This window comes from Phocaeicola coprocola DSM 17136 (assembly GCF_000154845.1).
Lineage (GTDB): Bacteria > Bacteroidota > Bacteroidia > Bacteroidales > Bacteroidaceae > Phocaeicola > Phocaeicola coprocola.
Genome location: NZ_DS981507.1, coordinates 1 through 57,671 on the forward strand (window position 1 = coordinate 1; position 57,671 = coordinate 57,671).

A 57,671-nucleotide genomic window follows, 5' to 3' on the forward strand; every position below is an offset into this window, starting at 1 on the left:
AAATTTTTACCGAAAAATTAAAAGTTAAACAATAAAACCGGCAAAAGTCGGGTTCGGAAACACTAAAGAGGTCATTGAAATGTTGTCTAAAACGAATGGTTAAGCATGAAGAAATGTGCTGAAAAAAATGTGCTAACCTGCTGATAATAAAGGTGAAAAAGTATTGCATAATTCGCTGGTTTTTTAGTAAATTAGAAGTCTCTCAACTCTTCTGATTATGACTAAAGAAACACTCCTTATGCAATACCAATCCGAGTGCCTGTCGGCTCTCAAATCAGTAGCGAATATACAAAAACCTTTTGAAAAAACGTTCATGGACACCATGAAATTATTCATGGCCATCCCGGATCGTATAAACTTCCTCCAATTGGGCAGATATGGCTGTTTCTCAGAACAGACTTATCGTAACCTTTTTGAGCATGAAACTTTCGACTGGTTTGCGTTCAACGGCTCTATCATCAGCAAGCATCTCACAGGCAAAAGAAAAGCCATCGCCATCGATCCTTCCTATATTCCCAAATCAGGCAAGAAGACACCTTGGATAGGTTACTTCTGGTCCGGTTGTGCAGGAGAATACAAGCGTGGACTGGAAATCATGGGCATCGGTGTCATTGACATCGACAATCATGAATGCATGACTTTAGGTTCCATTCAGACGCCGGATTGTAAGACCTTGGATAATATGGACAAGAGCCTCGTTGACTGGTACAGCAGCTATCTTATCAGTAGAAAAGACAAGCTACAGAGCCTGTCCAGAACGGTGGTTGCAGACGCATTCTTTTCCAAGGAAACATTCATAACACCTATGTGTGAGAACGATTTCCATGTCATCAGCCGCTTTCGGAATGACGTAATCCTGTACTATCCGACATTGGAGCAGAAAACAGGAAAACGTGGTCATCCCAAGTGGTTTGACGGCAGGATTGACTTTGCCAATCTGGATTTGACCCGGTGCAAGGAATACGAGGTGAACAAAGGAAAGCTATACGGATTGAGGGTATATGCAAAAGCTCTCAAAAGGTATGTTTCCTTAGCCGTCTGGTATCCGATGGACGGGAGGACAGACAAGTGGCAGCTTTACTTCTCTACAGACGATTCCATGGATGGACGTGAGGTGCTGGATTATTACAGAACCAGGTTCCAACTGGAATTTTGCTTTAGAGATGGCAAGCAGCATGCAGGAATCACCAACTGCCAGTCAACCGACTTCAGGAAGTTGGATTTTCACTTCAATGCATCGCTCGCAGCTGTCAACTTGGCCAAAGCGGCATGTAAGAGGCTCGGAATAGCCTATTCCATATCCTCTTGCAAGTCATTCATACACAATGCTTATATGCTTGAACGATTTATTTGCGTGTTCGGGATTAACCCAGACATGCAAGTTATTGACAAACTTTTCAAAGAACTCATTTTATTTACTGCCAGAGCCGCTTAGGCTTGGCGAATTTTTAACGAACTATTACTTTCATATTTACAAATATAAATCTTATTTCTGAAATAAAGAAATCGAGAAGCAAATAAAAACATATCCGACAAGCATAATCGGGCAATTGATAACTCCTGATAGCAAAACGCCATATCCAGATTTAAAAATAGTGAAATTTTTCCGTAATTAATTCGAAAGCCCGCAGATTTGCCCACTTTTACGCCAAGAAAGACTCGTTTATACCAAAGAACTTTTTTATCTTTGTAGCGCAAGAAAGAAGAAATACACTTTTATAACATAACTTAAATAATAAGAATTATGGAATTTGTAACTAACGAAAAACTTACCATTGTTGGTGCTGCCGGTATGATCGGTTCTAACATGGCTCAGACTGCTATCATGATGGGTCTGACTCCGAACATCTGTTTGTATGACCCGTATGCTCCGGGATTGGAAGGCGTAGCTGAAGAATTGTACCACTGCGGTTTCGAAGGCGTAAACGTAACTTTCACTTCTGATATCAAAGAAGCGCTGACTGGTGCAAAATATATCGTAAACTCAGGTGGTGCTGCTCGTAAAGCAGGTATGACTCGTGAAGACCTGTTGAAAGGTAACGCTGCTATCGCAGAAGAATTCGGTAAGAACGTAAAACAGTACTGCCCGGATGTAAAACACATCGTTGTTATCTTCAACCCTGCTGATATCACAGGTTTGATTACATTGCTGTACTCTGGTTTGAAACCAAGTCAGGTTACTACTTTGGCAGCTCTTGACTCTACTCGTCTGCGCAGCGAATTGGCTAAACACTTCGGAGTAGCTATGGATGCTGTTGAAAACTGCCGTACTTATGGTGGTCACGGAGAACAGATGGCTGTATTTGCTTCTACAGCAAAAGTTAACGGCAAAGCTCTGACTGACATCATCGGTACAGACGCTCTGACTAAAGAACAATGGGCTGAAATCCAGCAGAAAGTTACTAAAGGTGGTGCAAACATCATCAACTTGCGTGGCCGTTCTTCATTCCAGAGCCCATCATACGTTTCTATCGAAATGATTGGTGCTGCTATGGGTGGTAAAGCATTCCGTTGGCCGGCTGGTACTTACGTATCAAACGATAAGTACGATCACATCATGATGGCATGGGAAACTTCTATCACTGCTGACGGTTGCCACTGCGCTGCTTTGAACGGTACTGCAGAAGAACAAGCTGCTTTGGATAAGAGCTACGAACACTTGTGCGCACTGCGTGACGAAGTAATCGCAATGGGCGTTCTTCCTCCTGTTTCTGAATGGAACAAACTGAACCCGAACATTAAATAATCAGATATATACCTGATTTAAGAAGAAGGAGACTGTATACCAGTCTCCTTCTTTGTTTTTTATAGTAACCAAACCCATGAAAACTTGTTTATTAAAAATCTTTTTTAACAAAATCCGATGAACCAGCCTTACAATCACTCCGTTATACAGTTTTTAACAGCTTATAACCGGAAACTAAACTATGAAATTCAAAAACGTCTTGATCTTTTTCAGTCTATCGTTCTGTTATATACCGTTGCATGCCCATAACTTCTGTGAAGAAGCTTTTTATAATTTCCCTGACTCTATTTCACAAATAACCGGTTCGCAAGAAACAAAGCCTCCGACCGCCAAGGAAAGTTTTAAAAGGAACTTTTCATATATGGGAATCCCCTTTATCACAGCCGGGCTGATCGTAAAAGAACGCAATACTGATTTCCGGACGCTCCGCAACCGGTTTAAGCCAGCTTTTCATCATCGATATGACGACTATACACAATATGTTCCTCTGACTGCTACTTGGGGAATGAAACTGGCTGGTGTTCAAAGTCGCAGTTCATGGAAAGAACTGGCAGTGAGCAATGTCTTTTCGGCTGCATTGATGGCAGGATTTGTCAACTCTTTAAAATACACCACCCGAGAAACCCGTCCGGACAATACATCCAACAACTCATTTTCTTCAGGACATACGGCCACTGCCTTCATGTGTGCCACCATTCTTCACAAGGAATATGGCATGAAAAGTCCCTGGTACAGCATCGGAGGATATACACTGGCCGGAATTACGGGAGTTACACGTCAGCTCAATAACCGGCACTGGATCGGCGATGTACTTGTAGGAGCCGGAATAGGCATGATTTCTACAGACTTGGGATATTTTTTCTCTGATCTGATTTTCAGACGCGATAATGCAGATACATGGAAAACAAATACTGCTTACGACCGGTATGACACGCCTTCGTTCTTAAGCTTTAACATGGGAATAGCATCCGGTCCTTCAGCTTTACGAACAGCAGAAATATATGATTCTGAAGGTGGCTCCCCGCTAGGTATGCGCTTAAAGGTTGGAACAGCAACAGTTGTCAGCGTAGAGGGAGCTTATTTTTTCAATGCTTTTATCGGAGCAGGAGGACGTTTGAAGGTGGCAACTCTACCTGTCATTGCTGATATCCCGGCAGAGAATATGAGAAACTTCGATATGGACAGCGATTTAAAAGAAGACGCTCCAGTCAATCTATTTCTGCTCGATGGTCTGGAATCGGATCATCTGGGTATGTTCGATGTCGACCTGGGACTTTATTTTTCATATCCTTTCAGCCGGCATTTTCAGATAGGAAGCAAGCTGCTGGTAGGACGCAGAATAAATGCTAATTTCAAGTTGAATTCAATCTGTCGCATCAATCCACAAATATTCGACCGTGGGATTGTTAGTGAAGAAGTTTACAACCAATTTTATAAAGAAGACATCGACTATTACATGAATCAAGATGGAATCAGCCGCGATGAATTGCTGAACAGTTCTTTTGTAGATGACGATTTTCTGAACATACGTAAAAGTGCTACATATAAAGTCGGTACGGGAGTTTCGTTTACCTACCGCTACAAGGAAGATGCAGCTCTCCGGCTATATTGTGACTACGACTTTGCCTCTCCCCGTCTGACATACGATTTAAAGAACTCCTGGACAGACGAAGAAGGCAATCGGAATGCCCATGCATAACCTGACATTCGGTGCTTCCATTGCATTTATGTTCTGATGTAACTTCCATCCTGAAAAGCAGCAGAAAGAAAGTCGTTGCACATTCTACTTATTTTTATTATTTTCGCCTCTCGAAATGATAGACCAAGCCACCATAGACCGTATCCTCGATGCTGCACAGATTGTAGACGTAGTATCCGAATTTGTTACTCTCCGACGCAGGGGGGTAAACTATATCGGACTGTGCCCTTTCCACAACGAAAAGACTCCATCTTTCAGTGTTTCTCCCAGTAAGGGACTCTGCAAATGCTTCAGCTGTGGGAAAGGAGGAAATGTTGTTCATTTCATTATGGAACACGAACAGCTTTCTTATTACGAAGCACTGAAGTGGCTTGCCCGAAAATACAACATCGAAGTCAAGGAACGCGAACTGACTAATGAAGAAAAGCAGGCACAAAGCTTGCGCGAAAGTCTGTTTGTTGTCAACCAGTTTGCTTCGGAATATTTCCAGGATGTTCTTTATAATCACATCGACGGACAGCGTATCGGTATGACCTATTTGCGCGGACGCGGATTCCGTGACGATATTATCAAGAAGTTTCAGTTAGGATATAGTACCGACAGCCCCGATGCACTGGCAAAGGCTGCCATCCAGAAAGGATATAAGGAAGAATTTCTGGTAAAAACGGGACTCTGTTACCGTAAAGATAACGGTTCTTTGCACGACCGGTTCTGGGGACGTGTCATTTTTCCTGTTCATACCTTGTCGGGAAAAATTGTAGCTTTCGGCGGACGTGTATTAAGCTCCGCCACCAAAAACGTACAGATGAAGTACGTCAATTCTCCCGAATCGGAAATCTATCACAAGAGCCGTGAGCTGTATGGTATTTACTTTGCCAAACAAGCTATTGTGCGGCAAGACCGCTGTTTTCTAGTAGAAGGATATACCGATGTGATTTCTATGCACCAAAGTGGTATAGAAAACGTAGTAGCGTCATCGGGAACAGCATTAACCTCCGAGCAAATCCGGCTTATTCATCGTTTTACAAATAACATCACCGTACTTTACGACGGTGACGGAGCGGGTATTAAGGCTAGTATCCGCGGTATCGACATGCTGTTGGAAGAAGGAATGAACATCAAGGTCTGCCTCCTGCCCGACGGTGATGATCCGGATAGTTTTGCCCGCAAGCATAATGCCACCGACTATCAGGCATATATCAATGACCATGAAGTTGATTTTATCCGCTTTAAGACCAACCTCCTTATGGAAGAAGCGGGTAAAGATCCCATCAAGCGTGCTTCACTGATTTCCAGTATCGTAAAAAGTATTTCGGTTATTCCCGACGCCATTGTACGATCGGTGTACATTCGTGAGTGCAGTCAGTTACTGCAAATGGAAGAAAAGATACTGGTAGAAGCTACTGCCAAACTGATAGAGCAGGCCAGAGAAAATAAATTTAAGGAAGAACAACGCAGACAATACCGGGAACGTCAGTTGGCTGCCACTACTCCGAATACTGGTACACCGGCTTCTTCCACTCCTGCTGTTTCTGAAGGCAATGCAACAGCTGGTAATGATATACCATTCACAGCATCGAATGATATTCCACTCCCCCCTCCTCCCGTCGAAGATTCCGGAAATAATGGAATCATCCCCGATTTTCCTCCTGTTGAAACAGGAGAAGGGGCTGTCGTACCTACATCGCTGGGGAATGAAATTCCAGTTGATACATATACGTCATACATTCCGACAGAAGGCAATGAGCAGAAGGTGTTCTATGCCAAGGAGGAAGACTTAATGCGTATGATTGTACGGTACGGAGAGAAAGTAATGTGTTACATGGAAAATGAAAATGGAGAACAACTGCCTCTCACCGTGACCGAATATATATCCGAAGGGCTGAAAGAAGATGAATTGCAATTTCATGTCGCACTTCACCGCCAAATGTTGAAAGAAGCGGAAATGCACATTCATGACGAGAACTTTACCGCAGAACGTTACTTTATCGCACATCCGGTTCCAGAAATAAGTAAAGTAGCTGTCGATCTTGCCAGCGACCGCTATCAACTGAGCAAGTATCACTCAAAAGGACAAAAAATCATCAGCGATGAAGAGCGCTTGCATGAGCTGGTTCCACGTTTGCTGCTCGATTTTAAGCTATCCATTGTAGACGAGGAAATGAAACATACGCTTCAAGCACTTGCCAATCCGGAAATAGCCAATGATCCGCAACGCTATATGGAAATCATGCAGCGTTATAAGGAGCTGCACGAAACACAAAGTATCATGGCTCAGCGTGCCGGCGACCGGGTGGTGCTGAAATTATAATCCTCTCTGCCGTCTGCCGGAATCACTTAAAAGAGTTGGTCGCATCAATTCCCAGTTGTCTCAATATAGAAACGATCTCATCGAACTTTTCCACTGGAACCCTTTCTATCGGATAGCAGTGATAAGCAAAATCGGTATCTAGAAACTCTATGAAGGAGATAAATTCATGACTCACAAAAGGTGCTGACGTGAAATTAACCTTCCGAAGGTCCGAATAAGCAAATTTTACAGTTTCATCTTCATCAGGCCGCTGCAAGACCATTTCTCGCGGTTCCAGCGTCAATGCATACTGACAAGAAATACCCTGATAAAGTGTAAATAATGAAAGTCCTACATGCCCTATTCCAATCAATAACACTAAAAGTCCCGCCAGCCACACATGAGGAGTTCCAAAAATCACCAAACATGACCAGAAGAAAACAAACGCCCCAAACAACAACTCAAAAATTCCCCACCTACGACGCGAACGCATACACTTCGGAAACTCATTATAAACATGAACTACGGCCAAGCTATCCACCTGCTTGAGGGAAGTTTCATAATTGGTAAAAGGAATTTGCCGTGCCAACAGATATTGCACAATCCAGGCCGGGTTCAGGCGAGATCCCCTATTCAACCACATACCTTGCAATTGTGCTCCACGTACAAAACCCGACTTCAAAGTAAAGATAAACACACCCAATCCATCCAGACAACGCCAATAAGGTTTGCACTTGCTGGGACGAGGCTTATAGTATTGCATAAACGTGAAACCTGCAATCTCTTCCACATTAACGTGCTTGCGTTTCAACCAGCACTCCACCTTGCGTTCTTTCTCTTCTTCCAGTACCATGATCTTAGATTTCTTTGAGTTATCCTAAATCTGATTATCAGACGATAACAAACTTACAAAAAATTAAAGGACCATGTACTTTACATTTTCCTTTTTTACAGGATTACGAAATAACCGACCAGTTCACATTCTTTTTCCGAAGCTCCTTCAACTGCTGCCATATAATCGCATTTTCCGGACGTTCTCCATTCGGATCGGCATCAAGCAGATGCTCGGCTATTTCACGTACAAACTGTAAGAGCTGTCCGTCGCGGGCAATATCGGCAATTTTCAAATCGAAGGCTACACCACTCTGTTGCGTTCCTTCCAAATCACCCGGACCGCGCAACTTCAAATCGGCCTCTGCAATCTCAAATCCATCATTCGTTTGCACCATGATTTCGATACGTTTACGCGTTTCTTCCGTCAGCTTATATCCGGTAACCAGAATACAATATGACTGGTCCGCTCCTCGTCCTACACGTCCGCGCAACTGATGCAACTGCGACAAGCCGAAACGCTCCGCATTCTCTATCACCATAACCGAGGCATTGGGCACGTTCACCCCCACCTCAATCACCGTAGTAGCTACCATTATCTGAGTTTCATTGGCCAAGAAACGCTGCATCTCCTCATCTTTCTCTGCAGGTTTCATTTTACCATGTACCTTGCTCACCTTATACTCCGGAAACTCTTCACAGATATGCATATACCCGTCTTCCAGGTTCTTGATATCCATCTTCTCGCTTTCCTGAATCAGCGGATAAACAATATATGCCTGCCGGCCTTCCTGTATCTGCTTCCGTATGAAAGCATACATCGAAGCACGACGATTGTCAAACTGATGAACAGTCTGAATGGGTTTTCGCCCCGGAGGAAGTTCGTCGATAACCGAAACATCAAGATCGCCATACAATGTCATGGCAAGTGTACGCGGGATAGGAGTTGCCGTCATAACCAAGACATGAGGCGGACAGGTATTTTTTGCCCACAGCTTGGCACGCTGGGCTACTCCGAAACGATGTTGTTCGTCTATCACCACCAATCCCAAAGACGAAAAGTTGACAGTATCTTCTATTACCGCATGAGTACCGATAAGGATATGTACATCTCCCGTCACCAGATCTTTCAGAATTGTTTCCCGGCGCTTTCCTTTTACTGTTCCGGTAAGCAGCTCCACCCGTACATTCATACCCGCCAGAAAACGACATATCGTTTCATAATGCTGAGTAGCCAAAATTTCTGTAGGAGCCATCATGCAAGCCTGATAGCCGTTGTCCAGCGCAATCAGCATAGTCATCAGGGCAACAAGTGTTTTTCCGCTGCCCACATCTCCTTGCAGCAAGCGGTTCATTTGTCTTCCACTTCCCATATCACGGCGCATCTCCTTTATCACCCGCTTCTGTGCTCCAGTAAGCTGGAAAGGAAGATTCTGCGAATAGAAAGTATTGAATATCTCTCCTACTTTGCCAAATACCAGTCCGCGGAACTTATTTCTCCGTTCTTTGGTATAACGAAGAATATTAAGCTGGACATAAAACAGTTCCTCGAACTTCAAACGGTATTGTGCTCTGCGGAGCAAATCAGGGTTCTGAGGGAAATGAATGTTATACAGCGCATCAGTAAGCGGCATCAGCCGATAATGATCCACTAGTTGCGGACTCAAGGTTTCTTCAATAATCTCCTTCTGAAGCGCCCCGAAAAGATTTTTCATCAGTTTTTCCAGCGCATGAGAATTGAGATTGCTGCGCTTCATCTTTTCGGTCGTATTATAATAAGGCTGAAGCCCCATTGTAGAAAGAGTAAGCTCCTGTGCCGGATCAATATCCGGATGAGCTATATTTATTCGTCCATTGAATATGGTCGGCTTGCCAAAGACAATATATTCTTCATTTGCCTTATATTTCCCCATGATGAATTTCAGTCCCTGAAACCATACCAGATCGACAATACCCGTTCCGTCGGAAAAATGTCCGACCAGACGCCGCTGGCGACCTTCACCCATTGTTTCAAAGCTGAGTACCTTACCTTTTAACTGTATGTAAGGCATATTTCCATCTATTTCATGGATATAATACAGACGACTACGGTCGACATACTTATAAGGGAAATAACACAACAAGTCCCGAAAGGAATAGATATTCAGTTCCTTGTTCAGTATGGCCGCACGCTGCGGGCCCACCCCTTGCAAATATTTTATGTCACGCGTAGATAAATCGAACATTTATTTAAACCAGAACTTCTGCAACTTTCAAGTCGAATGGAGTAGTAAGCTTTATATTTTCACGATTTCCCGGTATTAAGAAGACAGGATGCCCCAAAGCCTCCACTACCGAAGCATCATCTGTAAAAGCGGAAGTATATGTTTGTCCGTAAGCCTGTTTCAGTAACGATGCAGTAAAAACCTGAGGAGTCTGCACCAGTTTATAACAGTCGCGTGGTACAGTCACACTCTTTTCGTCTGCCTCTATCCGACGGACTGTTTCCACTACATCAATAACCGGAATTACAGCTTGCCTTTCTTCAGCAGCAGCATAACAGGCGGCTATCACTTCCTGAGAAACAAAAGGACGTACACCATCGTGCACTCCTACTACACTATTCCTATCATCCACCAAGGCCAGTCCGTTCTTTACAGAATGAAAACGAGTTTCTCCGCCGTTGGCGATACGATGGGGAAGCGTAAATCCATATTCCGCACAAAGGCGCTTCCAGTAGTCCTGCTGGTCTACCGGAAGTACCAATATGATATTTATACATTTATCGTAAGCATAAAAAGCCTCCAGCGTACGCATCAGTACAGGCTTTCCCTTTACCGGGATAAACTGCTTGGGTATATCTCCCCCCATGCGTAAACCTTTACCTCCTGCTACGACAATGATATATTTCTTCATCAGGCAAGCAACATTCCTTTTTTAACTTCCAAAGCTTTTTCTGCTCCTGCATATTTTTCCAGAATAGCAAAAGCAAAAGCCGGAGCAGCACCCGGACCTTTACCCAAGATAAAGTTATCGACAACTTCAACCATATTGCCTGTATATTCTGCACCTTCCAGATATTTGTCGAAGCCCGGATAGCAAGTAGCCTTCTTGCCTTTCAGCAAACCACGCTTGCCATATACCATAGGAGCTGCACAAATAGCAGCAAGAGGTTTACCTGCCGCAGCAAAACTCATAATCAGCTTGTCGAGTCCTGCATGAGCATCCAGATTTGTCGCTCCCGGAAGTCCACCCGGAAGAACAACCATTTCCACATCTTCTTCCTTCAAATCCTCGAACAGCATATCCGCAACGATAGGAACCTGATGTGAGCTGACAACGGTCTTTTCACCTGTTACCGACACAGTTTTTACATTCAGTCCCCCACGACGCATTACATCGAGTGGAAACATGGCTTCCATTTCTTCGAAACCTTCTGCCAAAAAGATACAAATAGTTTTCATAATATGATGAATTTAAATATGCTTATAGTCTTATTTCAACTTAAAGTAATAGGTTATCGTACCACTCTGATTGTTTACACCGTCTACCGAATTGAACCGAGCTCGACGAGCTGCCTCTTCTGCTGCACGACGCAAAGCAGGATTTACCGTATTGGTCCGTTTGTTTATACTCGTGCTGATAACTCTTCCGGCAGGATTTACAACGATAGTAACCACAACTCTTCCTTCATCCTGTACATTGTATACAGGAACAGGCAATCCTCCAGGTCCCAAAGAACGTCCGTTCAAGTCGAATGTTCCATATCCTCCTACTCCTGAGATTTTTCCTGTATTTCCATTTCCATCCGGACTACCTTCTATGCCTTGTCCGGAAGTAGCCGAACCTTTACTACCCATTTTAGATCCTTTACCAAATGCCCCGGCAATCTTGTTGGCAGCAGCCTGAGCAGCAGCACGTTCTTCTTCAGCACGCTTTTCGGCTTCAGTTTTTTCCTTGGGTTTGGTTACAACAGGTTTTGTTTCCTGCTTCTTTTTAGGAGTAACTTCTTTTTTAGGTTTTTCTTCTTTCGGCTTTTCCTTTTTTACCTGAATAGAAGGTTCATCATCCTGCGTAATCATAGGCTGTTTCACCTCCGGTTCCGGAGTTACTTCCGGTTCGGGTACAGAAGTTTCCGGCTGCGGCAATACATCAACCTCCGTCATTGTATACGGATCGGCATCTCCCTGAGCCATTTGTGTATTACCAAGCATAACCGGCACACCTCCTTCTTCTTGTATCTCAGGACGAGTAAGTGAGCAAAAGAGCAGCAATAGTACCACAAAGATATGCAGCACTACCGTTCCTATTATTCCGGTTACTTTACTTTTCTTCACTGTATTCTTTTTTAATTCTGTTTGTCAGGGCGGCGAGTAGCCAGAACCATTCTAAAATGATTTTCGTTGGCAATATTCAGGATACGGACAATTTCGCGATACGGAATCGACTCGTCAGCGTAAAGCGCCACATACATTTCCGGTTCCTTCGCAGCACACTCTTGCAAGAACGAAGGAACTTCGTCGAGTGCAAGCGGCATTTCATCCTCATTACCAAACGCCCCGTAATAATTCAAATCCTTATCGATAATTACCCGCGCCATAGGCTTAGCCGAAGTCTGCTCAGAACCCTGCGGAAGCAAGACCTTGATTGCATTCGGCGATACCATCGTAGAGGTAATCATAAAAAATATCAGCAGCAAAAAGATGAGGTCGGTCATCGACGACATACTGAAGGCCGGAGATATTTTCTGTCTTCTTTTCAGTGACATAGGCTTCTTATTTTTCGTTTGGTTCGTTCATCAAGTCCATGAAAGCAATGGTACGAGCTTCCATCTGACTTACAACCTTGTCTACGCGATATACCAGATGATTGTAAGCAAACATGGTAGCAATACCCACAACCAGACCGCCTACAGTGGTAATCATCGCTTCATAGATACCGCTCGAAAGCAGAGTAATATCAATATTGTTTCCGGCATTAGCCATATTCCAGAAAGCACGAACCATACCAGTTACCGTACCCAGGAAACCAAGCATCGGCGCACCGCTGGAAATAGTAGCCATAATAGAAAGTCCGTTTTCCAGTTTTGCAACTTCAATGTTTCCGGTATTCTCGATAGCAGCCTGTACATCGGCAACCGGACGTCCCATACGCATGATACCTTTTTCAATCATACGCGAAGAAGGAGTATTGGTTATACGGCAGTAATTGATTGCCGATTTGATTTCTCCAGTCTTGATATAGTCGCGGATACGATCCATAAACAACGGGTCTTCTTTACCCGCCTTGCGGATAGCTACCGCACGTTCAAAAAAGATATAAAAGGCTATGACAGACATCAGAGCCAGTACAATCATAATCCAACCACCTTTGCAAGCCATGTCCCAAAGGTTCATTTCCGATTCTCCCGATACAACAGGAGTCAATACGGGATTATTTCCCGTCATGGTGTCGGCAACGGTCTGTGCAGCTGCCAGCAGTGTCATTGTAATCATAATTTAACGAAGGCAATTTTTATATTCTTCAATAGTTTTCTTAAGTCCTAGATAGAGTGCGTCACAAATCAATGCGTGACCGATGGAAACTTCGTCCACCCATGGAATATTTTCATGAAAGTAAGCAAGATTCTCAAGGCTGAGATCATGACCGGCATTCAGTCCCATTCCCAACTTGCGGGTTACCTTTGCAGCCTCAACGAAAGGAGCAATGGCAGCTTCGCGATTCTTTCCATACTGTGATGCATAAGGCTCTGTATAAAGTTCCACACGGTCGGCTCCGGCTTTTGCCGCATACTCTATCATTTCCGTATCAGTTCCTACGAAAATAGAAGTACGTATACCTGCTTCTCCGAAAGTATCCATCAGCTCGGTCAGGAAGGAAAGATTATTTTTAGTATCCCATCCCGAATTAGAAGTAATCTGGTCGGGAGCGTCGGGAACAAGCGTTACCTGATGCGGTTTTACCTTCAATACCAGGTCAATAAATTCTTTCGAAGGATATCCTTCGATATTAAACTCCGTACGAAGTATGGGACGAAGAGCCAACACGTCCGCATAGCGGATATGCCGTTCATCGGGACGAGGATGAACCGTAATCCCTTCGGCCCCGAAAGCCTCGCAATCCAACGCCACTTTTTCTACATCCGGGTTATTTCCCCCGCGAGCATTACGCAAGGTTGCTACCTTGTTTATATTCACACTTAGCTTAGTCATATTGAATTTATTTTATATCTTTGCGTCTACAACCTGCAAAGTTAACAGGTTTTGCGAGAAACCTGTTAACTTTACGTGACAAAAGATTGATAAAAAAAGCTACAAGATATGCAACGCAACCTCAGATTCGCCCTTTTTGGAAACACTTATCAGGAACATAAGTCGGCACATGTCACCCATTTGCTGGAGATATTGCGTGACAAAGGAGCCGAAATCTGTATCAGCAACGAGTTTTACGACTTTTTAAAACAGCATACAAAAGCAAACCTCGACGGACTGGAGATATTCAAAGGTTACGACTTTAATGCAGACATGGCACTCAGTATCGGTGGCGACGGAACCTTTCTGCGTGCAGCAAGCCGTGTAGGAAAAAAAGAAATTCCTATCCTGGGCATCAATACCGGACGTCTGGGATTCCTTGCCGATATATCACCCGACCAGATGGAGGAGGCTTTCGATGAAATCTACGAAGGGAAATACCTTGCCGAACCTCGCAGGGTATTGCATCTGACATCCGAAGGATACGTGCTGAAAGGCTATCCCTACGGACTGAACGAAATAGCTATTCTGAAACGTGACAGCTCGTCGATGATTACCATACGGGCTTACATAAACAGTGAGCCACTCTGTTCGTATCAGGCAGACGGCCTGATTATCGCAACCCCCACCGGCTCGACAGGTTATTCACTCAGTGTAGGAGGTCCGATTCTTGTGCCGCAAAGCGGAACTATCAGTCTGACTCCCGTGGCTCCACACAGCCTGAACGTACGCCCGATTGTCATTCGCGACGACTGGGAAATCACACTCGACGTAGAAAGCCGAAGCCACAACTTTCTGGTAGCCGTAGACGGACGCAGTGAAACATGCCGCGAAGGAATCCGCCTGACGGTACGCCGTGCCGATTATTTCGTACGCATCGTAAAACGCTGTCATCACTCTTTCTTCAATACGCTTCGGGAAAAAATGATGTGGGGAGCAGACAGCCGTTTATAGTTCAGGAATACATACTGAAAGCTTCAGAAAAAGGCTTCACAAACTAGCGAAAATGCCCTATTTTTTCGTACAAAGATTGTCGAAGCTTGTACAGATTTTAAAAAAATATCCTGATGTTTTTCCGAAAACATCAGGATATTTTTTTAAAACGTCAGCAAGAATATAATACGTTTCTTACGAGAATATCATTCTTTTATCGGAAACAAGAATTTATCAATTGATTAACAGCGCATTACAAATACTCGAGCAGCAGACTTAACTTCATGCTGTTTGAACCTTTTATCAGGATATAATATCCCTGAGGCTTATGCATCCGGATATCAGCCAGCACTTCATCTACATGCTGAAAAGTCTGATAGGAATGAGTGGCTGCTGCAAATTCGGGACCAACCAGTACAACACGGTCAAAACCACATTCCTTCAGATAATCTACCACCTTCTGATGTTCTTCCCGACTTGCTTCACCCAATTCCTTCATATCGCCAAGAATCACCATCTTATGCGGAGCTTCTATCTGACGGAAATTCTTCAAGGCAGCCATCATACTGGTCGGGTTGGCATTATATGCATCCACAATCAGTTTATTATCGGCTGTTTCTTTCAGTTGCGACCGGTTATTGTGAGGCAGATACGACGCCAGCGCACTGCTGATATCATCATCAGACACTCCAAAGTAACGTCCGATAGCTGCTGCTGCCAGCATATTATCCAAATTATACGAGCCGATAAGATGTGTATTCACCTCGTGCGATACTCCTTCTGCTGTCCATCGGAAAGACAGGAAAGGTGAACAGCTTATCAGTTCTCCACTGACATACAAACCGGCAGTCTGCCCGTAACGCACACAAGTCAACCCTTCGGCAATGCCATTCAGGTAAGGATTTTCATTCTGGATAAAGATAGTAGCCCCACCTTTAGCCCGCAGAAAATCGTACAACTCTCCTTTCGTGCGGATAACTCCCTCGAAAGATCCGAAACCTTGCAGGTGAGCCTTGCCTACATTTGTTATAATTCCATAATCCGGTTCGGCAATATGTACCAGTGTCTTTATTTCTCCCGGATGGTTCGCACCCATTTCGACAACCGCCATTTCGTGTTCTTTTGTCAGACGAAGCAACGTGAGCGGTACTCCGATGTGATTATTGAAATTACCTTCTGTATATAATGTATTGAACTTCCGGCTCAGCACCGTAGAAATGAGTTCTTTGGTTGTGGTCTTTCCATTCGTACCTGTAATGCCGATAACCGGCGTTTTCAGCTGCCGGCGGTGATAATTAGCCAGTTGTTGCAAAGCCTGCAAACAGTTGTCTACGAGAATTGTACCCTCACCCGCATATTCAGATTCGTCGATTACAGCATAGCGGCAACCCTGCTTCAAAGCCTGTGCGGCAAAAGCATTGCCATTAAAAGTTTCTCCTTTCAGGGCGATGAACATAGAACCCTCAGGACAGTTGCGGCTATCGGTGGTCACCTTACCGCATTCCATAAAACATTTATATAATTCTGCTATTTCCATATTTTCTGTAACAAAATATTCCGGCACAAAGATAACGTAATTTAATTTCCCGCGACTGCGAAAAAACAAATTATTGTGTGTACATTTGCAGCGCTTAAAGACGTATTCATCGGACATGGAAAACAGTATCACGAAACTTATCAATGTAAAGGGACAGTTAATGGACTTATCCTACCCGCAGGTAATGGGTATCCTGAATGTTACTCCCGATTCTTTTTATGCCGGAAGCCGGAAACAGACAGAAACGGAAATTGCAGAACGTACACTTCAAATCGTGTCGGAAGGGGGAAGCATTATCGATGTAGGAGCTTATTCATCACGCTCCAATGCAGAACATATCAGTGCGGAGGAGGAAATGTCTCGTCTGCGTCACGGACTGGAGATTGTATTCCGCGAATGTCCCGATGCCATTGTTTCGGTAGATACGTTCCGGGCAGATGTTGCACGTATGTGTGTAGAAGAGTACGGCGCAGCTATCATCAACGATATAGCAGCGGGCAATATGGATGAAAACATGTTTGCAACCGTAGCCCGGCTCGGTGTCCCCTACATCATGATGCACATGCAGGGAACTCCGCAAAACATGCAGCAGGCTCCACACTATGACAATGTATTGAAAGAAGTATTATATTACTTTTCTGAAAAGGTACAGAAGCTGCGTGACCTGGGAGCCAAGGATATCATCATCGATCCGGGATTCGGATTCGGAAAGACGCTGGAACACAACTACGAGCTACTGGACAAAATGGAAGAATTCCAGATATTCGAACTGCCTGTACTGGTAGGAGTTTCACGCAAGTCGATGATTTACCGCCTGCTGGGAGGAGGACCGGAAGATGCCTTGAACGGAACAAGCGTCGTCAACACAATAGCCTTGATGAAAGGAGCCGACATCCTGCGTGTACACGATGTGCGTGCCGCATCCGAAGCAGTCAAAATAGTTGCCGCCATGAAAAAGTTAACTCCTGTAAGTTTGTAAATATAAAATTATGCCTTTCGATATTTCCATACTTAGCGTCAAAGATATTATCGACATTCTGCTGGTAGCGTTTCTATTATACAAAACCTACAAGCTGATGAAATCGTCGGGATCAATCAATGTATTTACGGGAATTCTCGTGTTTATCGTCATTTGGGTTATCGTATCGCAAGTGCTGCAAATGCGTCTGCTCGGTTCGATATTCGATAAGCTGGTAAGCGTGGGAGTCATTGCACTGATTGTAATCTTTCAGGATGAAATACGTCACTTCCTGCTCTCGCTTGGTTCACGCCACCGCACAAGCAGTCTGCTTCGCTTTTTTAAGGGAAGTCAGAAGAACGACAACAGCAAAGAGGCCATCATGCCTATTGTCATGGCTTGCCTCAACATGAGTAAAGGAAAAGTGGGCGCACTGATTGTCATCGAAAAGAATTTTCCACTGGATGACATCGCACGTACAGGAGATATCATCGATGCGAACATCAATCAGCGACTGATAGAAAATATTTTCTTCAAAAACAGTCCGCTACACGATGGAGCTATGATTATCAGCAACAAACGTATAAAGGCTGCCGGATGTATTCTTCCGGTATCACATAACCTGAACATTCCGAAAGAGTTGGGGCTAAGACACCGTGCCGCACTGGGAGTTTCTCAGGAAACAGATGCCATGGCAATTATCGTTTCCGAGGAAACCGGAGGTATTTCCATAGCCTATCAGGGTGAGTTCTACCTAAAACTGACGGCTGAGGAACTGGAAAGAATGCTTACGAGTGAAGATGAGCTTTAAGGATTAATCCAACATCAGGCTCATATAGGGATGAAGGTCTTTCAGTACAAGAGCAGTCAGCTCGCTTATTGTGACACAAACATACTCTTTTCCCATCTGATAACCTTGTATCATCTTCCCCGGAGAAACCGTGTAATATCCATTGTTTTCTCCGATAACCTCGTCTCCTTGCAGATGAATACAGAGTTCCTCCCCTTGATAAACAGCAGCATACAACTCAAGGCAAGCAGGAACATTTATTAAGCGTGCCATGCCTAATTCATGCATCTCGTCAGCAAAAGGAAGTATGCATGTCATGGTTTCAGCTTGATAAAAAGCAGCGAGTTGATGTAATGCAACTGTCAGGTCCGCCTCGTCAGACAGAAGTATTTCTTTGACAGAAAGTGTCTTTTCCTGCATCAGGCAAAAGATAAGTCCGGACAAGACATCACCTTTATAAATTGTCCATACATCACCTTTGCTCAAAGCCAGATCAGACAGTACAACATGGAAATCATCAAAGGTGTGCTGTATGCAGCACGACCGCCTGTTCATTTGTTCATTAAAGTATGGATAAATTGTTTCTTCAGGGTTTTTCAACAGATCTATCTTACTCATTTTCAGATATGATACAGAGTTATTAACAGGTTGTTCATAACTGTTGATAACTTTTTTCAGCACACCATAACGGAAACAAGTCGCGTAGCCTGAGCGAGCATAATATCCTTTCAACCAATCTTCGGCAGGAATTAGTGTTGAAAACACGATTCCCTCATCGAACATGGAACGATGTGTTTCCTCAAGCAGGCGACGCATAGCCCCTCTTGCCCGATAATCAGGATGAGTACAAGCGCCCGATATATATGAAGCAGCTACCGTCCGGCCACAAAATGTCATCGGATAAGATATCATCTGAAGCGCAGAAATCACCTTACCATCTTCTATTATCGCTTTATTAATCTGGTCGGTATAACGTAAACGGAAATAAAGGTCTACAAATGCTTCATCATCATTGAAGCAAGTTTCCCAAAGTTGCCTGACTTGTTCTTTTACGCTCATTGTAATTCCACGATATATTTTTCAAGAAGAGTTTCTGGATAATAAGACAATTTAGCCTTACGCAGTCCTTCCAGCCCCAGGTCTTCCTCACGGTTGATATAAATGTACTGTTCCGGAATACGATTAGCAAACTCATTGTTAATCATAGCATAGGCTCCTTCTATATCTGTATTTGCTTTCTCTACACAAGTATCGAAAGTTTCATTGTTTATAGGAGCTCCGAAGGTAAATGCTACAATCTCTCCGTTAACATGCAATACTCCTCCTCGCAAATCCAGTTCGTTAATATGCTTCAACGCATCAGTCATCGAACGCCGTTCTGCTATCAGAGCTTCATTCTCTGCACAGTCGTTTGCTTTACACCACATGCTTTCCAGACGCAGACACTCAGGGACGAGTTCGGCTGTCAACTCCTTATATTCATAATTAGGATAAGCTGCTTTAAACCGATTGATATGATTCCGTTTAGGCTGGTACTTTTTTCCACGAAGCGTTGCCAGATCAGAACGAAGATATACATAATCAAAATAATCACGATCGGCTGTAAACGTAAAACGCCCCGGAAAAGCAGCTTCCAGTTCTGCACGCATATAGCTACATACACCCAACAAACGGAAAGGAACACCTTTGCTGCGCGCATCCTCTATCAGCACGTCAACAATTCGATGTACATCGCCTTCACCCACCGGCATCATATATGCCAGTTCATTATCTGCATAAAAACGGAACAACAGAAAGCCGTCCATTTCAGCAATTTCCGTCTGGTACAAGAACCTCCAGCTATACAGATTAGAAAACGACAAATCGCAGTTACGGCGCTTGCTTGTTAAAGTATAACGCTGCACAGTTTCCTTATCTTCCAGTTCTATGGGTCTAAATGGTATCATATTATATTTCTTTTATTTTTCAGGCGTAACCATGCTTAAAAAGAAACGCACCGATATTAAAAAACATCGGCACGCTTCCACGAAACATGCTCGCATTGGATTTTATAATTTAATAGAGCCCCAGCAGATGAAGGATAGTCGGAGTAAGCAAAGCAGTCAAAATACCGTTCAGAGTCAATCCCAGACTGGCATAAGCTCCATACTTTCCACTGACCTCCATAGCACGCGATGTTCCTACCGCATGCGAAGCTGTTCCCATCGAAAGCCCTTGCGCTATAGGACTTCCAACATGTCCTACCTGAAGTACCTTAAAACCACAAATAGCACCAAATAGCCCTACAACAATCACTACCGCTGCAGTAAGAGAAGGTATTCCGCCTACTGCATCCGAAACTTCCATCGCAATCGGAGTCGTCACCGACTTTGGAGCTAACGACATGATAACCTCTGGAGAAGCTCCCAGCAGTTTTGCTATAATAGTAACCGATACTAGTCCGACAAGACAGCCTGCTAATTGAGAAACAATTATCGGCATTAATTGTTTTTTTATCATGCGTAATTGTAGATACAAGGGAACCCCCAGTGCTACAACTGCCGGCTTCAACCAGAACTCAATCAAGGAACCTGCTTCATAATATTTTTCATACGAAACATTTGTCAGTTTCAGAAAACAAATCAGCAAGGCAATCGCTATCAATATCGGATTAAGAATAATCAAACCTGTTTTTTTCTGCAACTGTTTGGAAAGAAAAAAGAATCCAAACGTAATGGCGAGCAAAAAGAATTTACTTTCTAAATATTCCATACTTACGAACCAATTGATGAACCCAACCTGTAACAACTAACACTAATACCGTACTTACTAAAGTAGCAATGACAATAGGCCAGAACTCGGCAGCAATAATGTCAAAATATAACATCAGCGCCACCCCCGAAGGAACGAAGAAAAAGCCCAGATTAGCTACTAAGAAATCGGACAATCCCTGCACCCAGTGCAGTTTTATCCAACCTAACTGTAAAAATAACGTAAGTAAAAGCATGCCAATAATACTCGACGGCAGCTTAATTCCCGTCAGATAAACTATCAGTTCACCTAACGCCAAACATCCAAAAAGGATAGAACATTGACGAATCATACCTATTAATATTATCTTGAAAAACGGACGTAAAGTTACACAATAGGAGAAAACGCTGTATCGAAAGTGGCCTTTTTTATTTCTTCTGCTATTAAACATAAGTTTTTTGCATACTTTAGGAGAAAAAAAACTCGCTTTTGCAAACTAGATATTACAAAAATGCGTATTTTTGCAGTGCGATATATACTTCTTGTTATCGCGCACGATAAAAGAATCACATATAATAAATATATTCATTAAGTCATGGATTTAATTAGTCAAATCGTTGAACGCGCTAAAGCAAACAAACAGCGCATTGTGCTTCCGGAAGGAACTGAAGAACGTACTTTAAAAGCTGCCAATCAGATATTGACAGATGGTGTAGCTGAGCTGATTCTGTTGGGAAATCCCGATGAAATCATGGGTCTGGCAAAAGAATGGGGCTTAGGAAATATCCATAAAGCAACAATCATCGATCCGGAAAACCATCCGAAACAAGAAGAATACGCACATTTGTTATGCGAACTTCGCAAGAAAAAAGGAATGACTATCGAAGAAGCCCGTAAACTGGTTCTCAATCCATTATACTTGGGCTGTTTGATTATCAAAGCGGGCGATGCTGACGGTCAGTTGGCTGGTGCACGCAATACTACCGGCGACGTTCTGCGCCCTGCATTGCAAATTATCAAAACAGCTCCGGGCATTACTTGCGTATCTGGTGCCATGCTGCTTTTGACTCATGCTCCAGAATGTGGTGACAATGGTGTATTGGTAATGGGTGACGTAGCCGTAACTCCTGTTCCAGATGCAAACCAATTGGCTCAAATCGCAATCTGTACAGCACAGACAGCTAAAGCAGTTGCCGGACTTGATCCACGCGTAGCTATGCTGAGCTTCTCAACTAAAGGTTCTGCTAAACATGAAGTTGTAGACAAAGTAGTAGAAGCATTGAAGATTGCTAAAGAAATGAATCCAGCATTGAAGATCGACGGTGAACTGCAAGCAGATGCTGCCCTGGTTCCAAGAGTAGGTGCAAGCAAAGCTCCAGGTTCTGAAATCGCAGGAAAAGCTAACGTATTGGTTGTTCCATGTCTGGAAGTAGGTAACATTTCTTATAAACTGGTTGAACGTTTAGGACACGCTACTGCCGTAGGACCTATCCTGCAAGGTATCGCACGCCCTGTAAACGATTTGTCACGCGGATGCTCTATCGACGACATTTACAAGATGATCGCTATCACAGCCAACCAGGCTATTGCAGCAAAAGCTCAATAATTAGGAACTTAATTTATACAGCATTGTCATTCAGACGTCATTCAATGCAATCTCGTTCTGAATGACAACTGTTTTTATTTCACATTAATAAAACAATAAAATTCATATATGAAAGTATTAGTACTCAACTGCGGTAGTTCATCAATCAAGTACAAATTGTTCGAAATGACTACCAAAGAAGTCCTCGCACAAGGAGGTATCGAAAAAATCGGTCTGCCAGGCTCTTTCCTGAAGTTGACTTTGCCTAACGGAGAAAAGAAAATCCTTGAAAAGGACGTACCTGAACATACTACAGGTGTACAGTTTATTTTCGACACACTGACTAACGCAGAATACGGCGCAGTAAATAACTTGCACGAAATCAAAGCAGTAGGTCATCGTGTATTGCACGGAGGAACAAAATTCAGCGGTTCTGTATTGATTGACGACGCTGTTATTGCAGCTGTAGAAGAATGCTGCGACCTGGGTCCGTTGCACAATCCAGCAAACCTGAAAGGTATCTATGCTGTACAGAAACTGTTGCCTGAAGTACCACAGGTAGCTGTATTCGATACTGCTTTCCACCAGACTATGCCCGACTACGCATATCTGTATCCGATACCTTACAAATATTTCGAAAAATATGGTATCCGCCGTTATGGTTTCCACGGAACATCTCATCGCTATGTATCAAAACGTGTATGCGAATATCTGGGTATTCCACAAGAAGGTTCCAAGATCATCACTTGCCACATCGGAAACGGTGGTTCTATCGCTGCGGTAAAAGACGGTAAATGTATCGATACTACTATGGGACTGACTCCGCTGGAAGGTCTGATGATGGGTACACGTTGCGGTGATATCGACGGTGGTGCTATCACTTATATCATGAAAAAAGAAGGCCTTACACCTGATGAAATGTCTACTCTGCTGAACAAGAAGAGCGGTGTATTGGGAATGTTCGAAAAATCAAGTGATATGCGTGAACTGGAAGATGCAGTAGCCAGAGGAGAAGAACGTGCCATCCTTACAGAAAACATGTATTTCTACCGCATCACTAAATACATCGGTGCATACGCAGCTGCAATGGACGGTGTAGATGTAATCTTGTTTACTGGTGGTGTTGGTGAAAATCAGGCTACAGCTCGTGCCGGCGTTTGTAAGACACTGGGCTACCTGGGCGTCAAGATCGATCCGGAAAAGAACAAAGTTCGCAGCAAAGAAGCGATCATTTCTACCGACGATTCTAAAGTAAAAGTTGTAGTTATCCCGACAGACGAAGAGCTGATGATTGCAACAGACACTATGGACATACTGAACAGCATGAACAAATAAGGAACAGCATACCTTAAATAGCTTAAAAAAGAGGATATTCCTCATAAGTTTTCTTATCTTTGCAGCGAGCAAAAAAGAAAGACTTATATGGAATGTCTTCTTTTTTTATGCCATCAAAACAACAAGAAACACGCCTCTATTATGAAAAAGAAAATCGTAACCTTTGGTGAAATCATGCTTCGCCTTACTACCCCGGATAACTTACGTATGCAACAAAGCCGTGAGTTCCTGGTCAACTACGGCGGTAGCGAAGCCAATGTAGCCATCTCCATCGCCAACTTTGGAGGAGATGTAGAATATATTACCCGCCTTCCAGATAACGCTCTAGGAGAAACATGTCTGGCCGAATTGCGTTCACACAATATCGGAACACGACATATCCTGATCGGCGGACACCGTCTGGGAACTTATTACATGGAAAAAGCCGCTGCCATGCGTAACTCAAAAGTCATTTACGACCGTGAGGGTTCTGCTTTCTCCGAACTGAAATCTGGAATGATAGACTGGCATGCAGCATTTGCCGGCGCTGCAATTTTCCACTGGTCGGGCATAGATGCAGCACTGACTCCGGGACTTGCAGAGGTATGCAAAGAAGCTATTACCGTTGCCAAGGAAATGGGACTGACCATTTCATACGACATAAACTACCGAAAGAACCTTTGGAATTATGGTAAGAGTGCACAAGAAGTGCTTCGTCCACTGATGGTGAGCAGTGATATCATGTTTGGTAGTGAAGGAGAATATGCTTTGCTGACTGGAATTCCTGCCCCAGGATTTAAGGCAACAAAAAGTGGCGAAACATACGATGTAAAAGCTTACGAAGAGTTTTGTAAGGCAATCAGTCAGCAAATTCCAAATTGCAAATACATATATATTGCCCTGCGTAACGTGATGAGCTCGGAACATCATACCTTTGCCGGAGTGCTTTACTCTAATGGCAGCATGAAATATACACGAGTATTCGATATCGACAACGTTATCGACTGCGTTGGTGTGGGTGATGCATTCTGCGGTGCTATGCTGTATGCACAACATGCTTACGAGGATGAACAGAAACGTGTAGACTTCTCAACCGCAGCTTCTGTTCTGAAAAATACAATTGCCGGCGACTATAACATCGTAAAAGTATCTGAAGTAGAAGGCTTGCTGGCTAAACATGAAAGTGGAGAGGTAGCTCGATAAAGCAACCTTACCCTATATAAAAATAGAAGCCTGCCGGACAATGTCCGGCAGGCTTTTGTTATGTATAAATACACTCTTATCGTACAGAAGTTTCTCCCTCGATATACTGTTCCAAGAACATTGACTCGCCATCGAATACTGCATACGAAAATTCATTAATCCAGTCACCCAGAATCATCATTCGTGATGAACGGCTCAGCATCAGGTCGAGTACGATATGACGATGTCCGTAGATAAAGTAATTAATATCCGGATGTGTCTTCAGATACTCCTTGGTAAATAACACTAAAGGTTCTTTATCTTCACCCATATATTCCGGTTCTTTTCCATCTTTTCGTTTCAGGCGACTATGTTTTGCCCACTCCAGACCAAAGTCAATACTCCAGCGAGGATGCAGCATTGAAAACATACGTTGCAACGTTTTACTATGAAACATTGTACGAAGTAGTTTAAACTTACGGTCACCATCACCCAGACCGTCGCCATGAGCCAGGAAAAATTCCTTGCCATAAATCTCGCAAGTCAGCGGTTCACGATGAATCGTAACGCCACACTCCTTTTCCAGATAGTCACCACACCAGATATCATGATTACCGATAAAGAAATGCACCTCTACTCCCATATCGGTCAACTCGGATATTTTTCCCAGAAAACGGGTATATCCTTTCGGAACAACAAGCTTGAATTCGTACCAGAAGTCAAACATGTCGCCCAGCAGATAAACAGCAGCCGCCCGGTTCTTGATACTGTCGAGAAAGCTAACCAGCCGACGTTCCTGCGTACGACTATGCGCTATCGCACGTGAGCCCAGATGGGCATCGGAAAGGAAATACACATTCTTCATTTTGCTATATTTAGAGTTTGAACAATGAATCCAGATACGTATAGAAAGCAGGATCTTCACCTACCACAACCCGGGCTATTTTACCCTGAGGATCTATCACAATTTTTGTAGGAAATCCTTTAACGGCGTACACTACGGTCAAATCTTCCTGTCCCGCATTGCGTACATGCAGCCAGGGAATTTCATGCTCGGCAACAGCAGCCTTCCATTTCTTTTCCGTATCACCGCAGTCTATGCCTACAATCTCCATCCGGTCTTTATACTTTTCGTAAGCCTTCTTCATATCAGGCAGCCCCTTAATGCACCAGCCGCACCAGCTTCCCCAAAAGTCCAGCACCACATATTTGCCTCGCAGCGACGAAAGAGCAAAATCCTTCCCATTGATATCTTTCAGCACAAACTCGGGAGCTTCTTTTCCTTCTTTGATATTTTGAGAAGCAGCCTTACGTGCTTCTGCCTCCTTCAAAGCATCCTGCATGGCAAGATAAAGCGAAGACATCGGCCCCGTCTTTGCCTTTTCGCCCACAAGAGGCAGCAAAACCTTGGCGCGAGCACCCCTCAGACCAGCAAGCAGATACACGGAAACATCACTATCGGGATACTTACGGATGTAGTGTTCCTTACAATTGCTTATTTCATCGGCTATCGGTTGATAAATCTGACGCAGCGAGTCAATACGCTGAGGATTCAACTGTCCTTCCTGCTGCATCTTCATGATAACTTCTGTCGTAGCTTCCATCCGCTGTTGAGCAGACTTCCACCCTTCTGCAGCTTCGGCATAATTCTTATGGAATACATTCCCTTCTGCCTGATAATCGTCTATGGAACCTGTCAGCTGAACGGTTTCACCCGGAAAAGCGACTACGCTGACTGTTTTGCGCAACGAAGAAGCCTCACCACTTTTAGGCTTGGCGTAAAAATACATTTCAGCAGGCATATTACCTGTCTCCACTTTATACGTAAAGTGCCTCTGTCGTATGGCTACTGCATCCGTTTTCAGGTTCTCACGCTTCAAATCGGATATGGGGAAATAATCTACAAGCAATGTATCACTGTCTATTCCCGACAGCCTGCCCTCGACTGTTGCTACCTGAGCAGACAAACTTCCGGCAAACAACCCGGCCGTTCCCGCAATCAGAAGCATACGTTTCGTATTCATAGACTCAGTTTATGTTTATCAAAGAAAACCCAGTTCCAGTTTTGCCTCCTCGGTCATCATGTCCTTATCCCATTCAGGTTCGAACACCAGATTAATTTGAGCAGCTTTCACACCTTCTACCGATTCTATTTTCTGGCGGATATCCTCCATAATAAAGTCGGCAGCCGGACAGTTGGGAGCAGTCAGTGTCATGTCAATCACAACCTCACCATCATCCTGCAAGTCTATTTTATATATCAGTCCCAAATCGTATACGTTGACTGGAATCTCCGGATCGTATACGGTTTTCAGCATTTCTACAATACTTTCTTCTACTTTCAGTTTAGTTTCGTTATCCATAAAGCACGCTTTTAGTTACATGTGCAAATGTAATAAAAAAATGGAATAACGAAAATACACTCATATCCTTCCCTCATCGCAATAGCTATAATAGCCGCCATCGGTTATTACCAGATGATCGAGCAAGCGGATATTCATCACCTCGGCTGCCCGCCTCAACGCTTCTGTCAGACGGTCGTCATCGCGGCTGGGCGATGTGTTTCCAGAAGGGTGATTATGGCAAAGTACCATGGATACCGCCCGTTTGAGCAGAGCCTCACGCAAAATACAACGGACATCCACCTGTGTGGAAGCAAGTCCGCCACGACTGATACAAATACGGTCTATGATTTTCGATGACTGATTGAGCAACAGCACCCAGCACTCCTCCACCGGAAGGTCGCACATCAACGGATAAAACACCTCATATATATCTTTGGAGCATCTGATTTGTTTTCTTTCCAACGGCTCCTCCTCCAGCCGCCGTCTGCCTATTTCCGAAGCAGCTAGAATAGTAATTGCCTTTGCCGGACCTATTCCCTTATAGCGGCAAAGTTCATCGATAGTTGTCTTCCCCAGTTCACTCAGACTGTTACGATAGTCGCCGAGCACCTTTCGCATCAGCTCCACCGCAGAATCTTCCGTATTTCCTGAACCTATCAGAATAGCCAGCAGTTCGGCATTCGACAAAGCAGCAGCGCCGTGCTGCATCATTTTTTCACGCGGGCGGTCCTCCTCCGCCCATTGGTTGATTGTCAGTTTATTATTACCCATTTACTCATAAAAGTTCTTCTCGAAGGCGGAAAAGGCTCCTTTACCCCGCACACAGCGTTTCCACCATGCCGACAAGAAACCGGTTCCATAACCTGTCAACTGTATAAACGCAGCAACGACAGATAATATACCGATATACAAACTTTTATTTTGTATGGAAGAATCAACAAATATAATCAGAGCGAACAGTGCAAGCAACAAGAGTGCCCACGGACATATCAGCGAAGCAAGCAGCACCAGCACTACCCCTACCGTAAATGCAGCAGGAAGCATGTGCACCAGTTTCAGCGATTCTGGATATTTTTTATATAAATTGATACGTGCGATACCCGAATTATGTACCTGCTTGAAGAACTTCTTCAGATCAGTGCGGCGTTTATGCCACACCCATGCTTCAGGAAACAGGCGGCAACGACATCCGGCCTTGAATATCCGGATACTGAAATCGATGTCTTCGCCGAAACGCATTTTCGAAAAACCTCCCAACTTGCGATATACATCGGCACGTACTCCCATATTGAAACTTCTGGGATAAAACTTATCCATTTTCTTTTTCCCGCCACGAATACCTCCTGTAGTAAAGAAAGAGGTCATGGCATAATTTATCGCTTTCTGTGTAGCCGAGAAAGAATCGTGTGCACGGTCTGGTCCTCCAAAAGCGTCGGCAGGCTCACGCTTCAACTCTTCGTCGACAGCAGCAAGATACCCCGGAGGTAATACACAATCCGAATCCAGAATCAACAGATATTCTCCCCGACTGCGTTCTGCTCCAAAGTTACGCGTCTGCCCCGGTCCTGAATTCGGCTTATTATAATAATGTACATCCAGCAGTGTACGGTATTTCTCTACCACATCTTCACAGGGTACAGACGAACCATCTTCTATAACCAATACTTCAAAATCACCAAGGGTTTGCTTCGTAAGACTTTGCAGCAATTCATCCACCTCATCCGGACGGTTGTAAACGGGAACGATAAAAGAATATCTCATAATCTGTATTTTCGGTTTCTGTTACAAATATACGTCTTTCTTTAAAGTATATTTTAATTTATAGAAGTTTATTCAACATTTCCCATTCATTACAAGAACATCCCCAAAAAACATCAGCATATTTCATTTATCTTTTGTACAAAAAATAAAAAAACATCGAGATGTTTTCCCGATAAATTCAGCAAATAATTGACAAAGCCTCGTCATGAGTTTTTTTGTAACAAATATCTCGCTTTACGACAAGGATTTTCCTAACTCGGATACACAAAAAAAAGATTTTTTTCATTCTTTCTGTTACAAAAGATATAGCTTTACGTTTAACTTTTTGAAAACAATTCGTACGACCCGATATAAAAGCATGAGTAAAGAAACACTGACATCGACTTTCACTGAACTGAGAAAAGGTTTTCTCAGGCTAGCCATGCGCTTCCTGCCGAATAAGGAAGATGCTGACGATGCTCTTCAGGAGGCTTTCTTCCGCCTGTGGAAACATGCTGACCAGATCGGTTCACGAGAAGAAGCTGAAGCGCTTACGGTAGTAACGGTAAAAAACCTGTGTATCGACACATTACGCAGACGGAATCACCTGCCTACCGTAGAGCTGGACGAGAACCGGGATGAATCTATTTCCGATTCTACGGCTGAGAGTATGGAGAAAGAAGAGCGTTTCCGTATAGTGGAACGCATTATCGAACTCAGACTGACTCCACTCCAGCAACAGATTCTGCACATGAAAGAATACGAAGGGAAAAAATACAATGAGATAGCCGATATACTGGGCATGCAGGAACCGGCAGTACGCATGCAACTTTCGAGAGCAAGAAAAGAAATCAGAGAATGTTACCTAAAACAAATGGAACGATGAAAGAATACGAACGGACTTTTCAACAGTGGAAAGAGTTGGCAGAACGCTACTTCGAAGCAGAAACTACCGAGACCGAAGAAGAAGCGCTGGCACGCTTTCTGGCCACTCCTGCCGCACAAGGCAAGGAGTTCGACGAACTTCGTGCCGTAATGGGATACACCGCTACCGGACGTGCCATATACCACAAGCATCGTACACATAGCGTGCGACTGAGGTATTATGCAGCAGCCGCAGCAATAACCGGCATTATCGCACTGACAGCTGCCTGGCAACTGTCGGAAAGAACGAACGTATGTGTAGCTTATATCAATGGCGAACGTTGCACAAACAAGGAAATCGTTCTTTCGGAAGCAATGAAATCAATAGAAAAAGTAAAGCATGCTTCACCGCAGGAAACAGTACAAGAGCAACTGTCTGATATATTCCAGACACTCGAGGCAGGCGAATCCGTATCAGTTGACAATCAAAAAGAATGAAATATATGATAAGACGATGGATTATACTAGGAATAACCATGCTGGCTGTGCTACCTCTATGGGCACAGAAAGGCATGCATGTGGAAGCCTTGTTCGACAGCCGTTTCAAGCAGGATAAGCGGGCGGTAGAAGTTCTTATCAAAGGGAAGGAACTGAAAAAATATCATCTGACCCTTTTCCGCAGCCTGACAGTAACCGACGCTCCGACACTATCCAAAGAAATAGAGGCACTCGTCAGTCAGGATGCAGAAACAGCTGTCGATAAGGAGGTAGGGAAAGTTGGCACACGGCTATATTACGGTTTTTTCTGCTTTCCACCCAAAAACGAAAGTTACCGCTACTTGTTTTACCGGAACACTTCGGTAGTTCCTAACAGCAACAAGAAGCCGGAAGTAACTGTTGTATATATGGAAGGACAGGTAACACTGGAAGAGTTGAAACAGATGTTCAAATAAGATAAAAACAAAACACTATAAAGATATGAAAAAAATGATTTTGCTTGTAGCGACACTGCTGGTTGCAGCAAGCGGATACGCCGAAAGTAAAGATTCATTAAAGGTTGAGAATGTAATGAGTGTAGAAAATCCAGAACGGGTAACAATTACAGAATCGGACAACCGTCTTATGGTAGAAATCGACGGAAAGAAAGACAATCCAAGTTTCCGTTATGTCCGCGAAGTAGAAATATCGCCTTCGGATGTTTCGGTCACCAAAGAACGTAGTGGCAACTGGGATTTTAATATTCCATTCAGGAAACGGACACCGGAACAAAGACATAAAAGAAACGAATTTGTAGTCAAAGACTTCAAAATAGGACTTTCTACCGTGCAAGGAGCCCCCGACAACATGGATGTAAGCATGGGCTCATCGTGGGAAATTACAACTCCAACATTCGGCTGGGCTTATTATCCCTGGAATACGGAAACCTCTCTTTCCATCGGACTGGCATGCAGCTGGCGCAATTACCGGATGACCGGCAAACATCGCTTCGTAAAAGATGCTGGAACAGATATGTATATCGACAGCTATCCCGAGGGAGCTGATATTCAGTTTTCACGTATTAAGGTATTCAGCTGGGCAGTACCAGTCATGTTTACTCATGAAACAAGAAACAAGTTCAGTTTCAGCCTGGGCGCAATCGTTAATTTCAATACGCATGCCAGTCTGAAGACACGGTACAAACTGGACGGCCAAGAATACAAACTGACAGACAACAATATCCACCAGACTCCGGTGACCGTTGATCTTCAAGCCTCTATCGGCTACAAGAGTGTAGGATTCTATGTAAAATACAGCCCGTGCAAGGTACTCGATACGGCATACGGTCCCGAGTTTACAGCACTATCTGTAGGGCTTGTTCTGTTCTGACAACTAATGACAAACGAAAAGCCATTCCCGCAACATGCAGGAATGGCTTTTGAGTTTATATACCTTATTATATATAACTCCGATAGATTATGCTTTTACACGACCTACGTAAGAACCATCGCGAGTATCAACTTCGATGATTTCGTCCTGATTGATGAACAAAGGCACACGTACAGTAGCACCAGTTTCAACAGTTGCAGGTTTAGTAGCATTTGTAGCAGTATCACCTTTCAGTCCCGGTTCTGTATAAGTAACCTTCAACTGAACCTTAACCGGCAACTCAGCGAACAAGATAGTTTCAGTAGAAGCATCAGAAACAACGTCTACAACCATTTCTTCTTTCAAGAAGTCAACACCTTCAATCAAATCGTGAGCGATAGGCACTTGTTCGTAAGTTTCCTGATTCATGAAGATATAATCTTCACCTTCTTTATACAAGAACTGGTACGGACGACGTTCTACACGTACATCTTCCAGTTTTTCACCAATGTTGAAACGGCGTTCCAATACATAACCGTCTACAACATCTTTCAGTTTTGTACGCATGAAAGTGTTTCCTTTACCCGGTTTTACATGCAAAAAGTCGATACAGAAATACAACTTTCCATCCATACGGATAGCTGTTCCGATCTTAATGTCTTGAGCATTAATCATAACTAAATCCTTTTATTATATGTTATTATTGATTGTTGCGTAATAAATCCGCCACAAAATTAATCTAAATCATGAAAAAACACAAAAAGATTTGTCTAAAAATGACTTAGCTATTGGTTTATTTAAAAAAAGTCACTAATTTTGCAGCCCGAACGCATAGAATAATAACATAAATAGTATATACGAAAATGAAAAGAACTTACCAACCCTCTAACAGAAAGAGAAGAAACAAACACGGTTTCCGCGAAAGAATGGCTACTGCAAACGGTCGCCGAGTATTGGCTGCACGTCGTGCTAAAGGTCGTAAAAAATTGACTGTATCAGACGAATACAACGGCGTTAAAGCATAAGTACGTTAGACAGAAAGAATTAAGAAGGCCGCAAAATGCTGAGATAGCGTTTTGCGGCTTTTCTTTTCTCAACGCAACTAGGAAAAGAAAAAATTGTATCTTTGCAGAAATTATATAGATAAAAAGTTATGGTAACACTGAAAAACTTCTTTTCATTCAAAAATAACCGTTTTTTCTGGCTCAATATCATTGCAATGATTATCGTCATTGTAGTTGCCGTATTTGGAACTCTCTGGGGACTTGATCTTTATACACACCACGGAGAATCGTATGTAGTGCCTAATGTAAAGAATAAGAATTTAGATCAGGCACAGCTGTTGTTGAACCAACAGTTCATGCAGGGAATCGTTATCGACTCCAATTATGTAAAAGAACTGCCTGCCGGAATTGTACTCGACCAAGCTCCGGCCGGTGGCCTGAGAGTCAAGAAAGGAAGAACCATCTATCTGACAACTAACACAAACGAAGTTCCCAAAATTAAGATACCAGACGTAATAGACAACAGCTCCATGCGCCAGGCAGCTGCCAAGCTGAAAGCAATGGGTTTCAAGCTGACCGAACCAGAAATGGTTGCCGGTGAGCAGGACTGGGTGTATGGTATCAAGTATAGAGGAAGAGCCTTGAAAGCTGGCGACAAAGTGCCAAGTGAAGCTCTGCTTACACTATGTATCGGAAGTACTCAGATGCGTGATTCATTAAGTATGGATTCGCTGAACATGCAGATAGAAATGAACTCTTCTGAAGACGAAGCTCCTACCGTAGATGATTCTTGGTTCTAAGTAAAGATTTAAAAGCTCAAGAAATAAATGGCAGAAGACTATATAAACGAACTGGACGACTCACTGGACGATATAGAGCCGGTAGAACGTACCTCCGAATTATACGAACATTTCCGAGTTGTAGTAGATAAAGGACAGACACCGGTACGTATCGACAAATATTTGTTCGAACGCATTGTCAATGCATCCCGCAACCGCATTCAGACAGCTGCAGATGCAGGCTTTGTGATGGCAAACGGAAAACCGGTAAAAAGCAGCTATAAGGTAAAACCGCTTGATGTGCTGACTGTCATGATGGATCGTCCGCGCTACGAGAACGACATTATCCCGGAAGATATCCCGCTGGACATTGTATACGAAGACAATGACCTGATGGTTATCAATAAACCTGCCGGTCTGGTTGTTCATCCGGGGTGTGGAAACTATCACGGTACATTGGTTAATGCCATTGCCTGGCATTTGCGTGATGTCCCCTCTTATGACCCCAACGACCCGCAGGTAGGACTGGTTCACCGTATCGACAAAGATACTTCGGGCCTTCTGGTAGTAGCCAAGACTCCGGATGCCAAAACCAGTCTGGGCATGCAGTTCTACAATAAAACGACCAAACGTGAATATAATGCCCTGGTATGGGGAATCGTAGAAGAAGATGAAGGTACAATTACCGGAAACATCGGACGTAACCCCAAAGACCGTATGCAAATGGCTGTCATGAGCGATCCGACTCAGGGAAAACATGCAGTTACGCACTATCAGGTACTGGAACGTCTGGGATATGTCACACTTGTGAAATGTGTACTCGAAACCGGACGTACCCACCAGATCCGTGTACACATGAAGCACATCGGACATGTATTGTTCAACGACGAACGTTACGGTGGCCATGAGATTCTGAAAGGCACTCATTTCAGCAAATACAAACAATTCGTAAACAACTGCTTCGACATTTGTCCTCGTCAGGCACTTCATGCCAAGACACTGGGATTTGTTCACCCACGCACAGGCAAAGAGATGTTTTTCACCTCCGAACTTCCTGAAGACATGACTCGTCTGCTGGATAAATGGAGAACTTATATAAGTAACAGAGAAGAATAACAAGCAAATTATGAAACGCATTATCGCTATTGTAGCCGGAGGTGACTCTTCGGAACATGATGTCTCCATGCGCAGTGCAGAAGGCATATACTCTTTTATCGACAAAGATAAGTACACCTTATATATAGTAGAACTTACCAAAGAGAAATGGGAAGCACTGTTGCCCGACGGAAGCCGTGCACAGATTGACAGGAATGATTTCAGCTTCAGTCACGACGGTCAGAAGGTAAAACCTGACTTTGCATACATTACTATCCACGGTACTCCGGGAGAGAACGGTATCCTCCAAGGTTATTTCGAACTGCTAGGCATCCCCTACTCTACGTGCGACGTACTGGTATCGGCCATGACATTCAGTAAATTTACCCTCAATCAGTATCTGAAAGGATTTGGTGTACGCGTAGCTGAATCTATGCTGGTAAATAAACATCATGGAATAAGTAATGAAGATGTTATCGAAAAAATTGGTTTGCCTTGCTTCATCAAACCTAACGCAAGTGGCTCCAGCTTTGGAGTGACCAAAGTAAAAACAGCCGAACAGATACAGCCTGCTTTGGAAAAGGCTTTTGCCGAATCGGACGACGTCATGATAGAGGCTTTCATGGACGGTATCGAACTTGCCAACGGATGTTATAAGACAAAAGATAAATCGGTAGTATTCCCTATTACTGAAGTGGTAAGCAAAAATGAGTTTTTCGATTACAATGCCAAATACAACGGTGAAGTTACAGAAATAACTCCGGCACGTCTTAGTCCTGAACTGACTGACCGTGTACAAAAACTGACTTCGGCAGTCTACGATATTCTGGGTTGCAAAGGTATCGTACGCGTGGATTACATTATCACGGAAGGAGAAAAAATCAACATGCTGGAAATCAATACAACTCCTGGAATGACAGCAACCAGCTTCATCCCTCAGCAGGTTCGTGCAGCAGGTATCGATATCAAAGAGGTTATGACAGATATTATCGAAGATTCGTTTCAGAAATAACGAGAAATTACGTATATTTGAATTGTGACTGAAAAAATAAGAAAACATGAACATACCTGCCGAATTTGACGACATTCGTCCCTATTCACCCGAAGAACTTCCACTAGTATTCGAGGAATTGCTAGCCGACCCCTCGTTCCAGGCAGTGCTCACCAATGTCATTCCCGGTATTCCTATCGAGATGCTTGCCGCACAGCTGCACCGGTGCAAGACTAACCTGGATGTACAGAAGACATTTTTCTACAGCTTGCTTCACGGAATCATAGATAAGCACAGCGACGGATTTGACATGGATACATCATCATTGGATGACAAGCACAGAAATTATACGTTCATTTCAAACCATCGTGATATCGTACTCGATCCTGGTTTCTTGTCTGTCGGGCTAATAGATAATAATTTCCCTACAACAGTGGAAATTGCTATCGGAGACAACCTGCTGATTTATCCATGGATCAAGAAGCTGGTGCGCGTAAATAAGTCATTCATTGTGCAACGTGCCTTATCGATGCGTCAGATGCTGGAATCATCGGCCCGAATGTCACGCTATATTCATTTTGCTGTGACTGAAAAAAAGGAGAACGTATGGATTGCACAGCGGGAAGGAAGAGCTAAAGATTCCAACGACCGCACACAAGACAGCGTACTGAAAATGATTGCCATGGCAGGTGAGGGAAATATCATAGACAGACTGAAAGAACTGAATATCGTTCCTACCAGTCTATCTTATGAATACGATCCGTGTGACTATCTGAAAGCCCAGGAAATGCAGCAGAAACGAGACATTGAAGGCTTCAAGAAAAGTCAGCAAGACGACTTGAACAATATGCAGACCGGTATATTCGGCTATAAAGGTAAAGTACACTTCCAGACAGGTCCTTGTATCAACGATGAGCTGGAAGCTTTACGCGGATTGCCTAAAACAGAAGTCTTCTCAAAAATATCTGAACTAATCGACCTGCATATTCACCGTAATTACCGGATATACCCGGGAAATTATGTGGCCTGTGATTTGCTGGAAGGAAAAAATACTTTTGCCGGTCAATATACGGAAGAGGATAAGGTCCGCTTCGAAACTTACTTGCAGAAAAAATTGGATATGATTCAGTTACCTGACAAGGATGAAGCCTTCCTGCGCCGTTGCATGCTGACTATGTATGCCAACCCGGCACTCAACCATCAGAAAGCTCTGAAAGTATGAAACAAGTGATAGTAATGGCTCTTCTTTTTTGCATCTTTCTTTGTGAAGGATGCAAGGAAGAAGACTATGTATATCCCAGTGTGGTAACTGAATTTATCGGTGCACAGACAAACAATGATGGAACAATTTCACAACTAGTAGCCGACGACGGGACTATATACTCAGTATTGCAACGCGACGACCTTGGAGGGTTAGTTGCCGATACGCTTTACCGTACTATATCTATTTACGAACCTATCACACAAGAAAATGGCAAGGGAAATGTTGCCCAATTATATTCATGCCAACTTGTACTGTCGGTAAATCCACTTCCAGCATCCGATTTTAAAGGTAATATAAAAACAGATTCTGTAGATATACAAAGCATATGGCTATCAGGAGAATATCTGAATATGATACTGCTTGTACAATATAAGGAGCTGAGTCATTTATACCATTTCGTTGATGAAGGAATTACCTCGGACCAAAGTGGAACACAAACACTGAATCTACGTCTATTTCACGATAGAAACAATGATTACGAAGCTTTTACCAAACAAGTATATCTGTCAGTTCCACTAAAAAATTATCTCCAGTTACTACGGAAAGGAGATAAAATCCGTTTCAACCTCAATACATACAAAGAAGGAGAAACTTATCGAGAATTTGATTATCAATAAGAACAAACAATAAGCACTATGATAAAGAGTATTTACTTTATGTTTTTTGTATGTGCCTGCCTGTTCGGATTATTTGCATGCAGTGCAAAGGCGCAAGACAAATTCAAGAATCTGTCTTCTGATGATTTCGAAAAACTTATACAAGATGAAAACATACAGAGAGTAGACGTACGTACCGTGGCCGAATACAGTCAGGGGCATATTCCCGGAAGTCTGAACATTAATGTATTGGATGATAAATTTTCGGCAGAAGCAGATGAACTTCTCGACAAAGAGCGTCCGGTTGCCGTATATTGTAAAAGTGGAAGAAGAAGCCGCAATGCAGCACGTCTACTGACTCAAAAAGGATTTAAAGTTTACAACCTGGATAAAGGGTTTGATAACTGGAAAGAATCTGGTAAAGATATCGAATTATAATAAATCAAGGAGAATATTCTATTTCTCATGAAGATGAATGTATAATCCATACATGAAGCTTCATCCATAATGAAATAAGCCTGCCATATCCGTTTGTGGAATGACAGGCTTATTTTATAGTCTCTTGCTATCCGAAATTTACCCTTACAAAACTCGAGTTTCGGAACAACATTTTATAAATGCAACCTTATTTCAGTTCTTGAAGCATACGCTTCAATACAACTGTTGCTGAGATTTCACGGTTAGCAGCTTCTGGAATCACCAATGAAGTAGGAGCTTCTATCACATCATCTGTCACGATCATATTACGACGTACAGGCAAGCAATGCATGAAGAAAGCATTATTTGTAGCAGCCATATGAGCCGTATCTACTGTCCAACTCATATCCTTACTCAAAATCTTACCATAATCAGCAGGATTAGTTACTCCCGGACATGCCCAGTTCTTGGCATAAATAAAGTCAGCTCCTTCGAATGCTTTCATCTGATCATATTCCACATGTGCTCCACGCACAAACTTCGGGTCAAGCTCATATCCTTCGGGATGGGTAATTACAAAATCCACATCAGCTTCATTCATAAAATCGGCAAATGAATTAGGAACGGCCTGAGGCAGTGCACGAGGATGAGGAGCCCAGGTAAGAACAACTTTCGGACGCTCCTTCTTTTTATATTCTTCAATAGTTATCAAATCAGCAAAAGCCTGAAGCGGGTGTCCAGTTGCGGCTTCCATCGAAAATACCGGCTTACCGGAATATTGGATAAACTGATTCAATATTTTTTCAGTATAATCGTCTTCTCTGCTTTCGAAACGTGCAAATGAACGTACACCGATAATATCACAATAAGATGCCATTACAGGAATAGCTTCAAGCAGATGTTCACTCTTGTCGCCATCCATTATTACCCCACGTTCCGTTTCAAGCTTCCAGGCTCCCTGGTTCACATCGAGTACAATTACATCCATACCTAAATTACGTGCTGCTTTTTGAGTACTAAGGCGAGTACGCAAACTGTTGTTAAAGAAAATCAGCAAACAAGTACGATGTTTACCCAGTGATTCATATTTATAACGGTCTTTCTTTATTTCGAAAGCTTCAGAAAGGGCAGTCTTCAAATCGCCCAGATCGAATACATTAGTATAAGTTCTCATACGACTTACTGTATATAAATTAATAATAGCATGGCAAATATACTATAAAAATACAACAAAATAGTATTTCAGCCAGAAATATTGCAAAAATATTCTATTTACGTATCTGTCCATTACCTTCAATCAACCACTTATAGGTAGTTATTTCTCTCAATCCCATCGGTCCTCTTGCATGTAATTTTTGCGTACTTATACCGATTTCTGCTCCTAATCCAAACTGCGCACCATCTGTAAATGAGGTTGGTGCATTGGTATATACACAGGCCGCATCTACCATGCAGGCAAAATAAGAAGCAGCCTGCTGATCTTCTGCAACAATACATTCACTATGCTTTGAACTGTATGTATAAATATGCGAGAGGGCCTCATCTATATCAGCGACTGTACGGACAGCCATTTTATAATCCAAGAATTCTTTTCCAAAACTTTCGGGGGTAGCACGGCAAAGCAGTTCAGCAGGGTAATTTCCACACAAAGCTTCATAAGCCAATTCATCTGCATAAATTATTACATGGCTATTTTGCAGGGGTGCACAAAGAGCCGGCAAATCGGATAAGCGGGAAGCATGAATTAACAAGCAGTCGAGTGCATTGCATACACTCACCCGACGGGTTTTCGCATTATTAATAATTGCTGTACCTTTTACTATATCACCTGAAGCATCGAAATAAGTATGACAAACTCCAGCTCCAGTTTCTATTACAGGAACAGTTGCCTCACGACGTACATACTCAATAAGCCCACTGCTTCCTCGAGGAATAATCAAATCGACCAATCCTTCGGCATGAAGCAATTCGGTTGTAGCCTCACGACCAGCAGGAAGCAGTTCGACGATATGAGTGTCAACACCAAACCGTTCAAGCACTTCATGTATCACCTTAACAATCGCCCTATTCGAACAATCGGCATCACTTCCTCCTTTCAACACACAAGCATTTCCACTTTTAAAGCAAAGCGAAAATACATCAAAGCTAACGTTAGGACGTGCTTCATAGATGATACCGATAACTCCGAAAGGAACACTTATCTTTTTTAAGTGTAATCCACTAGGACGAACACTTTCTTCCAAGATCCGTCCCAAAGGAGATGGTAAAGCTGCAACATTTCGCATATCGGCAGCAATAGTCTCCAGGCGTTCTTTTGTCAGTTTCAGACGGTCATATTTCGGATTCGCAACATCCATACGACCTAAATCTTCCACATTCGCTTTTAAGATATCTTCACAATGCTCCATTGCTGCATCTGCTACAGCAAGCAGTATTTCATTTATTTGCTTCTCATCCAACAAAGCCAGCCGAGATGAGGCCTTACGTACATCGTGTAAAACAGCTTCTATATTCATATGACTATTTGACTATACAACATTATGATTTCATGCAAAAATATCATTATTTCTATGACTTGTACTCTTTTTCTGTTTTTTATATGAAGATATTACGAAAACTTTCTTATCTTTGGATAAACATACAGAGAGTATCAATCCTTTTTATTAACCACCAAAACAACAAGCTATGGAAACTAAAACGTACGGATCATTAATTGAAGTTTTCAGAGGCAGCCTCTGGGAAGCAGAATTAGTAAAAGGTTTGTTAGAATCAGCCGGAGTGTCAGCTATGCTGAAGGATGAAACATTATCAGCTGTTACTTCTCCTTATTCAGGAACAGGAGGGCAGGTACTGGTAATGGTTAATAAGGAGGAAGAAGTTTATGCTAAAAAAGTAGTATCAGAAAGAAAAGTATGAAAAGAAGGATCTTCACAGCTATGGCTGTTCTAGCTTTTTCTGCATTCGGAATGAATGCGCAAACATTACAATCGACAACATGGAAGGCCTACGGGATCAGTTTTAAAGCTCCCGCAGGCTTTAATGTAGAGGATGATTCAGAAGAGGGATATATCATCAGTACCCCTACTTATTACATTACAGTGCAATTACTGGAAGGAGAAGGCATAAAACGTTCGGAACTATCTCAGGAATTGAAAAACATTGCTTCCGACGATGAAGTCACAAACCAGACTCCTGTAACCACTTTTGAATTACCTCAATTTTACGGTGCACAATTAAAAGGCAATTGTGAAACCGAACAATGTATATATTCGTATCTGCTCACAAAAGACGGAAGTAGCGGATTCTATGTATCCATAACCTATACAGACAAACAAGATAATACACCTGAGAATATTTTGAAAAGCTTTTCCCTTGAAGAATAAGATGTCTATTGGGGCAACATAAGAAATTATATAACATGATGAATCTAACCATATCAACACACACTCCTGTTCGTTTCTCAATAATTATTATGCTTTTGGCAACTTGTTTACCTATAGGTATCACGCCAATTGCTGCCCAAGGATTCTTTTCGACCACAGCCTTGACATATAGTTGTCAGGATATACCCCAAAGCATCATGTTTTGTGGAGAAAATATTGATCTGACCCGATTTGACAGACGAGAGCGAATTGATCGCGAGCTTTTGGCTTTTACGTATATGCACAGCACTTCTATACAGATGATTAAAAGAGCCAATCGCTACTTCCCGATTGTAGAATCTATCCTTCAAGAAAATGGTATTCCAGATGACTTTAAATACTTGATGTCTATAGAAAGTAACAATAATCCATTGGCACGTTCCGGAGCCGGAGCCGCAGGGTTATGGCAGTTTATGCCGGGAACCGGTCGTGAATTTGGTCTGGAAGTAGGACATAGTGTAGACGAACGTTATCATGTAGAGAAATCAACGCGTGCCGCATGTAAATATCTGAAACAGGCTTACGCTCGCTTTGGCAATTGGGTTAGTGTAGCTGCATCATATAATGCCGGACAGGGGCGTATCTCACGCGAACTGGAACGCCAATATGAGGAAGATGCACTCGATCTTCAGCTCGTAGAAGAAACAGCGCGTTATGTTTATCGTATTCTTGCTGCAAAAATTATGTTTTCCAACCCGCAGAAATTCGGCTTCCGGCTGCGTGCGTGTGATTTATATCCCATCATCCCATATCACGAGATTAAAGTAGAAGAAAGTATAGATGACTTACCTCGGTTTGCTAAAGGCAGAGGCATTACTTATTCACTTTTGAGGAATATGAATCCATGGATACGTAGCAGTTCACTTCCGGTACATGGAAAAAATGTATATTACATTCGTATACCAGACAAAGAAGGTATGCATTATAATCCGCGTATTATCATCCCGCACGATCCTCGCTGGGTAATAAAAGACGAGTAAAGGTTAACAGTCCTCATATAAAAAGCAGAAATAAATTCTACTTTGTGAGAATGAATATCTAACTGCAAGAAAATTACTTTTCTATCATAAAAAGAGCCATATCATTCCTCCGCAATGGAGTTTTTGATATGGCTCTTTCATTATAATCTCCGTAGTTAGTAACTTTTCAGGGAAGTCAACTCAGCTTTAATGATAGAAAATGCAACATCACCATTCAATCTCTTTCAGCCCTTTACTCTTCAAATATTCATTAGCCTTGCTAAAATGTTTACAGCCAAAGAAGCCATAATCAGCAGACCGGGGAGATGGATGAACTGTCATCAAAATGCAATGCTTGGAAGCATCAATCAGAGAAGCTTTCGATTTTGCATAACTTCCCCACAACATAAATACCAAATTTTCACGTTCGTCACTTAACTTTTTAATAACTGCGTCCGTAAAGATTTCCCATCCTCTATTCCGGTGAGAGCCTGTTTGATGCGCTCTGACAGTAAGTACAGAATTCATAGAGAAAACTCCCTGCTCTACCCACCTGTCTAAATTTCCGGATTCAGGTATCGGCTTTCCTAAATCCTGATGAATTTCTTTAAAGATATTCATTAGCGATGCTGGAATAGCCGTCCCTTCCGGTACAGAAAAACAAACTCCATAATATTGTCCAGGGGTTGGATAAGGATCCTGCCCTAAGATTACAACTTTTACTTTTTCAAACGGACAAACATTGAACATATGAAAAATCTGCGAACCGTGAGGCAATACATGCTCATGTGCATACTCGCTCCTTACAAAATCAGTCAGCTGCCGAAAATAAGGCTTATCAAATTCTTCTTGCAAACGCTTACGCCAACTTTCTTCTATTTTGACATTCATGTTTATCGTTTAAATTTTATATTCAGTCTACCGTTGCGGAATATCAACTAAGGTTTCACTTTTTCCTTTTAAATGTTCTGAGAAAAAGTCTACCAAACGCCAATAAAAATATTCATTCATATCACCAAATCCGTGACGCTGTCCGGGAAGCAAGAGCATATCAAAACGTTTGTTAGCACGAATCAAAGCATCAACGACACGAATCGTATTTGCCGGATGAACATTATTATCAATATCTCCGTGTACCAACATAAGATGTCCCTTCAATTGCTTCACGATTTCCGGATTAGTAGCAATCTTATATGCAAATGTAGTATCACCCTTTTCTGAAATTTCCTCTTTCACCCCATGATGCGTTTCACTCCACCAACGGTTATAAATACGGTTATCATGGTTTCCCGCACACGAAACAGCAGCCTTATAAAAGTCGGGATACTGACAAATAGCCGCTGTCGACATGAAGCCTCCTCCTGAATGTCCATGAATACCTACTCGGTCAATGTCAATAAACTTATAGCGTGCCGCAAGTTGTTCCACAGCAGCCTTATGATCAGCTAGTGGATAGTCACGCATATTTCCATATCCATAGTTGTGATACCATTTCGAACGACTGGGATGTCCACCTCTCTGTCCTACAGAAATGACAATAAACCCAGCCTGTGCCAGACGGTCAGTACGTACACTCATACGAGTAAACGGATAATAAACAGCTTCTACCTGAGGTCCCGGATAAACATAATCGATAATAGGATATACTTTCGTCGAATCAAAATCATAAGGTTTATACATTACTCCATACAAGTCGGTCACACCATCGGCAGCCTTCACTGTAAAGAGTTCCGGGAACTGATAACCAGCTGCCTTCAATTGAGAGAAATCGCTTTCCTGAATTGTCATTACCTTATTTCCATTCCGGTCTATCAAATCAGCGCATGGAACAGTATTGACCCGTGAATAATTATCAACAATGAAGCGAGCATCATCATCAACCTCTACCTGATGGAAGAAATCACCTTTGGTCAGTTGTTTCAAGCTACTTCCATCAGCATTCACCTTATATAAATGTTCGTAATATGGATTTTCTCCGTTTTCACGTCCGTTAGCAACAAAATAAATAGTACGGGTAGCCTCATCTATCTTCACAACGCGCTCTACATGCCAGGGACCTTTCGTTATACGATTTTTCAAATTGCCCCGATCATCATATAAATAAAGATGAGCCCATCCGTCGCGTTCACTCCACTGTACAAACTCCTTTCCACCATTCAATACATAAATCGGACGAGTTTCCTGATAAGTATTCATACGTTCCTTTACAACTGGAACAATAGAATCCTGCCCTATCGTATAAGTACAGACATCAATACGATGCAAGTCACGGCTACTCCGCGTCAGGAAGAAACGAGTATTATCTCCCTGCCATACAGGAGAAATAAACTCTGCATCACGCTGCTTTTGCTCATACGGACGTGCTTCCAAGCCTAAGCTCTGGTTTTTCCAGGCTGACACCTTTATTTCCTGACGAGTATTGTTCACCATATCAAATACATACAAATGCTCTTCGGGAGCTTCCATCTCTCCAGGCATCTGATAGCGATAAGTCTCGAGTGTAGGACGAGGCTGAGCAACAGAATTGATAACCCAAAGATCTTTGACTTTACGGTCATCAGATACAATAGTTACAAAATGCTTTGAATCGGGCGACCAATATCCCCATACACCTCGACGTTTACCGTTACAAAGTGTATCCGTATTCAATATACTGTACGGAATGCCATAGCCAAAATGTTCTGTTCCGTCTTTTGTCAACTGAATTTCTACAATTGTGCTGTCTTTTTCATCTTTCTGCGCCTTCCGGTAATCTTCCATGCTCATACGGAATAAATTGCAGTCTTTAGCATAGACAACAGTCTTTCCATCGGGAGAAACAGAAGCCCACGAAAGCTTTTTCGGTTCTTTTGCCTCTTCTGTCAGCTGAGTGAGTTTACGTGTCGGATAGTCATACGAAAAATAAAAGACTTTTTTCTCCGGTTTCTTCTTTTCGCCTTTTGCTGGCTTTACCTCTTGAGAAGACTCAACCTCGAAAGTAAATGTCCGTCCGTCTTCTTTCGCTTTCAGATTACGAATCGGCAAATGACGAGCTTCGAACGGATCGTGTACAATTTCTGTCAACTGAGAAGCTAGTTCGTCACGATCGAACAATTGCTTTTTTGTTCTTGAATTCGGGTCTACAACAAACCAGAATGTACCTTCACTGGTTTTATATTCGAACCAAAAACTATTTCCCTGCTGAAACCAATGCGGATCAACCGTAGTCGAGAAAAGCATTGTATTCAGTTTACTTTGGGTAAACTTCTCTGCCTGCAAATATTCAGGCAATCTTTCCTGTGCGGACAACGCCGTAGCACATAGGCACATACCGCCCCAAAACAAAACACTAAAAATTGATTTCCTCATAACTTTCAATATACAATTCAGGCACTGATTATATCCGTTTTTCTTGATAAAAAGCGGAATAAACAGTGCCTTTACCTATTTATAAATTAGAATAAAAATCTCAGTACATCATTGAAGTTTGCCCAAATCAGTAAAGCAAAGAGCAAGAACATTCCCACCATCTGAGCATACTCCAGAAATTTGTCGCTTGGCTTACGACGAGCGATAATTTCGTATAGCAAGAACAATACATGACCGCCATCGAGTGCCGGAATCGGCAGGATATTCATAAACGCCAAAATAATAGAAAGGAAAGCTGTCATTTCCCAGAAACGCTGCCAATCCCAAACCTTAGGGAAGATACTTCCAATGGTTCCGAATCCTCCTACACTCTTGGCACCTTCTTTAGTAAAGACATACTTCATATCGTTTACATAGCCTTTCAAGGTGTTTATTCCTAAAGTTACTCCGGCAGGGAATGACTCGAAGAATCCGTAACTTAAATTGGTTTCCTTATAGCTTACCAGTCCACCTACTGCATCTACCATAAACTGTTCATTGGTCTGAACGGTTACCGTATCTCTCACACCTTGACGCGAATAGACTAGTGAGAAGGATGCAGAGGTCTTCTTTTCTAATTCAGCCTTAGAACGAAGCTTGCCCATTTCATCCATAAATTCATTCCAAGAATTCAATGGAGTACCATTAAAAGCAAGCAGTGAATCACCTTTCTGAATGCCCGCTTTAGCAAATCTTCCACCAGCCAATACAGAGTCGACTATATTCGGACGGAAAGTTGCCACAAACATCGGATCTTCTTTTGCAACATCAAGCAAGCTCAACTCAGGCATCAGAATTTTTTTCTCTTCACCATTGCGAAGTACTGTAACCTCACGAGCTTCTACAATGTCACGAAGCATATCCATATCAAAGCGAACCAGTTCCTTATCGTCTGCACTCTTCAGAATATCTCCATCACGGAATCCAATCTGCTGAGCTGTTTCATTGAACTTCATACCATAGGTCATGTCTTTCAAGGCGATGTAAGAATCTCCCCATGTATAAAGAATCATCGAATAGATAAACAAAGCCAGCAGGAAGTTCATCAATACACCTCCCACCATCACCAGCAATCGCTGCCATGCCGGTTTGGAGCGGAACTCCCAAGGCTGAGCAGGCTGTTTCATTTGCTCGGTATCCATCGATTCATCAATCATACCCGAGATCTTGCAATATCCCCCTAGCGGCAACCATCCTACTCCATATTCCGTATCACTGTTCTTTGGCTTAAACTTAAACAGTGAAAACCAAGGATCAAAAAAGATATAAAACTTCTCTACTCGTATTTTAAAAAGACGCGCAAAGAAAAAGTGTCCTCCTTCATGTATAATCACCAGCAACGACAAGCTGAGAATAAGCTGAAGGGCACGAATCAAAAATGTTTCCATCTAAAGTCTACTTTTCTATTTTGTAATGTTAATATATTCTGTTACTTCATTCCATTTATTACCATCTCAGCTGCAATACGACGTGTTTCTGCATCAGTCGAAACATAATCTTCGTAAGTAGGTGCAGCAATGAAAGGAACACGCTGCATCGTTTTTTCTATTACATCACTCATACCTAAGAATGATATCTGGTCTTTCAAGAACGATGCAACAACAACTTCATTTGCAGCATTGACAATGCAAGGCATATTACCACCCTGATGCAAAGCTTCATAAGCTAAAGCTAAATTGCGGAAGCGTTTGGTATCCGGAGCCTCAAAAGTCAAGCTGTTACATTTCATAAAGTCCAAACGGTCGAAAGACGAACGTATGCGCTGAGGATATGAAAATGCATATTGTATAGGCAGGCGCATATCAGGAACTCCCAATTGAGCTTTCACTGCACCATCTTCAAACTCAACCATCGAATGTATCACAGATTGAGGATGAACAACGACTTCTATCTGTTCTGGGCGTACACCAAACAACCATTTTGCCTCTATTACTTCAAACCCCTTATTCATCATCGAAGCAGAGTCGATTGTGATTTTCGCTCCCATGCTCCAGTTGGGATGCTTTAATGCCTGTTCCTTTGTGACCGTCTGCAACTGCTCCATCGTAAACGTACGGAACGGACCTCCTGAAGCGGTGAGAATAATCTTTTCCAACGGATTATTCATTTCCAGACATTGGAATATAGCCGAATGCTCTGAATCGACAGGTAATATAGGAGTATGATACTCGTTTGCCAAAGCATTGATCAGCTCACCAGCAACAACCATTGTTTCCTTATTTGCAAGTGCAATAATCTTTCCGGCACGAATCGCGCTCATTGTCGGACGCAATCCGGCATATCCAATCATAGCCGTCAACACAATATCTATCGGCTGTGACTCTACAACCTGGCAAATAGCATCTGCTCCGGCATAGACTTTTATAGGCAAATCAGACAATGCTTCCTTCAGCTGCAAATATTTGTCTTCGTTAGCAATAACAACAGCTTCAGGACGAAACTTCCGTGCCTGTCCGATAAGCAAATCGACTTTATTATTAGCAGTCAACACATAAGCTTCATATAAATCGGGATGTTCCTCTATCACTTGTAAAGCCTGCGTCCCGATAGAACCAGTAGAACCTAATATTGCTATTTGTTTCTTCATAATTAAAATACCACGTACTTTTCTGGATTAATAGGATTTCCCTTATGCCATAATTCAAAATGCAGATGAGGCTGATTATCTTCTGTTTCCGACTGTCCTATTAAAGCAATCACCTCTCCACCTTTGACTTTTTCACCCTCGTGTTTCATCAGTGAACCACAATGTTTATATACAGAAATAAAATTCTGCGGATGCTGTATCTGTATTACATACCCCCACTCTGCCGTATAAGCAGACATGATAACAGTACCATCGAGGGTAGCAAGAATACTTTCATTAGGACTTGCTGTCAAATCAATCCCGAAATGACGCTTCTCCGGACTAAATCCCGCAGACATCACACCACGCAACGGGCGGTAAAATATCAATCCCGCAGCATCGCGCACATCAGTTACAGCTGTCAGATTATATCTTTCTTTTTCTTCATACTGCTTACGGAACTCCTCTTCTTCTTTAGAGCGCTCCATCAGTTTTTCAGCACGAAGATCGGTCAGCGAATCAATAGACTGAACCGTATCTGCCTTAACTTGTCCACTCAAGATATCCTGAATATTCATCACATAACGGCTCTGGCGTTCAAGAGCAGCCTGTAGCGAATCTGCCCGTAAGGCATTGGCAACGATCTGAGAACGGACTTCACTGTTCATATATCCGGGAAGATAGTTTCGCAGCGGAGTAAAAGCAATAATGGCAGCTGCTATCAGAAAAATTACTGTACATACTGACAACAGCACAGACAAGCCGTTCAACTTAGACACATGAATGCCCACTACCTCTTCCAAGGTATTTTCATTGATAATAGTCAGTTTATATTTAAACTTAATATTATGCCAAAAAGCTTTACGACCTTTTCTTGTCTTTCTCATTATCTTATGTTTATTCCAACAATCCGTCCGGTATATCTACTTTCAGAACTCTGTTCTCTCTATCCAAATCGATAATAAATTCCTCGTGGGCAGGAAGCAAAAGTTCGTCACCGTCTTTTTCTATGACAAACAAAACATTCATCGTAGAGTCATCAACGGCAACAACTTCCCCCAAACAGCCATGATGAATATCCTCAACCTGAAATCCCGTAAAGAAATTCCAAGAAGTAATTTCATCTTGCTCATCCATGTATTTTTTAGGGAAATAAACCTCCACATTAGTCAGCATCCGTGCGCGTTCGGCAGTTTCAATTCCTTCAAATTTTACCAAAGCTACATCATCCGAACGGAAACGATATTCTTCTATAAAAAACGGAACCAAGATGCCATCCAGCAACAATACCAGATAATCGCACTCTACACGATCGAAAATATCATCGTTGAATGTAAAAGAAACTTCTCCTTTAATACCGTGAGGTTTGTTTATCACCCCGATTTTATATACTTCTTCTTTCTTAATCATAAACTTACTCTATTCGGGTAATACGAGCACCTAAAGCTGTCAAACGCTGTTCTATATTTTGATAGCCTCTGTCTATCTGCTCTATATTATGAATACGGCTGATGCCTTCTGCACTCAGCGCAGCTATTAACAATGCGATTCCTGCACGTATGTCAGGCGAAGTCATATTGCCTCCTCTTAAGCGGAAGTTATGATCATGTCCGATGACAACTGCACGATGAGGGTCACAAAGAATGATCTGTGCACCCATGTCAATCAACTTATCGACAAAGAACAGACGGCTTTCAAACATTTTCTGATGAATCAATACGCTTCCTTTAGCCTGAGTAGCTACCACGAGCATCACACTCAACAAGTCGGGAGTCAGTCCCGGCCAGGGAGCATCAGCTATTGTCATAATCGATCCGTCGATAAAGGATTCAATCTCATAATGATCCTGTTGAGGTACAAATATATCATCACCTCGCTGTTCCAGACGGATACCCAAGCGGCGGAAGCTATCAGGAATGATTCCCAGATTTTCGTAAGATACATTTTTGATAGTGACCTCACTGGATGTCATGGCTGCCATTCCGATAAAGCTTCCCACTTCAATCATATCTGGCAATACATGGTGCGTACATCCTTTGAGACTTTTCACACCTTCGATAGTCAGCAAATTGGAAGCAATACCTGTAATCTTGGCTCCCATGCTATTCAGCATCTTACATAACTGCTGCAAATAAGGTTCGCATGCAGCATTATAAATCGTAGTTTTTCCTTCAGCCAGTACAGCCGCCATAATAATATTTGCCGTACCTGTTACAGAAGCCTCATCAAGCAACATATACGTTCCTTCCAAGTGGCTGGCAGTTATTTTAAAAACGCCATTCACTGCATCGTAGTTGAACGAAGCTCCCAGTTTCTGAATTCCCAGAAAGTGAGTATCCAAACGGCGGCGACCTATTTTATCTCCTCCCGGCTTGGCTATCATAGCTTGTCCAAAACGAGCAACCAAAGGACCTACCAGCATGACAGAGCCACGCAAACGCGAGCAACGAGTAAGGAACTCTTCACTTTCCAAATAAGCAAGATTTACATCATCCGCCTTAAACGAATATGTATCTACACTCTTTTTAGAAACCTTTACTCCCATGTCACGAAGCAACTGAATCAAATTATTCACATCCAGAATATTCGGAATATTACTGATTGTTACTTCTTCGTCTGTCAATAATGTGGCACAAACCACCTGCAACACTTCATTTTTTGCACCCTGAGGAGCTATTTCCCCATGCAGTTTGTGTCCGCCTTCTATTACAAATGATGCCATAGTACCGGTTATTTAAGATTAATATTTTCTTTTTTGCTGATTATTGTTTACCTGACGACGACGAGGGGTAAACGTACGCTGTTCTGTCAAATGAAAATCTTCTGCCGACAACTTAATCTTACCTCCTGACAGTTCACACAAGTCATCCAGAATTTTCTGATCTTCCACACCATCCTTATTCCAATTCTGGTAATCTTTTTTCATATGATTAGCAATCAGTTTCAACAGCTGCTTCTTTTCCTCGCCTTCCTCGTAATCAATCGCAATTTTAATCATATCCTGAACAAAGCGTCCATAATGACGATAACGGATATTATTCTGAGAATAAGGAATCTGTTCAGGTTTTACTTCCAGACTTTCTTTTTTTACAATATCCACCGGATAATCAATATCCAACTTGAAATCAGCCATAATGGCCAGATGATCCCAAAGCTTATGCTTGAAATCTTCTACATCACGCAAATGCGGAAACATACCTCCCATTATATTAACAATGGTATTGGCACATCGCTGCCGCTCTTCACGATCTTCAATTGTCAGGGCATGGTCTACCATGTTTTGCACACTTCTTCCATACTCAGGAAGTGGTAATTTTCGTTGCTGGGTATTATATTCCATATATATTATCGCAAATTCTTCGTTTTTAGATTCTTACAAAAATTTCTTCGGAGTAGAAGCGACAAACTCTTTCAAATAGAAAGGTTCAAAATAAGCCACATCCTTGAAGTCTTCCTTTGCCATTGCTTTTTCGGCAAGAGGGAACATCCATTTAGCCAGCGGATGAATATTTTCGATAAAATGTGCATTAGGATGAGTTATTTTTTCACGACACTTGGCAGCTCCGTTTCCAAAGAAATAAACCGGATGTTCTGCCAAAAACCCGGCATAGGAATTTTCATCAATAATATCAGCTCCAATTTCACGCTTTACATTCAAAGCACGATCATATATAGCTGCATATACTTCCATACGGCGGGCATCTATCATCGGACACAACAATGCATCTTCCGGCAAATCTTCGAACAATAGAACAGGAACAGCCATTACTTCCGGAGTAGGAATTCCAATCAGCGGAATATTACGTCCGTAACAAATTCCTTTTGCCATAGACACACCAATACGAAGCCCTGTATACGAACCCGGACCACAACTTACGGCTACAGCATCCAATGGTATGGCATGATTGTCTATAAAAGATAAAGCCTCATCCACAAAAACACCTAATACGACAGCATGTGACGGACCCTTAAAGTCCTCTTTCGAAAAGATAGAAGTTCCATCCTGACTTACAGAAACAGAACATACCTCCGTTGAAGTTTCAATATGTAAAATGCACGACATAAATTAATTCCTTATTATATAGAGTGCAAATATACACTTTTATTTGCACTCACTTCTCAATAAACCAGTGTTTTTTAGGACCTGTTAGCAAAACGCCCTATTCTCAAATTTTCACCAGCACATTTTATGCAAGTTCTACAACATTTACTAAAGTTTCCCACCCCCAATAAAGAGGGTGGGAAGTAACAATAATTCAAATTTTCTTCGTAAATTAGAGGTGCTCAATCGACTGATTTACAATGGAAAACAAGAATACTGTTATAGATGCAAAAATAGGTAATTTGAACGAACTTACCAAGGTTTTATCCGTTAAAGAACAAGCCCAAGAGCAACTTTTAGCCGTCATGAAGGCATTGGGAATCGGTAAAATCGTTCGGAATCTCAAATTCGAGAAGGCTCAAGGCTATACCTTGGCCTCCCTCTTCATCTCGCTCCTCATCATGCGCCTGTGGGGAAAGACGATTGCAAGTGCCACTTCCAATCATTTTCATGGACTTTGCGCCGTGTCAAAGAACACGCTGTATCGCGCACTTTTGAACGCCCGCATCGACTGGCGAATGCTTCTTACCAAAATTACCCTTCGCTTCCATGCCATTCTCCGGGAGCATCAGGTGGATACCGACGAGCATGACACTTGTGCCATCCTTGATGATACAACCTTTCAGAAGAGCGGCATTCGAATCGAAGGAGTCAGCAAGGTGTTCGACCATGTCACCCACAATTTCATTTATGGAATGAAATGCCTGACACCGGCTCTCTCTGACGGGAAAAGCTGCTATCCCATAGACTTCTCCCTTCATCGTGAAAAAGGAAAGAAGAAGGATTACGGCTTGACCTTAAAACAGCGGAAGGAGCAGTTCAAGGAAAAGCGGAACGCAAAAAATCCGGACTATGCACGCAAGGCGGAATGTGATGAGAGCAGGCTCGAAATGGTCAGACGCATGCTCTGTCATGCCGTGGGGCATGGTATCAACTTCAAGTATGTGCTTGCTGACAGTTGGTTTACATGCGAATCGCTCATACAGGCAGTCCGCGAGCTATGCGGTGGTTCAGTGCACTATATTGGTTTGGCCAAGATGAACCCCAAGTTGCGTTATCAGACAAGCAAGTCCAAACGTCCCCAAAACATCCATGAACAGATTGTAAGGTATGAACGTACAACTTCATGCTATTGCCGAAAGTACAAGTGAAAATACATTCAGCTTCATGCAAAACCGGGCGAACAGCCCATACGCATCTTCATCATCAAATACGGGCGAAGCACCCATTGGAAAGTGTTGCTTACTACAGATACTTCCATGAACTTCGTCAGAGCCTTTGAACTTTACGAAAGACGCTGGGGCATAGAGGTCATATTCAAGGAATGCCGCGGTTATCTTGGACTGGGAAAATGTCAGAGTCGGAGCTACAACGCTCAGATTGCAGAAACCACCTTGTGTTTCATGATGTATCAGATGCTCTCCTTGGCCAAACGCTTTTCAGAATACGAAACCCTGGGAGCACTATTCCGCTCGGAGCGTGACCGGCTGCAAGTGCTCACCCTGTGGAGCAGAACTTTGGAAGAAGTCAGGCATCTGTTGGAAGTTTTGTCGCGTGAAGCAGGAGTGGATCTGTTGACATGCCTATCAACTGTAGCCGCACGGCAAATGGCAGACTTCTCCACAAAGGTCTGGGCACATTTTCTGTGCGATTCGGACGATTATGCCATGCCCGATTTGGACTAAACATTTTTTAGGCGTGCGTTAAATCGTTCGGAAAACATTTGGTTTTTAGACCACCCACCGAAGGGAGCTATTACTCAAATAGCTGATATGAGGGGGTGGGAAACTTCAGTTTTATATTTAACCTGCCAACGTAATCAGGGGGTAAATCAGAAGCTGACAGCTAAATTCAGTATGCAGCAAAATATCAGCATATCTTTTTAAAACATCAGCATGTTTTTAGACAAAATATCAGCATCTTTTTTACGCAGCTCTGCGAAGTCTTCAGTCTGTCAGAGAAAAAGCTTCTCTCTACTTTCCGGATTCACAGCTTTTTCCTACCTTTGCACGATAAAAAAACAGAATATTATGATACAATCAATGACCGGATACGGCAAAGCAACTGCCACATTCGGAGATAAAAAAATCAACGTAGAAATAAAATCATTGAACAGTAAGGCAATGGACTTGTCTACACGCATTGCCCCACTGTATCGTGAAAAAGAAATGGAAATCCGCAACCTTATTACCAAAACGTTGGAACGAGGAAAAGTGGACTTCAGCATATGGATTGAGAAAGATGCGGCCGAAACGGCTACTCCCATCAATGCTGCACTGGTAGAGAATTACTATAATCAGATAAAGACAATCTCGGACAACTGTCACATTCCTGTTCCCGAAGACTGGTTTGCAACTTTGCTCCGCATGCCGGACGTACTGACTCGCGTAGATATTCAAGAGCTGTCAGACGAAGAATGGGAAGTTGCAAGCAAAGCTATAGAAGAAGCATTGCAGCATTTGGTTGATTTCCGGAAACAGGAAGGAGCTGCACTGGAAAAGAAATTTACCGAAAAGGTAGACAATATAGAACGCCTGCTCAAATCAATCGAACCTTTCGAAAAAGAGCGTGTGGCAAAAATACGCGAGCGTATCACCGATGCCTTGGAAAAGACCATCAGTGTAGACTATGACAAAAACCGTCTGGAACAGGAACTGATATACTATATCGAAAAACTGGATATCAACGAAGAAAAGCAACGTCTTGCCAACCACTTGAAATATTTCCGCGAAACAATGGCTGGTGGACACGGGCAAGGTAAGAAGCTGGGATTCATCGCTCAGGAAATGGGTCGTGAAATCAATACAACAGGCAGCAAGTCAAATCATGCCGAAATGCAAAACATCGTAGTCCAGATGAAAGATGAACTGGAACAAATCAAAGAACAAGTTTTAAATGTAATGTAATATTAACAAGCTGAAGGGCGAAAGAAGAGGAAATCACTCATCAAGAGGTTTCTTCTTGTTTCGCTCTTCGTGTTTTTACTCAAAGTTATGGGAAAACTGATTATTTTTTCTGCGCCATCAGGTTCAGGTAAATCAACTATCATCAACTACCTGCTTACACAAAACCTGAATCTGGCTTTTTCTATTTCAGCTACCAGTCGCCCACCCCGCGGAACAGAACAAAACGGAGTGGAATATTTTTTTCTTACGCCTGAAGAATTCAAACAACGCATAGCCAACAACGAGTTTTTAGAATACGAAGAAGTATATACCGACCGTTTCTACGGCACACTGAAAGCACAGGTAGAAAAACAACTGGAGGCCGGTCAGAATGTTATATTCGATGTAGATGTTGTAGGTGGATGCAATATCAAGAAATTCTACGGCGAACGCGCGCTGTCGGTATTCATCCAGCCACCTTCGGTAGAAGAGTTGCGCAAGCGTCTGAACGGACGAGGAACAGATGCTCCCGAAGTGATTGAAAGCCGAATAGCCAAAGCTGAATTCGAATTAAGTTACGCCGACAAATTCGATGTAGTAATAATAAACGATGACTTGGATACAGCAAAAGCCGATGCCTTGAAAGTCATCAGTGATTTCTTGAAAAAATAACTTATCCATTTATGGCCAAAGATCCTAAGAAACTATTAAGAAGCATGATGATAGTCAGTATCATCATCGGACTCGTTGCACTGGCAGTAGCCGTAGTTGCAGTTGCCATGAAAGAGTATATTATTGCAGCAGCAATGCTTATCGTTGCCGGCTGGCAGGTCGTAAACTATCTAAAATGGAAAAAATGCCTGTAAAGACAGGAATATTCGGAGGAACATTCAATCCGATTCACATCGGTCATCTAGCTCTGGCAAACTATCTGTGTGAGTATGGTGGGCTGGATGAAATATGGTTTCTGGTATCTCCTCAAAATCCATTTAAACAAAATGTGGAGTTACTCGACGATAAGATACGGCTGGAAATGGTAAAAGCTGCAGTTTCCGGCTATCCTCGTTTTTGTGCTTCCGACTTTGAATTCACCCTTCCCCGCCCTTCCTATACAGTTGATACACTGAACCGGCTGGCAGAAGCCTATCCGGACAGAGAGTTTACACTTATTATCGGAGCGGACAACTGGGCAGCATTCGACCGATGGAAGTCACCCGAAGAGATTATCCGCAAACATAGTATTATTGTATATCCACGTCCAGGCTACAAGATACAGACAGGCCCGCTTCCACCTCATGTAAAAGTTGTGGATACTCCCCAGCTGGAGATCAGTTCAACTTTTATCCGGCAAGCAATCAGCGAAGGTAGAGATATACGATATTTCCTGCATCCGGAAGTTTATCGCATCATTGCAGAAAAAAAACTTTATAACCAGCAATAGACATGAAATCATACAAATTTCACATTCTTTCTCTTGCAACTCTTCTGCTGCTGGGAGCAACAACCCATGTAGAAGCTAAAATCTTTGAGAGGAAGAAAAAGAAAGCACAAACAGAAGTTAAAGCAGCTCCTGTCAAGCAAAATATAAACGGACTAAAGCCTTACGCGCAAGTCATTACACCAAAAGCCAAAAGTTCATTCGGTTTTCTGACAGTACACAAGGTTGACAATAATTACTTCTTTGAGATACCAGATTCTATGCTGAATCGTGATATCCTGATTGTAAACCGAATCAGCAAGGCTCCTACTTCTCGCCAGAAATCTCGCGTAGGTTATCCGGGAGATATTCTGGGAAGCAAAGTAATCCGTTTCGAGAACAAAGACAACAAGCGCATCCTTGTACGTGAATATTCTTATCGTGAACGCTCGGAAAACAAGGACGGAATGTTCCAGTCTGTACGCAATTCAAATACACAGCCTATCGTAGCCAACTTCGGAATAGAAACAATAAAGAAAGATTCACTTACCAGAAATTATGTAATCAATGTAAGTGTTTTCCTGCAAAAAGAAAATCCTTTATTCTCTTTCGATGCTGACAGCAAGGAATATATCGGATTATTGAACATGGTAGGTGAAGGAACTTACATCGATACTCTGAAAGCATTTCCAAAGAATATTGAGATTTCTACTACGGTCACTTACCAAAGTAAAAAAGGTATGAGCAATGTAGGATTTCCGGAAACCGGAAGTCCGCGTATACCACTGACTTACGAACTGAACAGTTCAATGGTTCTGCTTCCCGAAGTACCGATGAAAGCCAGACTGTTCGATCCGCGTGTAGGCTACTTCACCGTTGGTTATACCGATTTCGACAGCAACCCACAAGGTATCGAATACAAGAAACTTATTACGCGATGGCGTCTGGAGCCTAAGGACGAAGCAGCCTATCTGCGTGGAGAGCTTGTAGAACCTAAAAAGCCAATTATCATTTACATCGATCCGGCAACTCCCAAGAAATGGGTTCCGTATCTGATACAAGGAGTAAACGACTGGCAGGTTGCCTTCGAAAAGGCTGGATTCAAGAATGCCATTTATGCACTGGAAGCTCCTACTGATGATCCTTCATGGAGCCTGGAAGATGCACG

At 42.7% G+C, this 57,671-nt stretch carries 61 protein-coding genes (1 of these 61 running past the window's edge); 31 read left to right on the forward strand and 30 right to left on the reverse strand.

The features are described from left to right. Positions 1-217: 217 nt before the first annotated feature. The 4 genes from BACCOP_RS16460 to dnaG all read left to right on the forward strand — a co-directional run bounded on the left by BACCOP_RS16460 (position 218) and on the right by dnaG (position 6,756). Entirely contained in the window at positions 218-1,435 is a 1,218-nt protein-coding gene (locus BACCOP_RS16460) for a transposase (RefSeq protein WP_007571179.1), read from the forward strand. A gap of 309 nt (positions 1,436-1,744) precedes the next feature. Then, the gene (locus BACCOP_RS16465; RefSeq protein ID WP_007571181.1) at positions 1,745-2,746 is read left to right on the forward strand and encodes a malate dehydrogenase; all 1,002 of its coding nucleotides are present in this window, start codon (positions 1,745-1,747) and stop codon (positions 2,744-2,746) included. 361 nt (positions 2,747-3,107) lie between these two features. Then, a complete protein-coding gene (locus BACCOP_RS16470) occupies positions 3,108-4,445 on the forward strand; it encodes a phosphatase PAP2 family protein (RefSeq protein ID WP_227994696.1) in 1,338 nt (445 codons plus the stop codon). Positions 4,446-4,560: 115 nt separating this feature from the next. Then, positions 4,561-6,756, forward strand: coding sequence for a DNA primase (gene dnaG, locus BACCOP_RS16475; protein WP_007571187.1), 2,196 nt, complete (start codon positions 4,561-4,563; stop codon positions 6,754-6,756). A 22-nt stretch (positions 6,757-6,778) separates the two neighbouring features. Here dnaG and BACCOP_RS16480 read toward each other — a convergent pair whose 3' ends face one another. From BACCOP_RS16480 to BACCOP_RS16515, 8 genes are all read right to left on the reverse strand, one after another. After that, positions 6,779-7,588, reverse strand: coding sequence for a hypothetical protein (locus tag BACCOP_RS16480; protein WP_007571188.1), 810 nt, complete (start codon positions 7,586-7,588; stop codon positions 6,779-6,781). Positions 7,589-7,691: 103 nt separating this feature from the next. Continuing rightward, positions 7,692-9,791: an ATP-dependent DNA helicase RecG gene (gene recG / locus BACCOP_RS16485; RefSeq protein ID WP_007571189.1), complete on the reverse strand. Its 2,100-nt coding sequence runs from the start codon at positions 9,789-9,791 to the stop codon at positions 7,692-7,694. Positions 9,792-9,795: 4 nt separating this feature from the next. Next, positions 9,796-10,461, reverse strand: a complete 666-nt coding sequence (locus BACCOP_RS16490) for a 2-C-methyl-D-erythritol 4-phosphate cytidylyltransferase (RefSeq protein ID WP_007571190.1) — start codon at positions 10,459-10,461, stop codon at positions 9,796-9,798. After that, positions 10,461-11,009, reverse strand: a complete 549-nt coding sequence (locus tag BACCOP_RS16495) for a DJ-1 family glyoxalase III (RefSeq protein WP_007571191.1) — start codon at positions 11,007-11,009, stop codon at positions 10,461-10,463. The genes BACCOP_RS16490 and BACCOP_RS16495 overlap by 1 nt, the downstream gene beginning before the upstream one ends. 30 nt (positions 11,010-11,039) lie before the next feature. Beyond that, positions 11,040-11,882 carry a TonB family protein gene (locus tag BACCOP_RS16500; protein WP_007571192.1) on the reverse strand — a complete coding sequence of 281 codons (843 nt, stop codon included), beginning with the start codon at positions 11,880-11,882 and terminating at the stop codon, positions 11,040-11,042. 11 nt (positions 11,883-11,893) lie between these two features. Then, positions 11,894-12,313: an ExbD/TolR family protein gene (locus BACCOP_RS16505; protein WP_083779597.1), complete on the reverse strand. Its 420-nt coding sequence runs from the start codon at positions 12,311-12,313 to the stop codon at positions 11,894-11,896. A gap of 7 nt (positions 12,314-12,320) precedes the next feature. Next, positions 12,321-13,040, reverse strand: a complete 720-nt coding sequence (locus BACCOP_RS16510) for a MotA/TolQ/ExbB proton channel family protein (RefSeq protein WP_007571194.1) — start codon at positions 13,038-13,040, stop codon at positions 12,321-12,323. A gap of 3 nt (positions 13,041-13,043) precedes the next feature. After that, on the reverse strand, positions 13,044-13,757 hold the full coding sequence (locus tag BACCOP_RS16515) for a pyridoxine 5'-phosphate synthase (protein WP_007571195.1): 714 nt from the start codon (positions 13,755-13,757) through the stop codon (positions 13,044-13,046). A gap of 108 nt (positions 13,758-13,865) precedes the next feature. On the opposite strand from BACCOP_RS16515, the gene BACCOP_RS16520 reads away from it, so the two are divergent. Then, a complete protein-coding gene (locus tag BACCOP_RS16520) occupies positions 13,866-14,750 on the forward strand; it encodes an NAD kinase (RefSeq protein ID WP_007571197.1) in 885 nt (294 codons plus the stop codon). 232 nt (positions 14,751-14,982) lie between these two features. On the opposite strand, the gene BACCOP_RS16525 is transcribed toward BACCOP_RS16520, so the two are convergent. Continuing rightward, positions 14,983-16,266, reverse strand: coding sequence for a UDP-N-acetylmuramoyl-tripeptide--D-alanyl-D-alanine ligase (locus BACCOP_RS16525; RefSeq protein ID WP_040312209.1), 1,284 nt, complete (start codon positions 16,264-16,266; stop codon positions 14,983-14,985). A 115-nt stretch (positions 16,267-16,381) separates the two neighbouring features. Here BACCOP_RS16525 and folP point away from each other — a divergent pair, with 115 nt between their 5' ends. Continuing rightward, the gene (gene folP, locus BACCOP_RS16530; protein WP_007571199.1) at positions 16,382-17,245 is read left to right on the forward strand and encodes a dihydropteroate synthase; all 864 of its coding nucleotides are present in this window, start codon (positions 16,382-16,384) and stop codon (positions 17,243-17,245) included. A gap of 10 nt (positions 17,246-17,255) precedes the next feature. Next, on the forward strand, positions 17,256-18,035 hold the full coding sequence (cdaA, locus tag BACCOP_RS16535; RefSeq protein WP_007571204.1) for a diadenylate cyclase CdaA: 780 nt from the start codon (positions 17,256-17,258) through the stop codon (positions 18,033-18,035). A gap of 3 nt (positions 18,036-18,038) precedes the next feature. On the opposite strand, the gene BACCOP_RS16540 is transcribed toward cdaA, so the two are convergent. The 4 genes from BACCOP_RS16540 to BACCOP_RS16555 all read right to left on the reverse strand — a co-directional run bounded on the left by BACCOP_RS16540 (position 18,039) and on the right by BACCOP_RS16555 (position 21,096). Beyond that, positions 18,039-19,073 carry a GNAT family N-acetyltransferase gene (locus tag BACCOP_RS16540; RefSeq protein ID WP_007571206.1) on the reverse strand — a complete coding sequence of 345 codons (1,035 nt, stop codon included), beginning with the start codon at positions 19,071-19,073 and terminating at the stop codon, positions 18,039-18,041. Continuing rightward, a complete protein-coding gene (locus BACCOP_RS16545) occupies positions 19,070-19,960 on the reverse strand; it encodes a DUF2156 domain-containing protein (protein WP_007571208.1) in 891 nt (296 codons plus the stop codon). The genes BACCOP_RS16540 and BACCOP_RS16545 overlap by 4 nt, the downstream gene beginning before the upstream one ends. A 109-nt stretch (positions 19,961-20,069) precedes the next feature. After that, positions 20,070-20,765 carry an LrgB family protein gene (locus BACCOP_RS16550; protein ID WP_007571209.1) on the reverse strand — a complete coding sequence of 232 codons (696 nt, stop codon included), beginning with the start codon at positions 20,763-20,765 and terminating at the stop codon, positions 20,070-20,072. Continuing rightward, the gene (locus BACCOP_RS16555; protein ID WP_007571210.1) at positions 20,746-21,096 is read right to left on the reverse strand and encodes a CidA/LrgA family protein; all 351 of its coding nucleotides are present in this window, start codon (positions 21,094-21,096) and stop codon (positions 20,746-20,748) included. Before BACCOP_RS16555 ends, BACCOP_RS16550 begins: the two co-directional genes overlap by 20 nt. A gap of 243 nt (positions 21,097-21,339) precedes the next feature. On the opposite strand from BACCOP_RS16555, the gene pta reads away from it, so the two are divergent. From pta to BACCOP_RS16570, 3 genes are all read left to right on the forward strand, one after another. Next, positions 21,340-22,350 (forward strand): phosphate acetyltransferase, encoded by a 1,011-nt coding sequence (pta, locus tag BACCOP_RS16560; protein ID WP_007571212.1) that lies wholly within the window; start codon positions 21,340-21,342, stop codon positions 22,348-22,350. Between the two features lie 108 nt (positions 22,351-22,458). After that, positions 22,459-23,664, forward strand: coding sequence for an acetate kinase (locus tag BACCOP_RS16565; RefSeq protein WP_007571213.1), 1,206 nt, complete (start codon positions 22,459-22,461; stop codon positions 23,662-23,664). Positions 23,665-23,805: 141 nt separating this feature from the next. After that, positions 23,806-24,846: a sugar kinase gene (locus BACCOP_RS16570; protein WP_040312207.1), complete on the forward strand. Its 1,041-nt coding sequence runs from the start codon at positions 23,806-23,808 to the stop codon at positions 24,844-24,846. A 76-nt stretch (positions 24,847-24,922) separates the two neighbouring features. On the opposite strand, the gene BACCOP_RS16575 is transcribed toward BACCOP_RS16570, so the two are convergent. Genes BACCOP_RS16575 through BACCOP_RS16595 form a run of 5 tightly spaced genes read right to left on the reverse strand, consistent with a single transcriptional unit; the run spans position 24,923 to position 28,931 of the window. After that, positions 24,923-25,690 (reverse strand): UDP-2,3-diacylglucosamine diphosphatase, encoded by a 768-nt coding sequence (locus BACCOP_RS16575; RefSeq protein WP_007571215.1) that lies wholly within the window; start codon positions 25,688-25,690, stop codon positions 24,923-24,925. Positions 25,691-25,700: 10 nt separating this feature from the next. Continuing rightward, positions 25,701-26,849, reverse strand: coding sequence for a TlpA family protein disulfide reductase (locus BACCOP_RS16580; protein ID WP_007571216.1), 1,149 nt, complete (start codon positions 26,847-26,849; stop codon positions 25,701-25,703). Between the two features lie 18 nt (positions 26,850-26,867). Beyond that, positions 26,868-27,188 carry a metal-sulfur cluster assembly factor gene (locus tag BACCOP_RS16585; protein WP_007571218.1) on the reverse strand — a complete coding sequence of 107 codons (321 nt, stop codon included), beginning with the start codon at positions 27,186-27,188 and terminating at the stop codon, positions 26,868-26,870. Positions 27,189-27,248: 60 nt separating this feature from the next. After that, the gene (radC, locus tag BACCOP_RS16590) at positions 27,249-27,941 is read right to left on the reverse strand and encodes a RadC family protein (RefSeq protein ID WP_007571219.1); all 693 of its coding nucleotides are present in this window, start codon (positions 27,939-27,941) and stop codon (positions 27,249-27,251) included. Further along, positions 27,942-28,931, reverse strand: coding sequence for a glycosyltransferase family 2 protein (locus BACCOP_RS16595; protein ID WP_007571220.1), 990 nt, complete (start codon positions 28,929-28,931; stop codon positions 27,942-27,944). It lies immediately after the preceding gene. 358 nt (positions 28,932-29,289) lie between these two features. Between BACCOP_RS16595 and BACCOP_RS16600 the strand changes: the two genes are divergently transcribed. From BACCOP_RS16600 to BACCOP_RS16615, 4 genes are read left to right on the forward strand one after another with little or no spacing between them, the layout of a single operon-like run. Beyond that, positions 29,290-29,796, forward strand: coding sequence for an RNA polymerase sigma factor (locus BACCOP_RS16600; protein ID WP_022125946.1), 507 nt, complete (start codon positions 29,290-29,292; stop codon positions 29,794-29,796). Further along, entirely contained in the window at positions 29,769-30,272 is a 504-nt protein-coding gene (locus BACCOP_RS16605; protein WP_227994693.1) for a hypothetical protein, read from the forward strand. Before BACCOP_RS16600 ends, BACCOP_RS16605 begins: the two co-directional genes overlap by 28 nt. Before the next feature lie 5 nt (positions 30,273-30,277). Continuing rightward, positions 30,278-30,727: a DUF6108 family protein gene (locus tag BACCOP_RS16610; RefSeq protein WP_022125945.1), complete on the forward strand. Its 450-nt coding sequence runs from the start codon at positions 30,278-30,280 to the stop codon at positions 30,725-30,727. A gap of 25 nt (positions 30,728-30,752) precedes the next feature. Continuing rightward, entirely contained in the window at positions 30,753-31,640 is an 888-nt protein-coding gene (locus BACCOP_RS16615) for a hypothetical protein (protein ID WP_007571224.1), read from the forward strand. 87 nt (positions 31,641-31,727) lie between these two features. Here BACCOP_RS16615 and efp read toward each other — a convergent pair whose 3' ends face one another. Beyond that, complete coding sequence (efp, locus tag BACCOP_RS16620) at positions 31,728-32,294, reverse strand: elongation factor P (protein ID WP_007571225.1); 567 nt, start codon at positions 32,292-32,294, stop codon at positions 31,728-31,730. Between the two features lie 188 nt (positions 32,295-32,482). Between efp and rpmH the strand changes: the two genes are divergently transcribed. From rpmH to BACCOP_RS16655, 7 genes are all read left to right on the forward strand, one after another. Next, entirely contained in the window at positions 32,483-32,644 is a 162-nt protein-coding gene (rpmH, locus tag BACCOP_RS16625; RefSeq protein WP_007571228.1) for a 50S ribosomal protein L34, read from the forward strand. Between the two features lie 128 nt (positions 32,645-32,772). Continuing rightward, positions 32,773-33,423 (forward strand): PASTA domain-containing protein, encoded by a 651-nt coding sequence (locus BACCOP_RS16630; RefSeq protein ID WP_007571231.1) that lies wholly within the window; start codon positions 32,773-32,775, stop codon positions 33,421-33,423. 27 nt (positions 33,424-33,450) lie between these two features. Further along, entirely contained in the window at positions 33,451-34,518 is a 1,068-nt protein-coding gene (locus BACCOP_RS16635) for an RluA family pseudouridine synthase (protein ID WP_007571233.1), read from the forward strand. 10 nt (positions 34,519-34,528) lie between these two features. Beyond that, on the forward strand, positions 34,529-35,509 hold the full coding sequence (locus BACCOP_RS16640; RefSeq protein ID WP_007571235.1) for a D-alanine--D-alanine ligase: 981 nt from the start codon (positions 34,529-34,531) through the stop codon (positions 35,507-35,509). Positions 35,510-35,555: 46 nt separating this feature from the next. Then, positions 35,556-36,710: a 1-acyl-sn-glycerol-3-phosphate acyltransferase gene (locus tag BACCOP_RS16645; protein WP_007571237.1), complete on the forward strand. Its 1,155-nt coding sequence runs from the start codon at positions 35,556-35,558 to the stop codon at positions 36,708-36,710. Beyond that, a complete protein-coding gene (locus BACCOP_RS16650) occupies positions 36,707-37,369 on the forward strand; it encodes a NigD1/NigD2 family lipoprotein (RefSeq protein WP_007571239.1) in 663 nt (220 codons plus the stop codon). Before BACCOP_RS16645 ends, BACCOP_RS16650 begins: the two co-directional genes overlap by 4 nt. Positions 37,370-37,387: 18 nt before the next feature. Next, positions 37,388-37,786 (forward strand): rhodanese-like domain-containing protein, encoded by a 399-nt coding sequence (locus BACCOP_RS16655; protein WP_007571241.1) that lies wholly within the window; start codon positions 37,388-37,390, stop codon positions 37,784-37,786. Positions 37,787-37,973: 187 nt separating this feature from the next. Here the strand turns inward: BACCOP_RS16655 and BACCOP_RS16660 are convergent, their stop codons facing one another. Both BACCOP_RS16660 and BACCOP_RS16665 read right to left on the reverse strand, forming a co-directional pair. Beyond that, positions 37,974-38,939 carry a Rossmann-fold NAD(P)-binding domain-containing protein gene (locus BACCOP_RS16660; protein WP_007571244.1) on the reverse strand — a complete coding sequence of 322 codons (966 nt, stop codon included), beginning with the start codon at positions 38,937-38,939 and terminating at the stop codon, positions 37,974-37,976. Between the two features lie 94 nt (positions 38,940-39,033). Further along, positions 39,034-40,281 (reverse strand): glutamate-5-semialdehyde dehydrogenase, encoded by a 1,248-nt coding sequence (locus tag BACCOP_RS16665; RefSeq protein WP_007571246.1) that lies wholly within the window; start codon positions 40,279-40,281, stop codon positions 39,034-39,036. Positions 40,282-40,450: 169 nt separating this feature from the next. On the opposite strand from BACCOP_RS16665, the gene BACCOP_RS16670 reads away from it, so the two are divergent. Genes BACCOP_RS16670 through BACCOP_RS16680 form a run of 3 tightly spaced genes read left to right on the forward strand, consistent with a single transcriptional unit; the run spans position 40,451 to position 42,167 of the window. Beyond that, positions 40,451-40,681 carry a DUF2007-related protein gene (locus BACCOP_RS16670; protein ID WP_007571249.1) on the forward strand — a complete coding sequence of 77 codons (231 nt, stop codon included), beginning with the start codon at positions 40,451-40,453 and terminating at the stop codon, positions 40,679-40,681. After that, complete coding sequence (locus BACCOP_RS16675; RefSeq protein ID WP_007571250.1) at positions 40,678-41,148, forward strand: amidohydrolase family protein; 471 nt, start codon at positions 40,678-40,680, stop codon at positions 41,146-41,148. The genes BACCOP_RS16670 and BACCOP_RS16675 overlap by 4 nt, the downstream gene beginning before the upstream one ends. A gap of 35 nt (positions 41,149-41,183) precedes the next feature. Continuing rightward, positions 41,184-42,167, forward strand: a complete 984-nt coding sequence (locus tag BACCOP_RS16680) for a lytic transglycosylase domain-containing protein (RefSeq protein WP_227994692.1) — start codon at positions 41,184-41,186, stop codon at positions 42,165-42,167. 207 nt (positions 42,168-42,374) lie between these two features. Here the strand turns inward: BACCOP_RS16680 and ung are convergent, their stop codons facing one another. The 9 genes from ung to tsaB all read right to left on the reverse strand — a co-directional run bounded on the left by ung (position 42,375) and on the right by tsaB (position 52,162). Then, positions 42,375-43,037 carry a uracil-DNA glycosylase gene (ung, locus tag BACCOP_RS16685; RefSeq protein WP_007571252.1) on the reverse strand — a complete coding sequence of 221 codons (663 nt, stop codon included), beginning with the start codon at positions 43,035-43,037 and terminating at the stop codon, positions 42,375-42,377. 27 nt (positions 43,038-43,064) lie between these two features. After that, positions 43,065-45,494, reverse strand: a complete 2,430-nt coding sequence (locus BACCOP_RS16690; protein WP_007571253.1) for a S9 family peptidase — start codon at positions 45,492-45,494, stop codon at positions 43,065-43,067. Positions 45,495-45,580: 86 nt separating this feature from the next. Beyond that, positions 45,581-46,921: an RIP metalloprotease RseP gene (rseP, locus tag BACCOP_RS16695; RefSeq protein WP_007571254.1), complete on the reverse strand. Its 1,341-nt coding sequence runs from the start codon at positions 46,919-46,921 to the stop codon at positions 45,581-45,583. Positions 46,922-46,962: 41 nt separating this feature from the next. After that, the gene (gene dxr, locus BACCOP_RS16700; RefSeq protein ID WP_007571256.1) at positions 46,963-48,120 is read right to left on the reverse strand and encodes a 1-deoxy-D-xylulose-5-phosphate reductoisomerase; all 1,158 of its coding nucleotides are present in this window, start codon (positions 48,118-48,120) and stop codon (positions 46,963-46,965) included. A 2-nt stretch (positions 48,121-48,122) separates the two neighbouring features. Beyond that, complete coding sequence (locus tag BACCOP_RS16705) at positions 48,123-48,986, reverse strand: M23 family metallopeptidase (RefSeq protein ID WP_007571257.1); 864 nt, start codon at positions 48,984-48,986, stop codon at positions 48,123-48,125. Between the two features lie 10 nt (positions 48,987-48,996). Beyond that, positions 48,997-49,509 carry a ribosome maturation factor RimM gene (rimM, locus tag BACCOP_RS16710; RefSeq protein WP_007571259.1) on the reverse strand — a complete coding sequence of 171 codons (513 nt, stop codon included), beginning with the start codon at positions 49,507-49,509 and terminating at the stop codon, positions 48,997-48,999. Between the two features lie 4 nt (positions 49,510-49,513). Beyond that, the gene (gene murA / locus BACCOP_RS16715) at positions 49,514-50,821 is read right to left on the reverse strand and encodes a UDP-N-acetylglucosamine 1-carboxyvinyltransferase (protein WP_007571261.1); all 1,308 of its coding nucleotides are present in this window, start codon (positions 50,819-50,821) and stop codon (positions 49,514-49,516) included. An 18-nt stretch (positions 50,822-50,839) separates the two neighbouring features. Next, positions 50,840-51,439, reverse strand: coding sequence for a DUF4290 domain-containing protein (locus tag BACCOP_RS16720; RefSeq protein ID WP_007571263.1), 600 nt, complete (start codon positions 51,437-51,439; stop codon positions 50,840-50,842). Between the two features lie 33 nt (positions 51,440-51,472). After that, positions 51,473-52,162: a tRNA (adenosine(37)-N6)-threonylcarbamoyltransferase complex dimerization subunit type 1 TsaB gene (gene tsaB / locus BACCOP_RS16725; RefSeq protein ID WP_007571265.1), complete on the reverse strand. Its 690-nt coding sequence runs from the start codon at positions 52,160-52,162 to the stop codon at positions 51,473-51,475. 239 nt (positions 52,163-52,401) lie between these two features. On the opposite strand from tsaB, the gene BACCOP_RS16730 reads away from it, so the two are divergent. The 7 genes from BACCOP_RS16730 to BACCOP_RS16755 form a co-directional block, all read left to right on the forward strand. Further along, a complete protein-coding gene (locus BACCOP_RS16730) occupies positions 52,402-53,352 on the forward strand; it encodes a transposase (RefSeq protein ID WP_007571267.1) in 951 nt (316 codons plus the stop codon). Positions 53,353-53,406: 54 nt separating this feature from the next. Further along, a complete protein-coding gene (locus BACCOP_RS19320; RefSeq protein WP_227994781.1) occupies positions 53,407-53,886 on the forward strand; it encodes a transposase in 480 nt (159 codons plus the stop codon). Positions 53,887-54,231: 345 nt separating this feature from the next. After that, on the forward strand, positions 54,232-55,107 hold the full coding sequence (locus BACCOP_RS16735; RefSeq protein WP_007571271.1) for a YicC/YloC family endoribonuclease: 876 nt from the start codon (positions 54,232-54,234) through the stop codon (positions 55,105-55,107). A gap of 87 nt (positions 55,108-55,194) precedes the next feature. Further along, positions 55,195-55,758: a guanylate kinase gene (gmk, locus tag BACCOP_RS16740; protein ID WP_007571273.1), complete on the forward strand. Its 564-nt coding sequence runs from the start codon at positions 55,195-55,197 to the stop codon at positions 55,756-55,758. Positions 55,759-55,769: 11 nt separating this feature from the next. After that, a complete protein-coding gene (locus BACCOP_RS16745) occupies positions 55,770-55,952 on the forward strand; it encodes a hypothetical protein (RefSeq protein WP_007571275.1) in 183 nt (60 codons plus the stop codon). Beyond that, positions 55,934-56,527 (forward strand): nicotinate (nicotinamide) nucleotide adenylyltransferase, encoded by a 594-nt coding sequence (gene nadD, locus BACCOP_RS16750; protein ID WP_007571277.1) that lies wholly within the window; start codon positions 55,934-55,936, stop codon positions 56,525-56,527. The genes BACCOP_RS16745 and nadD overlap by 19 nt, the downstream gene beginning before the upstream one ends. A 2-nt stretch (positions 56,528-56,529) precedes the next feature. After that, positions 56,530-57,671, forward strand: the start of a protein-coding gene (locus BACCOP_RS16755) for a zinc-dependent metalloprotease (RefSeq protein ID WP_007571279.1). The gene runs 1,366 nt beyond the window's last position; only the first 1,142 of its 2,508 coding nucleotides appear in the window; its start codon is at positions 56,530-56,532; its stop codon lies beyond the right edge, outside the window.

Bases quoted from the DNA above. Each gene is read 5' to 3' on its own strand.
- BACCOP_RS16460 (WP_007571179.1), top strand. From the start codon at position 218: ATGACTAAAGAAACACTCCTTATGCAATACCAATCCGAGTGCCTGTCG.
- BACCOP_RS16465 (WP_007571181.1), top strand. From the start codon at position 1,745: ATGGAATTTGTAACTAACGAAAAACTTACCATTGTTGGTGCTGCCGGT.
- BACCOP_RS16470 (WP_227994696.1), top strand. From the start codon at position 3,108: ATGGGAATCCCCTTTATCACAGCCGGGCTGATCGTAAAAGAACGCAAT.
- dnaG (WP_007571187.1), top strand. From the start codon at position 4,561: ATGATAGACCAAGCCACCATAGACCGTATCCTCGATGCTGCACAGATT.
- BACCOP_RS16480 (WP_007571188.1), bottom strand. From the start codon at position 7,588: ATGGTACTGGAAGAAGAGAAAGAACGCAAGGTGGAGTGCTGGTTGAAA.
- recG (WP_007571189.1), bottom strand. From the start codon at position 9,791: ATGTTCGATTTATCTACGCGTGACATAAAATATTTGCAAGGGGTGGGC.
- BACCOP_RS16490 (WP_007571190.1), bottom strand. From the start codon at position 10,461: ATGAAGAAATATATCATTGTCGTAGCAGGAGGTAAAGGTTTACGCATG.
- BACCOP_RS16495 (WP_007571191.1), bottom strand. From the start codon at position 11,009: ATGAAAACTATTTGTATCTTTTTGGCAGAAGGTTTCGAAGAAATGGAA.
- BACCOP_RS16505 (WP_083779597.1), bottom strand. From the start codon at position 12,313: ATGTCACTGAAAAGAAGACAGAAAATATCTCCGGCCTTCAGTATGTCG.
- BACCOP_RS16510 (WP_007571194.1), bottom strand. From the start codon at position 13,040: ATGATTACAATGACACTGCTGGCAGCTGCACAGACCGTTGCCGACACC.
- BACCOP_RS16515 (WP_007571195.1), bottom strand. From the start codon at position 13,757: ATGACTAAGCTAAGTGTGAATATAAACAAGGTAGCAACCTTGCGTAAT.
- BACCOP_RS16520 (WP_007571197.1), top strand. From the start codon at position 13,866: ATGCAACGCAACCTCAGATTCGCCCTTTTTGGAAACACTTATCAGGAA.
- BACCOP_RS16525 (WP_040312209.1), bottom strand. From the start codon at position 16,266: ATGGAAATAGCAGAATTATATAAATGTTTTATGGAATGCGGTAAGGTG.
- folP (WP_007571199.1), top strand. From the start codon at position 16,382: ATGGAAAACAGTATCACGAAACTTATCAATGTAAAGGGACAGTTAATG.
- cdaA (WP_007571204.1), top strand. From the start codon at position 17,256: ATGCCTTTCGATATTTCCATACTTAGCGTCAAAGATATTATCGACATT.
- BACCOP_RS16540 (WP_007571206.1), bottom strand. From the start codon at position 19,073: ATGAGCGTAAAAGAACAAGTCAGGCAACTTTGGGAAACTTGCTTCAAT.
- BACCOP_RS16545 (WP_007571208.1), bottom strand. From the start codon at position 19,960: ATGATACCATTTAGACCCATAGAACTGGAAGATAAGGAAACTGTGCAG.
- BACCOP_RS16550 (WP_007571209.1), bottom strand. From the start codon at position 20,765: ATGGAATATTTAGAAAGTAAATTCTTTTTGCTCGCCATTACGTTTGGA.
- BACCOP_RS16555 (WP_007571210.1), bottom strand. From the start codon at position 21,096: ATGATTCGTCAATGTTCTATCCTTTTTGGATGTTTGGCGTTAGGTGAA.
- pta (WP_007571212.1), top strand. From the start codon at position 21,340: ATGGATTTAATTAGTCAAATCGTTGAACGCGCTAAAGCAAACAAACAG.
- BACCOP_RS16565 (WP_007571213.1), top strand. From the start codon at position 22,459: ATGAAAGTATTAGTACTCAACTGCGGTAGTTCATCAATCAAGTACAAA.
- BACCOP_RS16570 (WP_040312207.1), top strand. From the start codon at position 23,806: ATGAAAAAGAAAATCGTAACCTTTGGTGAAATCATGCTTCGCCTTACT.
- BACCOP_RS16575 (WP_007571215.1), bottom strand. From the start codon at position 25,690: ATGAAGAATGTGTATTTCCTTTCCGATGCCCATCTGGGCTCACGTGCG.
- BACCOP_RS16580 (WP_007571216.1), bottom strand. From the start codon at position 26,849: ATGAATACGAAACGTATGCTTCTGATTGCGGGAACGGCCGGGTTGTTT.
- BACCOP_RS16585 (WP_007571218.1), bottom strand. From the start codon at position 27,188: ATGGATAACGAAACTAAACTGAAAGTAGAAGAAAGTATTGTAGAAATG.
- radC (WP_007571219.1), bottom strand. From the start codon at position 27,941: ATGGGTAATAATAAACTGACAATCAACCAATGGGCGGAGGAGGACCGC.
- BACCOP_RS16595 (WP_007571220.1), bottom strand. From the start codon at position 28,931: ATGAGATATTCTTTTATCGTTCCCGTTTACAACCGTCCGGATGAGGTG.
- BACCOP_RS16600 (WP_022125946.1), top strand. From the start codon at position 29,290: ATGAGTAAAGAAACACTGACATCGACTTTCACTGAACTGAGAAAAGGT.
- BACCOP_RS16605 (WP_227994693.1), top strand. From the start codon at position 29,769: ATGTTACCTAAAACAAATGGAACGATGAAAGAATACGAACGGACTTTT.
- BACCOP_RS16610 (WP_022125945.1), top strand. From the start codon at position 30,278: ATGATAAGACGATGGATTATACTAGGAATAACCATGCTGGCTGTGCTA.
- BACCOP_RS16615 (WP_007571224.1), top strand. From the start codon at position 30,753: ATGAAAAAAATGATTTTGCTTGTAGCGACACTGCTGGTTGCAGCAAGC.
- efp (WP_007571225.1), bottom strand. From the start codon at position 32,294: ATGATTAATGCTCAAGACATTAAGATCGGAACAGCTATCCGTATGGAT.
- rpmH (WP_007571228.1), top strand. From the start codon at position 32,483: ATGAAAAGAACTTACCAACCCTCTAACAGAAAGAGAAGAAACAAACAC.
- BACCOP_RS16630 (WP_007571231.1), top strand. From the start codon at position 32,773: ATGGTAACACTGAAAAACTTCTTTTCATTCAAAAATAACCGTTTTTTC.
- BACCOP_RS16635 (WP_007571233.1), top strand. From the start codon at position 33,451: ATGGCAGAAGACTATATAAACGAACTGGACGACTCACTGGACGATATA.
- BACCOP_RS16640 (WP_007571235.1), top strand. From the start codon at position 34,529: ATGAAACGCATTATCGCTATTGTAGCCGGAGGTGACTCTTCGGAACAT.
- BACCOP_RS16645 (WP_007571237.1), top strand. From the start codon at position 35,556: ATGAACATACCTGCCGAATTTGACGACATTCGTCCCTATTCACCCGAA.
- BACCOP_RS16650 (WP_007571239.1), top strand. From the start codon at position 36,707: ATGAAACAAGTGATAGTAATGGCTCTTCTTTTTTGCATCTTTCTTTGT.
- BACCOP_RS16655 (WP_007571241.1), top strand. From the start codon at position 37,388: ATGATAAAGAGTATTTACTTTATGTTTTTTGTATGTGCCTGCCTGTTC.
- BACCOP_RS16660 (WP_007571244.1), bottom strand. From the start codon at position 38,939: ATGAGAACTTATACTAATGTATTCGATCTGGGCGATTTGAAGACTGCC.
- BACCOP_RS16665 (WP_007571246.1), bottom strand. From the start codon at position 40,281: ATGAATATAGAAGCTGTTTTACACGATGTACGTAAGGCCTCATCTCGG.
- BACCOP_RS16670 (WP_007571249.1), top strand. From the start codon at position 40,451: ATGGAAACTAAAACGTACGGATCATTAATTGAAGTTTTCAGAGGCAGC.
- BACCOP_RS16675 (WP_007571250.1), top strand. From the start codon at position 40,678: ATGAAAAGAAGGATCTTCACAGCTATGGCTGTTCTAGCTTTTTCTGCA.
- BACCOP_RS16680 (WP_227994692.1), top strand. From the start codon at position 41,184: ATGATGAATCTAACCATATCAACACACACTCCTGTTCGTTTCTCAATA.
- ung (WP_007571252.1), bottom strand. From the start codon at position 43,037: ATGAATGTCAAAATAGAAGAAAGTTGGCGTAAGCGTTTGCAAGAAGAA.
- BACCOP_RS16690 (WP_007571253.1), bottom strand. From the start codon at position 45,494: ATGAGGAAATCAATTTTTAGTGTTTTGTTTTGGGGCGGTATGTGCCTA.
- rseP (WP_007571254.1), bottom strand. From the start codon at position 46,921: ATGGAAACATTTTTGATTCGTGCCCTTCAGCTTATTCTCAGCTTGTCG.
- dxr (WP_007571256.1), bottom strand. From the start codon at position 48,120: ATGAAGAAACAAATAGCAATATTAGGTTCTACTGGTTCTATCGGGACG.
- BACCOP_RS16705 (WP_007571257.1), bottom strand. From the start codon at position 48,986: ATGAGAAAGACAAGAAAAGGTCGTAAAGCTTTTTGGCATAATATTAAG.
- rimM (WP_007571259.1), bottom strand. From the start codon at position 49,509: ATGATTAAGAAAGAAGAAGTATATAAAATCGGGGTGATAAACAAACCT.
- murA (WP_007571261.1), bottom strand. From the start codon at position 50,821: ATGGCATCATTTGTAATAGAAGGCGGACACAAACTGCATGGGGAAATA.
- BACCOP_RS16720 (WP_007571263.1), bottom strand. From the start codon at position 51,439: ATGGAATATAATACCCAGCAACGAAAATTACCACTTCCTGAGTATGGA.
- tsaB (WP_007571265.1), bottom strand. From the start codon at position 52,162: ATGTCGTGCATTTTACATATTGAAACTTCAACGGAGGTATGTTCTGTT.
- BACCOP_RS16730 (WP_007571267.1), top strand. From the start codon at position 52,402: ATGGAAAACAAGAATACTGTTATAGATGCAAAAATAGGTAATTTGAAC.
- BACCOP_RS16735 (WP_007571271.1), top strand. From the start codon at position 54,232: ATGATACAATCAATGACCGGATACGGCAAAGCAACTGCCACATTCGGA.
- gmk (WP_007571273.1), top strand. From the start codon at position 55,195: ATGGGAAAACTGATTATTTTTTCTGCGCCATCAGGTTCAGGTAAATCA.
- BACCOP_RS16745 (WP_007571275.1), top strand. From the start codon at position 55,770: ATGGCCAAAGATCCTAAGAAACTATTAAGAAGCATGATGATAGTCAGT.
- nadD (WP_007571277.1), top strand. From the start codon at position 55,934: ATGGAAAAAATGCCTGTAAAGACAGGAATATTCGGAGGAACATTCAAT.